The 56,987-nt window shown below is 66.5% G+C and carries 49 protein-coding genes and 2 rRNA genes (2 of these 51 running past the window's edge); 22 read left to right on the top strand and 29 right to left on the bottom strand.

Annotated features, from left to right (window positions below; all coding sequences use genetic code 11):
* The 4 genes from exaC to eutC all read left to right on the top strand — a co-directional run.
* Positions 1–353, top strand: partial view of an acetaldehyde dehydrogenase ExaC gene (exaC, locus tag AC1G9C_RS05330; RefSeq protein ID WP_480409632.1) — the final stretch only. Its footprint begins 1,168 nt before the window's first position; 353 of the gene's 1,521 nt are visible here — the last part of the coding sequence; its start codon lies beyond the left edge, outside the window; the stop codon is at positions 351–353.
* Between the two features lie 71 nt (positions 354–424).
* A complete protein-coding gene (eat, locus tag AC1G9C_RS05325; protein ID WP_480409631.1) occupies positions 425–1,873 on the top strand; it encodes an ethanolamine permease in 1,449 nt (482 codons plus the stop codon).
* A gap of 49 nt (positions 1,874–1,922) precedes the next feature.
* On the top strand, positions 1,923–3,317 hold the full coding sequence (locus AC1G9C_RS05320; protein ID WP_480409630.1) for an ethanolamine ammonia-lyase subunit EutB: 1,395 nt from the start codon (positions 1,923–1,925) through the stop codon (positions 3,315–3,317).
* A gap of 36 nt (positions 3,318–3,353) precedes the next feature.
* Positions 3,354–4,163 carry an ethanolamine ammonia-lyase subunit EutC gene (eutC, locus tag AC1G9C_RS05315; protein WP_480409629.1) on the top strand — a complete coding sequence of 270 codons (810 nt, stop codon included), beginning with the start codon at positions 3,354–3,356 and terminating at the stop codon, positions 4,161–4,163.
* 72 nt (positions 4,164–4,235) lie between these two features.
* Here eutC and AC1G9C_RS05310 read toward each other — a convergent pair whose 3' ends face one another.
* From AC1G9C_RS05310 to AC1G9C_RS05275, 8 genes are all read right to left on the bottom strand, one after another.
* Entirely contained in the window at positions 4,236–5,171 is a 936-nt protein-coding gene (locus AC1G9C_RS05310; protein ID WP_480409628.1) for a glutathione S-transferase family protein, read from the bottom strand.
* Between the two features lie 64 nt (positions 5,172–5,235).
* A complete protein-coding gene (locus AC1G9C_RS05305; protein ID WP_480409627.1) occupies positions 5,236–5,517 on the bottom strand; it encodes a GIY-YIG nuclease family protein in 282 nt (93 codons plus the stop codon).
* Positions 5,514–6,233 carry a phosphatidylcholine synthase gene (gene pcsA, locus AC1G9C_RS05300; protein ID WP_480409626.1) on the bottom strand — a complete coding sequence of 240 codons (720 nt, stop codon included), beginning with the start codon at positions 6,231–6,233 and terminating at the stop codon, positions 5,514–5,516. The genes AC1G9C_RS05305 and pcsA overlap by 4 nt, the downstream gene beginning before the upstream one ends.
* A gap of 102 nt (positions 6,234–6,335) precedes the next feature.
* A complete protein-coding gene (locus tag AC1G9C_RS05295; RefSeq protein ID WP_480409625.1) occupies positions 6,336–6,818 on the bottom strand; it encodes a nuclear transport factor 2 family protein in 483 nt (160 codons plus the stop codon).
* Positions 6,819–6,973: 155 nt separating this feature from the next.
* Entirely contained in the window at positions 6,974–7,738 is a 765-nt protein-coding gene (locus AC1G9C_RS05290; protein ID WP_021445750.1) for an amino acid ABC transporter ATP-binding protein, read from the bottom strand.
* Between the two features lie 9 nt (positions 7,739–7,747).
* A complete protein-coding gene (locus tag AC1G9C_RS05285; protein WP_021445751.1) occupies positions 7,748–8,845 on the bottom strand; it encodes an amino acid ABC transporter permease in 1,098 nt (365 codons plus the stop codon).
* Between the two features lie 9 nt (positions 8,846–8,854).
* Positions 8,855–10,039, bottom strand: a complete 1,185-nt coding sequence (locus tag AC1G9C_RS05280; RefSeq protein ID WP_480409624.1) for an amino acid ABC transporter permease — start codon at positions 10,037–10,039, stop codon at positions 8,855–8,857.
* 98 nt (positions 10,040–10,137) lie between these two features.
* Positions 10,138–11,166 (bottom strand): amino acid ABC transporter substrate-binding protein, encoded by a 1,029-nt coding sequence (locus AC1G9C_RS05275; protein ID WP_397498583.1) that lies wholly within the window; start codon positions 11,164–11,166, stop codon positions 10,138–10,140.
* 476 nt (positions 11,167–11,642) lie between these two features.
* On the opposite strand from AC1G9C_RS05275, the gene AC1G9C_RS05270 reads away from it, so the two are divergent.
* From AC1G9C_RS05270 to AC1G9C_RS05235, 8 genes are all read left to right on the top strand, one after another.
* Positions 11,643–12,302: an alpha/beta hydrolase gene (locus tag AC1G9C_RS05270; RefSeq protein ID WP_397498584.1), complete on the top strand. Its 660-nt coding sequence runs from the start codon at positions 11,643–11,645 to the stop codon at positions 12,300–12,302.
* Between the two features lie 121 nt (positions 12,303–12,423).
* Positions 12,424–14,325: an acyl-CoA synthetase gene (locus AC1G9C_RS05265; protein ID WP_480409623.1), complete on the top strand. Its 1,902-nt coding sequence runs from the start codon at positions 12,424–12,426 to the stop codon at positions 14,323–14,325.
* 189 nt (positions 14,326–14,514) lie between these two features.
* Positions 14,515–15,453 carry a GGDEF domain-containing protein gene (locus AC1G9C_RS05260; RefSeq protein WP_480409622.1) on the top strand — a complete coding sequence of 313 codons (939 nt, stop codon included), beginning with the start codon at positions 14,515–14,517 and terminating at the stop codon, positions 15,451–15,453.
* Positions 15,454–15,553: 100 nt separating this feature from the next.
* Positions 15,554–16,717, top strand: coding sequence for a dipeptidase (locus AC1G9C_RS05255; protein ID WP_480409621.1), 1,164 nt, complete (start codon positions 15,554–15,556; stop codon positions 16,715–16,717).
* Positions 16,718–16,827: 110 nt separating this feature from the next.
* Positions 16,828–18,285 (top strand): ATP-dependent RNA helicase RhlB, encoded by a 1,458-nt coding sequence (rhlB, locus tag AC1G9C_RS05250; RefSeq protein ID WP_480409620.1) that lies wholly within the window; start codon positions 16,828–16,830, stop codon positions 18,283–18,285.
* Positions 18,286–18,535: 250 nt separating this feature from the next.
* Positions 18,536–19,495 carry an ornithine cyclodeaminase family protein gene (locus tag AC1G9C_RS05245; RefSeq protein ID WP_457787853.1) on the top strand — a complete coding sequence of 320 codons (960 nt, stop codon included), beginning with the start codon at positions 18,536–18,538 and terminating at the stop codon, positions 19,493–19,495.
* A 2-nt stretch (positions 19,496–19,497) separates the two neighbouring features.
* The gene (locus AC1G9C_RS05240) at positions 19,498–20,625 is read left to right on the top strand and encodes an NAD(P)/FAD-dependent oxidoreductase (protein WP_480409619.1); all 1,128 of its coding nucleotides are present in this window, start codon (positions 19,498–19,500) and stop codon (positions 20,623–20,625) included.
* 82 nt (positions 20,626–20,707) lie between these two features.
* Positions 20,708–21,337 (top strand): helix-turn-helix transcriptional regulator, encoded by a 630-nt coding sequence (locus AC1G9C_RS05235; RefSeq protein WP_021442469.1) that lies wholly within the window; start codon positions 20,708–20,710, stop codon positions 21,335–21,337.
* Positions 21,338–21,375: 38 nt separating this feature from the next.
* Here the strand turns inward: AC1G9C_RS05235 and ycaC are convergent, their stop codons facing one another.
* Entirely contained in the window at positions 21,376–21,990 is a 615-nt protein-coding gene (gene ycaC / locus AC1G9C_RS05230) for an isochorismate family cysteine hydrolase YcaC (protein ID WP_021442468.1), read from the bottom strand.
* A 179-nt stretch (positions 21,991–22,169) separates the two neighbouring features.
* Here ycaC and AC1G9C_RS05225 point away from each other — a divergent pair, with 179 nt between their 5' ends.
* Entirely contained in the window at positions 22,170–23,093 is a 924-nt protein-coding gene (locus tag AC1G9C_RS05225) for a LysR family transcriptional regulator (RefSeq protein ID WP_122108869.1), read from the top strand.
* 2 nt (positions 23,094–23,095) lie between these two features.
* Here the strand turns inward: AC1G9C_RS05225 and AC1G9C_RS05220 are convergent, their stop codons facing one another.
* From AC1G9C_RS05220 to AC1G9C_RS05210, 3 genes are all read right to left on the bottom strand, one after another.
* Complete coding sequence (locus AC1G9C_RS05220) at positions 23,096–23,398, bottom strand: hypothetical protein (RefSeq protein WP_480409618.1); 303 nt, start codon at positions 23,396–23,398, stop codon at positions 23,096–23,098.
* Between the two features lie 52 nt (positions 23,399–23,450).
* Positions 23,451–24,455, bottom strand: a complete 1,005-nt coding sequence (locus AC1G9C_RS05215) for a TerC family protein (RefSeq protein WP_397498593.1) — start codon at positions 24,453–24,455, stop codon at positions 23,451–23,453.
* Positions 24,456–24,711: 256 nt separating this feature from the next.
* The gene (locus AC1G9C_RS05210; RefSeq protein WP_480409617.1) at positions 24,712–27,075 is read right to left on the bottom strand and encodes a DNA polymerase II; all 2,364 of its coding nucleotides are present in this window, start codon (positions 27,073–27,075) and stop codon (positions 24,712–24,714) included.
* Positions 27,076–27,222: 147 nt separating this feature from the next.
* On the opposite strand from AC1G9C_RS05210, the gene AC1G9C_RS05205 reads away from it, so the two are divergent.
* The 3 genes from AC1G9C_RS05205 to AC1G9C_RS05195 are packed head-to-tail and all read left to right on the top strand — an operon-like array spanning position 27,223 to position 28,911.
* Positions 27,223–27,657 carry a group II truncated hemoglobin gene (locus AC1G9C_RS05205; RefSeq protein WP_480409616.1) on the top strand — a complete coding sequence of 145 codons (435 nt, stop codon included), beginning with the start codon at positions 27,223–27,225 and terminating at the stop codon, positions 27,655–27,657.
* Positions 27,654–27,992, top strand: coding sequence for an FKBP-type peptidyl-prolyl cis-trans isomerase (locus tag AC1G9C_RS05200; protein WP_021442462.1), 339 nt, complete (start codon positions 27,654–27,656; stop codon positions 27,990–27,992). Before AC1G9C_RS05205 ends, AC1G9C_RS05200 begins: the two co-directional genes overlap by 4 nt.
* Positions 27,985–28,911, top strand: a complete 927-nt coding sequence (locus AC1G9C_RS05195) for a class I SAM-dependent methyltransferase (protein WP_480409615.1) — start codon at positions 27,985–27,987, stop codon at positions 28,909–28,911. The genes AC1G9C_RS05200 and AC1G9C_RS05195 overlap by 8 nt, the downstream gene beginning before the upstream one ends.
* A 62-nt stretch (positions 28,912–28,973) precedes the next feature.
* Here the strand turns inward: AC1G9C_RS05195 and AC1G9C_RS05190 are convergent, their stop codons facing one another.
* Together AC1G9C_RS05190 and norR are read right to left on the bottom strand one after the other, a co-directional pair.
* A complete protein-coding gene (locus AC1G9C_RS05190; protein WP_397498597.1) occupies positions 28,974–29,750 on the bottom strand; it encodes an ABC transporter substrate-binding protein in 777 nt (258 codons plus the stop codon).
* Positions 29,751–29,969: 219 nt separating this feature from the next.
* Positions 29,970–31,517 (bottom strand): nitric oxide reductase transcriptional regulator NorR, encoded by a 1,548-nt coding sequence (norR, locus tag AC1G9C_RS05185; RefSeq protein WP_480409614.1) that lies wholly within the window; start codon positions 31,515–31,517, stop codon positions 29,970–29,972.
* A gap of 191 nt (positions 31,518–31,708) precedes the next feature.
* On the opposite strand from norR, the gene hmpA reads away from it, so the two are divergent.
* The 3 genes from hmpA to AC1G9C_RS05170 are packed head-to-tail and all read left to right on the top strand — an operon-like array spanning position 31,709 to position 34,319.
* Entirely contained in the window at positions 31,709–32,890 is a 1,182-nt protein-coding gene (hmpA, locus tag AC1G9C_RS05180) for an NO-inducible flavohemoprotein (protein ID WP_480409613.1), read from the top strand.
* Positions 32,891–32,908: 18 nt separating this feature from the next.
* Positions 32,909–33,154 carry a transmembrane sensor/regulator PpyR gene (locus tag AC1G9C_RS05175; RefSeq protein ID WP_480409612.1) on the top strand — a complete coding sequence of 82 codons (246 nt, stop codon included), beginning with the start codon at positions 32,909–32,911 and terminating at the stop codon, positions 33,152–33,154.
* On the top strand, positions 33,141–34,319 hold the full coding sequence (locus AC1G9C_RS05170) for an NnrS family protein (RefSeq protein WP_480409611.1): 1,179 nt from the start codon (positions 33,141–33,143) through the stop codon (positions 34,317–34,319). The genes AC1G9C_RS05175 and AC1G9C_RS05170 overlap by 14 nt, the downstream gene beginning before the upstream one ends.
* A 135-nt stretch (positions 34,320–34,454) precedes the next feature.
* Here AC1G9C_RS05170 and rimI read toward each other — a convergent pair whose 3' ends face one another.
* The 10 genes from rimI to AC1G9C_RS05120 all read right to left on the bottom strand — a co-directional run bounded on the left by rimI (position 34,455) and on the right by AC1G9C_RS05120 (position 45,999).
* A complete protein-coding gene (rimI, locus tag AC1G9C_RS05165; protein WP_021445354.1) occupies positions 34,455–34,907 on the bottom strand; it encodes a ribosomal protein S18-alanine N-acetyltransferase in 453 nt (150 codons plus the stop codon).
* 27 nt (positions 34,908–34,934) lie between these two features.
* On the bottom strand, positions 34,935–35,732 hold the full coding sequence (locus tag AC1G9C_RS05160; protein WP_480409610.1) for an energy transducer TonB: 798 nt from the start codon (positions 35,730–35,732) through the stop codon (positions 34,935–34,937).
* Positions 35,729–37,276, bottom strand: a complete 1,548-nt coding sequence (locus AC1G9C_RS05155; RefSeq protein ID WP_122108880.1) for a 2-isopropylmalate synthase — start codon at positions 37,274–37,276, stop codon at positions 35,729–35,731. Before AC1G9C_RS05155 ends, AC1G9C_RS05160 begins: the two co-directional genes overlap by 4 nt.
* Before the next feature lie 222 nt (positions 37,277–37,498).
* A complete protein-coding gene (locus tag AC1G9C_RS05150; protein ID WP_031303084.1) occupies positions 37,499–38,743 on the bottom strand; it encodes a saccharopine dehydrogenase family protein in 1,245 nt (414 codons plus the stop codon).
* 134 nt (positions 38,744–38,877) lie between these two features.
* Entirely contained in the window at positions 38,878–39,975 is a 1,098-nt protein-coding gene (locus AC1G9C_RS05145) for a carboxynorspermidine decarboxylase (protein WP_480409609.1), read from the bottom strand.
* Positions 39,976–40,220: 245 nt separating this feature from the next.
* Positions 40,221–42,548: a DUF6160 family protein gene (locus tag AC1G9C_RS05140; RefSeq protein ID WP_480409608.1), complete on the bottom strand. Its 2,328-nt coding sequence runs from the start codon at positions 42,546–42,548 to the stop codon at positions 40,221–40,223.
* A gap of 11 nt (positions 42,549–42,559) precedes the next feature.
* Positions 42,560–43,150 (bottom strand): DUF6160 family protein, encoded by a 591-nt coding sequence (locus AC1G9C_RS05135; protein ID WP_031304159.1) that lies wholly within the window; start codon positions 43,148–43,150, stop codon positions 42,560–42,562.
* Positions 43,137–44,195: a hypothetical protein gene (locus tag AC1G9C_RS05130; RefSeq protein WP_480409607.1), complete on the bottom strand. Its 1,059-nt coding sequence runs from the start codon at positions 44,193–44,195 to the stop codon at positions 43,137–43,139. Before AC1G9C_RS05130 ends, AC1G9C_RS05135 begins: the two co-directional genes overlap by 14 nt.
* Before the next feature lie 2 nt (positions 44,196–44,197).
* Positions 44,198–45,211, bottom strand: coding sequence for a DUF6160 family protein (locus AC1G9C_RS05125; RefSeq protein ID WP_457787870.1), 1,014 nt, complete (start codon positions 45,209–45,211; stop codon positions 44,198–44,200).
* 185 nt (positions 45,212–45,396) lie between these two features.
* Positions 45,397–45,999 (bottom strand): hypothetical protein, encoded by a 603-nt coding sequence (locus AC1G9C_RS05120; protein ID WP_480409606.1) that lies wholly within the window; start codon positions 45,997–45,999, stop codon positions 45,397–45,399.
* Between the two features lie 225 nt (positions 46,000–46,224).
* Here AC1G9C_RS05120 and mksB point away from each other — a divergent pair, with 225 nt between their 5' ends.
* The 3 genes from mksB to mksF all read left to right on the top strand — a co-directional run bounded on the left by mksB (position 46,225) and on the right by mksF (position 51,169).
* A complete protein-coding gene (mksB, locus tag AC1G9C_RS05115) occupies positions 46,225–47,466 on the top strand; it encodes an Mks condensin complex protein MksB (protein ID WP_021446239.1) in 1,242 nt (413 codons plus the stop codon).
* A 182-nt stretch (positions 47,467–47,648) separates the two neighbouring features.
* On the top strand, positions 47,649–48,341 hold the full coding sequence (gene mksE / locus AC1G9C_RS05110; protein WP_480409605.1) for an Mks condensin complex protein MksE: 693 nt from the start codon (positions 47,649–47,651) through the stop codon (positions 48,339–48,341).
* Positions 48,338–51,169 (top strand): Mks condensin complex protein MksF, encoded by a 2,832-nt coding sequence (gene mksF, locus AC1G9C_RS05105; protein WP_480409604.1) that lies wholly within the window; start codon positions 48,338–48,340, stop codon positions 51,167–51,169. Before mksE ends, mksF begins: the two co-directional genes overlap by 4 nt.
* A gap of 113 nt (positions 51,170–51,282) precedes the next feature.
* Here the strand turns inward: mksF and AC1G9C_RS05100 are convergent, their stop codons facing one another.
* From AC1G9C_RS05100 to AC1G9C_RS05080, 5 genes are all read right to left on the bottom strand, one after another.
* Positions 51,283–53,586: a PqiB family protein gene (locus AC1G9C_RS05100; protein WP_480409603.1), complete on the bottom strand. Its 2,304-nt coding sequence runs from the start codon at positions 53,584–53,586 to the stop codon at positions 51,283–51,285.
* Positions 53,579–54,196 (bottom strand): paraquat-inducible protein A, encoded by a 618-nt coding sequence (locus AC1G9C_RS05095; RefSeq protein WP_031304153.1) that lies wholly within the window; start codon positions 54,194–54,196, stop codon positions 53,579–53,581. The genes AC1G9C_RS05100 and AC1G9C_RS05095 overlap by 8 nt, the downstream gene beginning before the upstream one ends.
* Positions 54,183–54,842 carry a paraquat-inducible protein A gene (locus tag AC1G9C_RS05090; RefSeq protein WP_480409602.1) on the bottom strand — a complete coding sequence of 220 codons (660 nt, stop codon included), beginning with the start codon at positions 54,840–54,842 and terminating at the stop codon, positions 54,183–54,185. Before AC1G9C_RS05090 ends, AC1G9C_RS05095 begins: the two co-directional genes overlap by 14 nt.
* Before the next feature lie 157 nt (positions 54,843–54,999).
* Positions 55,000–55,115, bottom strand: a 5S ribosomal RNA gene (rrf, locus tag AC1G9C_RS05085).
* A gap of 170 nt (positions 55,116–55,285) precedes the next feature.
* A 23S ribosomal RNA gene (locus tag AC1G9C_RS05080) occupies positions 55,286–56,987 on the bottom strand (it continues 1,190 nt past the right edge of the window).

The raw sequence follows: 56,987 nt of genomic DNA, 5'->3' as shown, positions 1-56,987 counted from the left end.
TCAAGGGCACCAACCAGATGCGCGTGTTCCAGGAGGAAATCTTCGGCCCGGTGATCGGTGTGACCACCTTCAAGGACGAGGCCGAGGCCCTGGCGATTGCCAACGACACCGAGTTCGGCCTGGGCGCCGGGGTGTGGAGCCGCGACATGAACGTCGCCTACCGCATGGGCCGGGCGATCAAGGCCGGCCGCGTATGGACCAACTGCTACCACCTGTACCCGGCGCATGCCGCCTTCGGCGGCTACAAGAAGTCCGGCGTCGGCCGCGAAACCCACAAGATGATGCTCGACCACTACCAGCAGACCAAGAATCTGCTGGTCAGCTACGACATCAATCCGCTGGGCTTCTTCTGATCTGCCATCGAACCACCTCATAGACCGACGCCCCGCCCGCAGCCGGGCCGGGGCGCGAAGGAGCCTTGCCCATGTCCACCCAAGATACCCTTGCCCTCGCCCCGGATCGGGGCGTGGAGAGCGAAAGCGTCGGCGCCGAGTACTTCGCCAATCGGCAACTGAAGAAAGGCGCCGCCGGTTGGGTCCTGCTGCTCGGCCTCGGTGTCGCCTACGTGATTTCCGGCGACTATGCCGGCTGGAACTTCGGCCTGGCCCAGGGCGGCTGGGGCGGGCTGTTCATCGCCACCCTGCTGATGGCGACCATGTACCTGTGCATGTGCTTCGCGCTGGCCGAGCTGTCCTCGATGATCCCCACCGCCGGCGGCGGCTATGGTTTCACCCGCACGGCCTTCGGCCCCTGGGGCGGCTTTCTCACCGGCACGGCGATTCTCATCGAATACGCCATCGCCCCGGCCGCCATCGCCTGCTTTATCGGCGCCTACTGCGAGTCGCTGTTCGGGATCGGTGGCTGGGCGGTCTACCTGGCCTTCTACGTGATTTTCATCGGCATCCACGTGCTCGGCGCCGGCGAGGCGTTGAAGCTGATGTTCGTCATCACCGCGGTGGCGGCCATCGCCCTCGGCGTGTTCATCGTCGCCATGCTGCCGCTGTTCCGGCTGGACAACCTGTTCGACATCCCCGTCACCCAGGCCAGCGGCGCCAGCGCCTTCCTGCCGTTCGGCTACGTCGGCATCTGGGCGGCGATTCCCTACGCGATCTGGTTCTTCCTCGCCGTCGAAGGCGTGCCCCTGGCCGCCGAGGAAACCAAGAACCCCAAGCGCGACCTGCCGCGCGGGCTGATCGGCGCCATGCTGGTGCTGCTGGCGTTCGCCGCGCTGATTCTGCTGGTCGGCCCCGGTGCTGCGGGTGCGCAGGCGCTGATGAGCTCCGGCAATCCGCTGGTGGAGGCGCTGGAGAAGGCCTACAGCGGTCCGACCTGGATGAGCCAGGTGGTCAACCTGGTCGGCCTGGCCGGACTGATCGCCAGCTTCTTCTCGATCATCTACGCCTACTCGCGGCAGATCTTCGCCCTGTCGCGGGCCGGTTACCTGCCGCGCGGCCTGTCGCTGACCAACCGCAACAAGGCCCCGGTGGCGGCCCTGGTGGTGCCCGGCATCATCGGCTTCGGCCTGTCGTTGAGCGGCCAGGGCGACCTGCTGATCCTGGTGGCGGTATTCGGCGCCACCCTGTCCTACGTGCTGATGATGGCCGCGCACATCACCCTGCGCCTGCGCCGCCCGGACATGCCTCGCCCCTACCGCACCCCGGGTGGCATGCTGACCTCCTCGGTCGCGCTGGTATTGGCGAGCATCGCCCTGGTCGCCGGTTTTCTCGTGGACCCGCGCGTGGTGATCGGCGCGGCGGCGATCTACGCGCTGTTCATCGCCTACTTCGCCCTCTACAGCCGTCACCATCTGGTGTCCGGCACCCCCGAGGAAGAGTTCGCGGCGATCCAGGCCGCCGAGCAGTCCTTGCGCTGATGCCTAGCAATGCGACCGCCACGCGGCGGTCGCGACAGGAGAAGGATCCATGGCCCAATTCGCCCATACCATCGCCGGCCAGACCTGGCGTTTCGACAGCTTGCGCGAGCTGCTGGCCAAGGCCAGCCCGGCGCGCTCCGGCGACTACCTGGCCGGGATCGCCGCAGGCAACGACGCCGAGCGCGCGGCGGCGCAGATGGCCCTGGCCGAGGTGCCGCTCAAGCACTTTCTGGACGAGACGCCGATCCCCTACGAACAGGACGAAGTGACCCGGCTGATCATCGACAGCCACGACGCCACCGCCTTCGCCCCGGTCAGCCATCTGACCGTCGGCGGTCTGCGCGACTGGCTGCTCGGCGACCAGGCTAACGAGGCCAGCCTGCGCGCCCTGGCGCCGGGGCTGACGCCGGAGATGGCCGCGGCGGTGTCGAAGATCATGCGCGTGCAGGACCTGATCCTGGTGGCGCAGAAGATCCGCGTGGTCACCCGCTTTCGCAACACCCTGGGCCTGCGCGGGCGCATGTCGACCCGCCTGCAGCCCAACCACCCCACCGACGATCCGGCCGGTATCGCCGCCAGCCTTCTCGATGGTTTGCTCTACGGCAACGGCGACGCCATGCTCGGCATCAATCCGGCCACCGACAGCATGGCCTCGATCTGCACCCTGCTGGAGATGCTCGACGCGATCATCCAGCGCTACGAGATTCCGACCCAGTCCTGCGTGCTGACCCATGTCACCAGCTCGATCGCCGCCATCGAACGCGGCGCCCCGCTGGACCTGGTATTCCAGTCGATCGCCGGCACCGAGGCCGCCAACGCCAGCTTCGGCATCAACCTGCAGATTCTCCAGGAAGGCTACGAAGCCGGCCTCAGCCTCAAGCGAGGCACCCTCGGCAATAACCTGATGTACTTCGAGACCGGCCAGGGCAGCGCGCTGTCGGCAGGCGCCCACCACGGCGTCGACCAGCAGACCTGCGAGACGCGCGCCTACGCGGTGGCCCGGCATTTCAAGCCGTTTCTGGTCAATACCGTGGTCGGCTTTATCGGCCCGGAGTACCTCTACAACGGCAAGCAGATCATCCGCGCCGGCCTGGAGGACCATTTCTGCGGCAAGCTGCTGGGCGTGCCGATGGGCTGCGACATCTGCTACACCAACCACGCCGAGGCGGACCAGGACGACATGGACATGCTGCTGACCCTGCTCGGCGCCGCCGGCATCAACTTCATCATGGGCATTCCCGGCTCCGACGACGTGATGCTCAACTACCAGACCACCTCGTTCCATGACGCCCTCTACGCCCGCCAGGTCCTCGGCCTGCGCGCCGCACCGGAGTTCGAGGCCTGGCTGGAGACCATGGGCATCCTCTATCAGCAGGGCGACCGACTGCGCCTGGGCGACGAGCTGCCGGCGGTGTTTCGCCAGGCCCTGGCGCAGCTCGCCTGAACCTCGATGCCACACCCGCCCCTTTTGGAGGTCCGCATGTCCGAAAAGCCCCCCGCCACCGAGAATCCCTGGCAACAGCTGCGCCAGCTGACCCCGGCACGGATCGCCCTGGGCCGCGCCGGCACCAGTCTGCCGACCCGCGCCCAGCTCGATTTCCAGTTCGCCCATGCCCAGGCGCGCGACGCCGTGCACCTGCCGTTCGATCATGTCGGCCTGCGCGAGGAACTGCATGATCGCGGCCTGCCGACCCTGCTCCTGCGCAGCGCCGCCGGCGACCGTCACACCTACCTGCAGCGACCCGACCTGGGTCGCCGCCTGCATGCCGATTCTGCTGAATTTCTCCGCGATTATGCCGAGGAGCACGCTCAGAGCTACGACCTGGCCATCGTCATAGCCGACGGCCTGTCGTCGCTGGCCGTGCGCCGCCACAGCCTGCCGTTTCTCGACCGCCTGCTCGAACAGGTCGCCGAGCAAGGCTGGTCGCTGGCCCCCATCACCCTGGTCGAACAGGGGCGAGTGGCGGTGGCCGACGAGGTGGGACAACTGCTGAAGGCGAAGATGACGGTGATCCTGATCGGCGAACGCCCCGGGCTCAGCTCACCGGACAGTCTGGGCCTGTATTTCACCTGGGCGCCGCGCGTCGGCCTCAACGACGCCTACCGCAACTGCATTTCCAATGTCCGCCTCGAAGGCCTGAGCTACGGCATGGCCACTTTCCGCCTGATGTACCTGATGCGCGAAGCCTGCAAGCGCCAGCTGTCCGGGGTCGAACTCAAGGACGAGGCCCAGGTGCCCAGCCTGGACGCCGGCGGGCCGGGCAACTTCCTGCTGCCGGATCGGCGCTAGCAGGAGAGGGACGGCGCTCTACCCCGTCCACCGCGATGGTGGATGGGGGGAAGCGTCATCCAACCTACGCGCTCAGCGCGCCTCTATGCGAAAGCCCAGGCGCGGGAAGTGCACGTGCAGCACGCCGGCCCGCGCGTCCTCGCGGCGCAGGATCAGCTCCTCGCGCCCGGCGAACAGCAGCTCGCCCGCCACCGGATCGACGCCGTAATCCACCGCGGCGATGCTCACCTGCTGGCCGCGGACAAAGCCGTTGGGCTCGACGAAGTCCTCCTCCGGCAGCGCCGCCGGGGTCGCCTCGCGCGCCACGGCGATGGCCTGTTCGGCGCTCATCTCGCTCAGCGAACCGTGGCCGAAGCCCAGCACCCGGCCGAGCCAGGCAGCGACGTCCGGGTAGTCGTCGACCAGCGGCGCGGTCACCGGAGTGGCGCGCAGGAACCACAGGCAGTGAGCCACGGCGAAGTCGGCCAGCGACGGTTCGCCGAACAGGAAGTCACCCGGCTCGCGCTGCAACTGCTGCTGCAGGCGCCCCATCAGCACCGGCCACTGGTGCTTGGCCTGCTCCAGCGGCAGGCGGCTGGCACTGCCGCCGGAGAACAGCGCGCTGCGGTCGGCGACGAAGGCCTTGACGAACTCCGGCGGCAGCTTGGCGAAGCGCAGGGCGATGGATTCGGGCTGGAACACCAGCGCCACGGCGTGCTGGAACAGCACCGAGTCGGCCCATTGCGCCAGCAGGCTGACGTTGAACTCCTGGCCTTCGGGCAGCAGCGCCGGGGTGGCCTTCTCCGCCTCCAGGCGGCGGGCGATCAGTGCAGTGTCGCAATAGATATCGGCGCCCACCTGCAGCACCGGGGTCTTGCGGTAGCCGCCGGTCAGCGCGGTCAGATCCGGCTTGGGCATCAGTGGCGGAATCATCACCGAGCGCCAGGACAGTTGCTTGAAGCCCAGCATCAGGCGGGTCTTCTCGGCAAAGGGCGAGGTCGGGTAATGGTGCAGGATCAACTCGTGCATGGCGCGCTCCGCGTCGGGGTCGAAAGGCCCAGCTTAACCGCCTGGCCCGACTGCGCCCACCGCCTCAGGCGAATGAGGGGGCATCACCGGCGGCAATCAGCGCTTCCTTGGCGCGCTTGGGCAGGCGCTTGATCGCCCGCTCGCGGCGCAGCGCCTCGCCCTTGCCGGCGCAGGCCTCGACGTAGGCCAGCGCCTGCGCCGGGCTGGTATGGAAGAAGCGCGCGCCCTTGCCCGCCTGATGCTGGGCGAAACGTCGCTGCGGGTCGTCGCTGATGCCGCAGTACAGCGCCCCGTTGGCGGCGCGTACCAGGTAGACGAACCAGGCTTTCTCGACTGCTGCGTTCATCCGCGCTGCGGCCACCACTCCCGCGCGCTGCGCCACAGGCAGACGCCGACGAAGTAGGCGCTCGCCAGCAGCCAGATGACCAGCAACCAGGGCTGGTTGAGCGGGTACTGCAGGATCAGCAGGGCGCTGGCCAGCATCCACAGGCTGGTGACGGCGATGTTCAGCGGCATGAACTGGCGCACCCGAAACGGATGCAGGAACTTCATCTTGGTCAGGGTCAGGCCGGCCAGCAGGACGATGGTGCCGAACGCCAGCCAGGGGTGGAAGTCGAGGAGATAGAAGTACAGCACCACCACGTTCCACGCCGCCGGGAAGCCGACGAAGTAGTTGTCCTGGCTCTTCATGTTGAGGTTGCAGAAGCAGAACAGCGAGGACACCAGGATCAGGCCCACGGCGAACAGCGCGGTGAAATCGGGCAGCGGGATAAAGCGGTAGAGGAAGATCGCCGGGATGAACACGTAGGTGAGGTAGTCGATCACCAGGTCCAGGGTCGAGCCGTCGAAGTGCGGCAGCACGCCCTTGACGTCGTAGCGCCGCGCCAGCGAGCCGTCCAGGCCATCGACCAGCAGCGCCAGGCCGAGCCACAGCAGGCACTGCTTGGGCTGGCTGTCGAGCACGGCGAGCAGGGCCAGCAAGGCGAGTATCACCCCGCTGGCGGTGACGGCATGGACGCCCCAGGCCTTGGCCTGTTTCACGGCTACGAGCAATTCGGTCACGGCAGGATCTCGGCTGAGGGTGGCTGGGTGCGGCAACAGGCGCCTGCATCCCTAATTGAAGGCTATGACCGGCAAGCCTACCACTGCGTTCAGCCGCGCGCCTCAGCCGGCCGCCTGACGTCCCTGGCGAAACTGCGCCAGGCCCTTGGCCGCCTGCCGGCGGATGGCCCCCTGCACCGGCGGCGCCCAGCCCAGCAGCAGGCCCTTGGCGCCGAGCGCCTGGCCGGCCCAGCGCCACAGGTCGAACTGGTCGCGGTGCTCGACTATCAGTCCGCCCTCGAAGCGAAACTGCGCCTGGATGCGGTTGACCACCTGGCGCCCGGTGGCGCTGAAGCGGTAGCTGGCGACCCAGTGGGCGCTGCCCTGGCGGTCGTCGGCCTGCACCGCATCGAAGGTCAGCGAAAAGCCTTCGGCGCGGCTGCACAGCATGCGCCACATATCGCCGGCCGCGGCGCCGCGCAGGTCGGTGAACACCGGGTCGGAGAAATGAATGTCCGCGGCGTAGCAGGCCGCCATGGCCTCGGCATCCAGGCGCTGGAAGGCCGTATAGAAACGCTGGATCAGTTCGGCATTGGGGTGGTTCATAAGCGCTCCAGGGCTATAGGCCTGTAGGGTGTCGCAGGGCCATCTAGGCCATGCGCACCAGCGAACGGAGGGTTTGGGTCTGCGGTGCGCGCGGCGCCTCTGGGCCCCATGAAAAAGGGAGCCCGAAGACTCCCCCTGTTCACAGCGCAACCGCCTCAGTGCAGGATCTGACTGAGGAACAGCTTGGTGCGCTCGTTCTGCGGGTTGGTGAAGAAGGTGTTGGGCTCGGCCTCTTCGACGATCTCACCCTTGTCCATGAAGATCACCCGGTTCGCCACGGTGCGGGCGAAGCCCATTTCGTGGGTCACGCAGAGCATGGTCATGCCGTCCTCGGCCAGGCCGATCATGGTGTCGAGCACTTCCTTGACCATCTCCGGGTCGAGCGCCGAGGTCGGCTCGTCGAACAGCATGATCTTCGGCTTCATGCACAGCGCGCGGGCGATCGCCACGCGCTGCTGCTGGCCGCCGGAGAGCTGACCCGGGTACTTGTGCGCCTGTTCGGGGATACGCACGCGCTCGAGAAAGTGCATGGCGACTTCCTCGGCCTGGCGCTTGGGCATCTTGCGTACCCACATCGGCGCCAGGGTGCAGTTCTGCAGCACGGTCAGGTGCGGGAACAGGTTGAAGTGCTGGAACACCATGCCCACTTCGCGGCGGATCGCCTCGATGTGCTTGAGGTCGCTGGTCAGCTCGGTGCCGTCGACCACGATGCGCCCCTGCTGGTGTTCCTCCAGGCGGTTGAGGCAGCGGATGGTGGTGGACTTGCCCGAGCCGGACGGGCCGCAGAGGACGATGCGCTCGCCCTGCTGCACGCTGAGGTTGATGTCCTTGAGCACGTGGAACTGGCCGTACCACTTGTGCACCGCCTGCATGAGGATCATCGGCTCGGCGCTGGACGACTTCTTGATGGCTTCACTCATAACTCACTCCTAACGCTTGTGGCCGGTATCCAGCTTTCTCTCCAGATGCAGGGAGTAGCGGGACATGCCGAAACAGAAAATCCAGAAGATCAGCGCGGCGAACACGTAGCCCTCGGTGGCCATGCCCAGCCAGGCCGGGTCGGTGGTCGCCTGCTTGATGCTGTTGAGCAGGTCGAACAGGCCGATGATGATCACCAGGCTGGTGTCCTTGAACAGCGCGATAAAGGTGTTGACGATGCCGGGGATCACCAGCTTCAGCGCCTGCGGCAGGATCACCAGGCCCATCATCCGCCAGTAGCCCAGGCCCATGGCCGCGGCCGCCTCGTACTGCCCCTTGGGAATGGCCTGCAGGCCGCCGCGTACCACCTCGGCGATGTAGGCGGACTGGAACAGGATCACCCCGATCAGCGCGCGCATCAGCTTGTCGAAGTGCATGCCTTCGGGCAGGAACAGCGGCAGCATCACCGAGGACATGAACAGCACGGTGATCAGCGGCACGCCGCGCCAGAACTCGATGAAGGTCACGCAGATGACGCGGATCGCCGGCATGTCCGAACGCCGTCCCAGCGCCAGCAGGATGCCCAGCGGCAGCGCGCCGGTGATGCCGACCGCGGCGATCACCAGGGTCAGCATCAGGCCGCCCCACTGGCTGGTGGAGACCAGGCTGAGGCCGAACACGCCGCCGTGCAGCAGGCACCAGGCGATGATCGGGTAGATCACCAGGAAGGCCAGGCCGTACAGCGCCTTGCGTGGCATCTGCGGCACGAACAGCGGCGCCGCGCCGATGATCGCCAGCCACAGGGTGGTATCCACCCGCCAACGCAGTTCGCTCGGGTAGAAACCGTACATGAACTGGCCGAAGCGCTGCTGGATGAACACCCAGCAGGCGCCGCCGCCGGTGCAGTCGGCCCGGGTGGTGCCGCTCCAGGTGGCGTCGATGAAGGCCCACTGCAGCAGCGGCGGCACGATCAGCCAGATCAGATAGAGGGCGAACAGGGTCAACAGGCTGTTGAACCAGTTGGAGAACAGGTTGGCCTTGAGCCAACCCAGTGCGCCGACGCTCAGGCGCGGCGGCGGCAGGTCCGGTTTGAAGGTATGGGTCTGCATGGCTGCTCCTTACCGCTCGATCAGCGCAATGCGCTTGTTGTACCAGTTCATCAGCAGGGAAATGCTGATGCTGATCGCCAGGTACACGCTCATGGTGATGGCTATCACCTCGATCGCCTGGCCGGTCTGGTTGAGCACCGTGCCGGCGAACAGCGAGACCATGTCCGGGTAGCCGATGCCGGCCGCCAGCGAGGAGTTCTTCGCCAGGTTGAGGTACTGGCTGGTCAGCGGCGGGATGATCACGCGCAGGGCCTGCGGGATGATCACCAGGCGCAGGGTGACCGCCGGGCGTAGGCCCAGCGAGCGCGCCGCCTCGGTCTGGCCATGGCTCACCGCCATGATCCCGGAGCGCACGTTCTCGGCGATGAAGGCCGCGGTGTAGATGGTCAGCGCCAGGGTCAGGGCCATCAGCTCGGGAATCATCACCCAGCCGCCGCGGAAGTTGAAACCGGTCAGCTCCGGCACGCTCCACTGCAGCGGGTTGCCGCCGATCAGCACGGCCAGGCCGGGGATCACCACGATCATCGCCAGCGACGCCCAGAAGGCGTGAAACACCTTGCCGGTGGCCTCGCGGCGCGCCTTGGCCCAGCGCCCCATCACCACGATGGCGACTATGGTCGCCAGCAGCACGCCGACGAACAGGCCGAAGCTCTCCGACGGGCTCGGCGCCGGCAGGTACAGGCCGCGGCTGTTGAGGAAGAAGGTCTCGCCGATCTCCAGGCTCTGCCGCGGCCCCGGCAGGGTGAGGAACACCGCGAAGTACCAGAAGAGAATCTGCAGCAGCGGCGGGATGTTGCGGAAGATCTCGATATAGACGGTGGCCAGCTTGCTGATCAGCCAGTTCGGCGACAACCGCGCCACCCCGAGGATGAAACCGAGGATGGTGGCCAGGACGATGCCGATCACCGACACCAGCAAGGTGTTGAGCAGGCCGATGACGAACACCCGTCCGTAGGTATCGCTCTCGGTGTAGTCGATCAGGTGTTGGGCAATGCCGAATCCGGCACTGTTACCCAGGAAACTGAAGCCGGAAATGATCCCGCGCTTCTCGAGGTTGGCCTGGGTGTTCTGGAACAGGAACCAGCCGAGCGCCACGACGGCGACCACGGCGATGATCTGGAATAGCCACGCGCGCACCTGGGGGTCGGTCCAGACCGATCCTCGCGGGCGCGGGACATTAGCAGTAGTTTGCATAACAGCCCTCTTGGAAGCCCCATGCCCGCGGGCGCGGGCATGGGGTTCACGTCATCAGGAACAACCGGCGCGCCTAGCTGGCGCGCCGATACAGACGATCAACGCACCGGCGGTGCGTACTGCAGACCACCTTTGTTCCACAGGGCATTGAGGCCACGCTCGATCTTCAGCTCGCTGCCGGCACCGACGTTGCGGTCGAAGCTCTCGCCGTAGTTACCCACTTGCTTGACGATCTGCACCGCCCAGTCCTTCGGCAGCTTCAGATCCTTGCCGAACTCGCCTTCGGCGCCGAGCAGACGGGCGACGTCGGGGTTCTTGGTGGACTTGGCCTGCTCTTCGACGTTGGCCGAAGTCACGCCCAGTTCCTCGGCGTTGAGCATGGCGAACAGGCTCCAGCGCACGATGTCGAACCACTCCTCGTCACCCTGGCGTACCACCGGGCCCAGCGGTTCCTTGGAGATGACTTCCGGCAGCACCACGTAGTCGTCCGGGTTGGCCAGCTTGATGCGCTGCGCGTACAGCTGCGACTGGTCGGAGGTCAGCACGTCGCAACGGCCGGCTTCGACCGACTTGGCGCTCTCGTCGGAGGTATCGTAGGTGATGGGGGTGTACTTCATGCCGTTGGCACGGAAGTAGTCGGAGAGGTTCAGCTCGGTGGTGGTACCGGCCTGGATGCACACGGTGGCGCCGTCCAGCTCCTTGGCGCTGGAAACGCCCAGCTTCTTGTTAACCAGGAAGCCCTGACCGTCGTAGTAGTTGGTGCCGGTGAAGTTCAGGCCCAGGGCCGCGTCGCGCGAGCTGGTCCAGGTGGTGTTGCGCGAGAGGATGTCGACTTCGCCGGACTGCAGCGCGGTGAAGCGCTCCTTGGCGGTCAGCGGACTGTACTTGACCTTGGTCGCATCGCCGAACACCGCAGCCGCTACGGCGCGGCAGACGTCGACGTCCAGACCCAGGTAATTGCCTTTCTCGTCGGCGTAGGAGAAGCCCGGCAGACCATCGCTGATCCCGCACTGCACGAAGCCTTTCTTCTGCACCGCATCCAGGGTAGCGCCCGCCTGCGCGAAGCCGCTGACACCGAGTACGGCTGCGGTGGTCAGCACAGCCAGGGTGGATTTCACCATCTTCATTAAAACCTCCAGTTGCTCTTGTTGTGTTGGAGTCTCGGTCCTGCTTCCCCACCCTTATGAGGCACGCGATCCGCTGGCAGCAACGGCATCGACGGGAAGATCGGACCTCAGGCGTGAGTCTAGTCGGCATTACCCTCTGCTGGCCAACTGCCCTCGCCCTGCCCATTGGTCGAACGGGCCAGAGACGGATCGTCATCCGCCGGCGCGAAGGTTCGCGCCGACGAACTGGTAAGGAACCCCACACAGCAGATTCCTGCCTGTTGAGCGTGCGGCGATGGCACAGTGTTACCGTTACCACACGCGTCGTCAGTCCGGGTCAGCTATAGCAAGCCCCGTACCAGCGCCTTGCAAAAAGCAGCATACGGACTGGTCAAGAGCAAAAGTTGCACCCGTGCGACAACTTATTCACAGATTAGCCAAGCCTCGAAAAGGGCGCCGCCCCAATTTGAAGCACACGCACCACACCGGAGCTACCAATGACCGCACCCATGATCCTGCAGCCCCCACAACCTGCCGATGCCAGCGTGATCTGGCTGCACGGCCTGGGCGCCGATCGCTACGACTTCCTCCCGGTCGCCGAAACCCTGCAGGAACAGTTGCCCAGCACCCGCTTCGTCCTGCCGCAGGCGCCGACCCGCCCCGTCACCATCAACGGCGGCTGGAGCATGCCGAGCTGGTACGACATCCTCGCCATGAGCCCGGCGCGCGCCATCGACCAGGCGCAGCTGGAGCAGTCGGCGCAGCAGGTGATCGAGTTGATCGAGGCCGAGCGCGCCAGCGGCATCGAACCGGCGCGCATCATCCTCGCCGGTTTCTCCCAGGGCGGCGCGGTGGTGCTGCATACCGCCTTTCTGCGTTACCCGCACACCCTGGGCGGGGTATTGGCACTCTCGACCTACGCGCCGACATTCAGCGACGACATGCCGCTGACGGATACAAAAAGACAACTGCCGGTGCTGTGTTTGCATGGCAGATTCGACGACGTGGTGACGCCCGACATGGGCCGCGCCGCGTTCGACCGTCTGCACGCCTGCGGGGTGCCGGTGCAATGGCGCGACTACCCGATGGCGCACGAGGTGCTGCCGGAGGAGATTCGCGATATCGCCGCCTGGCTGAGCCAACGGCTCGCCGACTGACCGATAAAGGTGCTCCGCGCGCACCAGCGGTTCTCGGCGTCGCCGCGGTTCGCTGGCACGGCCCCCGGCTTCCCCCTGAACCGGCTGCAGATACCCGCCGCCCCGACTGAGAGATGCACCAATGACGACAGCGCCGCTGATCCGCACCCTGCAGGATATCGAGCAGATCGAGAAAACCCCGCTCAGTGCTCGCGACCTGCCCGCCAGCACCTACGAGCTGATCCGCCGCACGGCCGTCGCCCAGCCGGACGCCCCGGCGCTGTCGTTCATCCTCCAGGGCGACGGCGAGGAACAGCCGCTGCGCCTGAGCTACGCCGAGCTGCTGGGCAAAATCACCCAGACCGCCAACGCCTTCCACCGCCTCGGCCTGCGCCCAGGCAAGGCGGTGTCCTTCCTGCTGCCCAACCTGCCGCAGACCCACTTCACCATCTGGGGCGGCGAAGCGGCCGGGATCGTCAACGCGATCAACCCGCTGCTCGAGCCCGAGCATATCGCCGAGCTGATCCACGCCTCGGACTCCGAGCTGCTGGTGACCCTGGCGCCCTTCCCCGGCACCGACCTGTGGGCCAAGGTCGAGGCCCTGCGCGGCCAGTTGCCGGCGCTCAAGGCGGTGCTCTGCGTGGATCTCGCCAACCTGCTGCCGGAGCCTCAGCGCAGTGCGCTCAAGGCCCAACGCGGGCCGCTGCCGGACGGCGTGCTGGACTTCGACGAGACCATCGCCGCCTGCCCGAGCGACCACCTGGAGAGCGGCCGGATCATCCAGGCCGAGGACATCGCCAGCTACTTCCACACCGGCGGCACCACCGGCACGCCCAAGCTGGCGCCGCACAGCCACGGCAACGAGGTGGCCATGGCCTACAGCATGAACCTGGTGACCCGCTTCGCCCCCGGCGACGTGACCCTCTGCGGCCTGCCGCTGTTTCACGTCAACGGCGTGGTGGTCACCGGCCTGACCGCGTTCATCGGCGGCGCCGAGGTGCTGCTGGCCACCCCGCAGGGCTATCGCACCCCCAAGCTGATCGGCAATTTCTGGAAGATCATCGAGCGCCACAAGGTCAGCTTCTTCAGCGGCGTGCCGACCATCTACGCCGGCCTGCTGCAGGTGCCCAGCGCGGGGCATGACCTGAGCTCGCTGAAATACGCCCTGTGCGGCGCCGCGCCGATGCCGGTGGCGCTGATCCGCCAGTTCGAGGCCAAGACCGGACTGTGCCTGATCGAAGGCTACGGCCTTACCGAAGGCACCTGCGGCAGCTGCGCCAATCCGCCGGCCGGCGAACGCCGCCCCGGCTCCATCGGCCTGCGCATGCCCTACTGCGAGGTGCGCATCAAGCTGCTCGACGAGCAGGGACAGTACCTGCGCGAGGCCGCGCCCAACGAGATCGGCAACCTGTGCATCCGCGGCGCCACGGTGTTCAAGGGCTACCTGCAGGCGAGCAAGAACGCCGGCATCTGGGTCGACGGCGACTGGTTCAATACCGGCGACCTCGGCCGCATGGACGAAGACGGCTACATCTGGCTGACCGGGCGCAGCAAGGACCTGATCATCCGCGGCGGCCACAATATCGACCCGCAGCTGATCGAGGAGGCGCTGCACAAGCACCCGGCCGTGGCCCTGGCCGCCGCCGTCGGCAAGCCGGACGAGAAGGCCGGCGAACTGCCGGTGGTCTACGTCCAGCTCAAGCCCGGCGCCCAGGCCGGCGAGGCCGAGCTGCTCGAACATGCCGCCGCGCATATTCCCGAGCGCGCCGCGGTGCCCAGGGATGTCTGGATAGTCGAGGCCATCCCGCTGACCGCGGTGGGCAAGACCTTCAAGCCGGCGCTGCGCTTCGATGCCATCGCCCGCGTCTACCAGGCGGCGCTGGCCGAGCTGGAGCCGGCGATCCGCGTCGAGGTGCTCGGCGACGACCAGGCCGGCCAGCTCGCCCATATCCACCTGCCGCGCCGCGACCCGGCGCTGGCCGCGGCCGTGCGCGAACGCCTGGCCGGCTTCGCCGTCGGCCACCGCCTCCACCTACCCGACTGAGGACGCCGCGCAGGGACGCGCGCCAGTCGACAGCCTGGCACCAACGTACAACCGCTGGTCGGCCGAACTTTGGCCGAGCATTGCCAGGGGCCCGACCCGGGAATAATGTCGAGACGCTGTTGCACCACGACAAGGAGCGTTTGCGATGCCATCTGGCCTCGACGCCCCGCCAGGCCCGGCAACATCGCGATGAAACCGGCGCACTGGCAGGCAGACCTGCAGCAAATCCAACGACTGCGACTGTTCCACAAAGTCGCCGCCAGCAGCCTCGACCAGTTGCTGCGGGAATTTCGCGCCTGCGAACTGGAGGCCGGCGAAGTCCTGCTCTCCCCGTTCAACCGCAACCAGCACCTCTACCTGCTGATCGAGGGCCAGCTGCGCGTCTACCTCGGCTCGCTGGACAACCAGCCGGTCGGCACCCTGGAAGTCGGCGACTGCGCCGGCGAGATCAGCTTCATCGACAACGAGCATCCCAGCGCCTACGTAGTCGCCGAGCGGCCCTCCACCGTGCTGCGCCTGCACCGCGAGTCGCTGATCGCGCTGTTCCAGCAATCGCCGCAACTGATGCAGAACCTCCTGGAGCTGCTTTGCGAACGGGTGCGCCGGGGCAACCGGCTGATCCTCGACAGCGAGCAGAACGCCAATATCGACACCCTCACCGGCAGCTTCAACCGGCGCTGGCTGGAGCACGTGTTCGAGCGCGAAAGCACCCGCTGCGCCTTCAACGACGAGCCGCTGTCGCTGCTGATGCTGGATGTCGACCACTTCAAGGCCTACAACGACCAGCACGGCCACCTGGCCGGCGACTACGCCCTGTGTCTGGTCGCCCATACCCTGCGCAACCAGCTGCGGCCGAAGGACAGCCTGGTGCGCTTCGGCGGCGAGGAGTTCGTCATCCTCCTGCCGGAGATCGCCGACCAGGAGGCGCGCGGCATCGGCGAGCGCCTGCGCCAGAGCCTGGAACGCATCGGCTCCTTCTATTCGCCGGTCGGCGTGCTGCCGGGGGTGACCATCTCCATCGGCCTGGCGCAGATGCGCCACCAGGACAGCCTGCAGAGCCTGATCGCCCGCGCCGACGCCGCGCTATACCAGGCCAAGCAGCAGGGGCGCAACTGCCTCTGCGGTTAAGCCCTGCTCACCATGGTGCGCAGGGCGCCCCCTACTCCAGGGTGCACCGCTTCCCTGCTAGAGTGGCCGGCATAACAACACGCCTGGATGGCCACCCTTTATGCGCAAACTGCTGATCGCCCTGCTGCTGCTCGCCCCGCTTTCCGCCCTGGCCTTTTTCGGCCTACCCCAGGTGCTCGATGCACAGATGAACAGCGTGGCCTCGCCGCCGCCCTACCCCGCCAGCGCCAGCGCGCAGCAGCTGCACCAGGGCCTGTTCGTCGCCGACCTGCACGACGACGCCCTGCTCTGGGAACGCGACCTGCTCAAACGCTACGACTACGGCCACTCCGACCTGCCGCGCATGCTCGAAGGGCGCCTCGGCCTGCAGGTGTTCTCCACCGTGACCAAGACCCCGCGCGGGCTGAACATGGAAAGCAACGCCGGCGACAGCGACAACATCACCCTGCTGGCCATGGCCCAGCGCTGGCCGCGCGCGACCTGGGACAGCCTGCTGCAGCGCGCGCTGTACCAGGCCGAGAAACTGCGCGAGGCCGCAGACGCCAGCGACGGGCGCCTGGTGCTGATCCGCAACCGCGCCGAGCTGGCCCGCTTCGTCGAGGCCTGGCGGCAGGATCCGCAGCGAGTCGCCGCGCTGCTCGCCACCGAGGGCCTGCAGCCCATCGAGGGCAAGCTGGAGAACGTCGACGCGCTGTACGACGCCGGTTTCCGCATCGCCGGCCTGACCCACTTCTTCGACAATGAAGTCGGCGGCTCGGCCCATGGCCTGGAGAAAGGCGGCCTGACCCCGCTGGGTCGACAGGTGATCGAACGCCTGGAAGAGAAAGCCATGCTGGTCGACCTGGCCCACGCCTCACGGCCGCTGATCGACGACGTGCTGGCCATGGCCACGCGCCCGGTGCTGGTGTCGCACACCGGCGTCGAGGGCACCTGCCCCGGCACGCGCAACCTCAGCGACAGGCACCTGCAGGCCATCGCCGCCACGGGAGGGGTGATCGGCATCGGCTACTGGAGCACCGCGGTGTGCGACACCTCGGTCGCCGCCATCGTCCGCGCCATCCGTTATACGGCGGACAAGGTCGGCGTCGCGCACGTGGCCCTGGGCTCGGACTTCAACGGCACCGTGCACACGCCGTTCGACGTCACCGGCCTGGCCCAGCTCACCGAAGGCCTGCAGGGCGCCGGCTTCTCCCCCGAGCAGATCGCCGCGATCATGGGCGGCAACGTGCAGCGCCTGCTGCTGGCCAGCCTGCCGGCGAAATAAGCCGCACAGCGCGTTCGCCCCTTGACAGGGGCGAGCGAGGCACTTCGCCGCGCCCGCGTCTTGCATTACACTGGCGGCCGTTCATTCCTTAACCAATCGATGAGAAGCCCGTGCTCAAAGCACTCAAGAAAATGTTCGGCAAAGCCGAAGGCGAACTGCCCCAACCGGCCACCGCGCCCGTAGCGCCCGCCCAGGCCCAGCCCGGCGGTCAGGAAAAACCCAGCCGCATGCCCAAGCCTGCGCGCCAGCCCGAGGCCGCTGCCGCCAGCGCGGCAACCAACGCGGAACGCCCCGCCCGTCCGGCCAAGTCCGACAAGCCGCGCCGCGAGCGTCCGGCCAAGCCGGTGGACACCTGGAAGCTGGAAGACTTCGTGGTCGAGCCGGTCGAAGGCAAGACCCGCTTCCACGACTTCAAGCTGGCCCCCGAGCTGATGCACGCCATCCACGACCTCGGCTTCCCCTACTGCACGCCGATCCAGGCCGGCGTGCTGGGCTACACCCTCAAGGGCCAGGACGCCATCGGCCGCGCCCAGACCGGCACCGGCAAGACCGCCGCCTTCCTCATTTCGATCATCACCCAGCTGCTGCAGACGCCGCCGCCGAAAGAGCGCTACATGGGCGAGCCGCGCGCGCTGATCATCGCGCCGACCCGCGAGCTGGTGGTGCAGATCGCCAAGGACGCCGCCGCGCTGACCAAGTACACCGGCCTCAACGTCATGCAGTTCGTCGGTGGCATGGACTTCGACAAGCAGCTCAAGCAGCTCGAATCGCGCTTCTGCGACATCCTGGTGGCCACCCCGGGCCGCCTGCTGGACTTCAACCAGCGCGGCGAGGTGCACCTGGACATGGTTGAGGTGATGGTGCTCGACGAAGCCGACCGCATGCTCGACATGGGCTTCATCCCCCAGGTGCGCCAGATCATCCGCCAGACCCCGATGAAGGGCGAGCGCCAGACCCTGCTGTTCTCCGCCACCTTCACCGAAGACGTGATGAACCTGGCCAAGCAGTGGACGGTCAACCCGGCCATCGTCGAGATCGAGCCGGAGAACGTCGCCAGCGACACGGTGGAGCAGCACGTCTACGCCGTGGCCAGCAGCGACAAGTACAAGCTGCTGTACAACCTGATCACGCAGAACGACTGGACGCGGGTGATGGTCTTCGCCAACCGCAAGGACGAGGTGCGCCGCATCGAGGAACGCCTGACCCGCGACGGCGTCAGCGCCGTGCAGATGTCCGGCGACGTGCCGCAGCACAAGCGCATCCGCGCCCTGGAGGGCTTCCGCGAGGGCAAGATCCGCGTCATGGTCGCCACCGACGTGGCCGGCCGCGGCATCCACGTCGACGCCATCAGCCACGTGATCAACTTCACCCTGCCGGAAGACCCGGACGACTACGTGCACCGCATCGGCCGTACCGGCCGCGCCGGCAGCAGCGGCACCTCGATCAGCTTCGCCGGCGAGGACGACGCCTTCGCCCTGCCGCCGATCGAGGCGCTGATCGGGCGCAAGATCCAGTGCGAGATGCCGCCGGACGAACTGCTCAAGCCGGTGCCGCGCAAGCACCACTGAGTCGCGCCGCCGCAGCAGCAGAAGGCGAAGCCCCAGGGCTTCGCCTTTTTTGTTGGCGATGTCAGCGCGGGTCGTTGCATAGCCTGCAGGAGCGGATCTATCCGCGAAATACGCCCGGGCGCCATCGCTTCTGTGCCGATAGCAGCTTCGTCCATGCGTCATCCTCGGACAGCCGGCGGCCATGCCCCTTGTCGAGCAGATACCAATAAGTCCAGAATGGACAAATAAGTTCATTCCGGATACCGCCGCCATGCCCAGCACCCCGCCCTATCTGATCCATCGGGCCGAAGCCGCCCAACTCCTCGCCCGCGTCGATGTCGTGCAGGCCATGCGCGAACTGTTCCGCAGCCTGGCGCGCGGCCAGGCGGTGCAGCCGGCGCAGCAGCTGGTGGAGTTTCCCGGCGGCGGCGACTTCATCAACTACCTCGGCGTGCTCGCCGAGCAGCGCGTCTACGGGGTCAAGACCTCGCCCTATATCCCCGGCGAGCGCGGCGCCATCGTCACCGCCTGGACCCTGCTGATGTCGATGGACGACGGCCAGCCGCTGCTGCTGTGCGATGCCGGCGAACTCACCACCGCCCGCACCGCGGCCACCACCGCCGTGGCGGTGGACGCCCTGGCGCCGGCCGCGGCCAACCGCCTGGCGGTGATCGGCAGCGGCCCGGTGGCGCGCGCCCATGTGCGTTACGCGCAGGGCCTGCGCGACTGGCAGAGCATTCGCCTGTACTCGCCGAGCCTGGCCGGCAAACCCGCCACCGCGCAGCAGGAGCTGCTGCAGCTCGACCCGCGCCTGCAGCTGTGCGCCAGCCAGGCCGAGGCCTGCGCCGATGCCGAGGTGATCATGCTGTGCACCTCCTCGGCCGGCCCGGTGCTCGACCCCGCCACGCTCGAGCAGCCCGCGCTGATCACCTCGATCAGCACCAACGCGCCGCGCGCCCACGAGGTGCCTCCGGCCAGCCTGGCGCAGATGGACGTCTACTGCGACTACCGCGCCACCACCCCGGCCAGCGCCGGCGAGATGCGCCTGGCCAGCGAGCAGCACCTGTGGGACCGCGCGCTGATCCGCGGCGACCTGGCCGAGCTGCTCGACGGCTCGGCGCCCCTGCCCGACTACCGCCGTCCGGCATTCTTCCGCTCCATCGGCCTGGGTCTGGAAGACGTCGCCCTGGCCCAGGCGCTCCACCAACTCAAGCAGGCCGCGGAGGGCTGAGCATGCAACACGCCGACTACCTGATCGTTGGCGCCGGTATCGCCGGCGCCTCCACCGGCTACTTCCTCGCCGGCCAGGGCAAGACCATCGTCCTCGAACGCGAGAGCCAGCCCGGCTACCACAGCACCGGCCGTTCGGCGGCGCTGTACACCGTGGCCTACGGCACGCCGCAGGTGCGCGCGCTGACCGCCGCCAGCCGCGCCTTCTACGACGCGCCGCCGCCCGGCTTCGCCGAGCACCCGCTGCTCAGCCCGCGCGGCGAACTTGTGGTGGACTTCAGCGGCGATGCCGCCGAGCTGCAGCGCCAGTTCGACGAAGCCCGCGCCCAGGTGCCCGAGGCCCGTCTACTCGATGCCGACCAGGCCTGCGCGCTGGTGCCGGTGCTGCGCCGCGACAAGGTCCAGGGCGCCCTGTTCGACCCCAGCGCCGCCGACATCGACACCGATGCCCTGCACCAGGGCTACCTGCGCGGCATTCGCCAGCAGGGCGGGGAAATCCACAACGATCGCGAGGTGCAGGCCATCGCCCGCGACGGCGACGCCTGGCTGGTCGACTGCGGCGCCGAGCAGTACCGCGCGCCAGTGCTGGTCAACGCCGCCGGCGCCTGGTGCGACGAGCTCGCCCGGCTGGCCGGGGTCGCCCCCATCGGCCTGGTGCCCAAGCGCCGCGCCGCCTTCACCTTCCACGGCCCGGAGGGCGTCGACTGTCACGCCTGGCCCTGCGTGGTGGACCTGCACGAAGCCTTCTACTTCAAGCCCGACGCCGGCCAGCTGCTCGGCTCGCCGGCCAACGCCGACCCGGTGGCGCCGCACGACGTGCAGCCGGAGGAGCTGGACATCGCCATGGGCATCTACCAGATCGAGGAGCACACCAGCCTGAGCATCCGCCGCCCGGCGCACACCTGGGCCGGGCTGCGCAGCTTCGTCGCCGACGGCGACCTGGTGGCCGGCTACGACGGCCAGGCCGAGGGCTTCTTCTGGGTCGCCGCCCAGGGCGGCTACGGCATCCAGACCAGCGCGGCGATGGGCCAGGCCAGCGCCGCGCTGATCCGCCGCCAGCCGTTGCCCGAGGCGCTGTCCCGCTTCGGCCTCGACGAAGCCATGCTCAGCCCGGCGCGGCTGCGCCAGTAGCCCAGATGCAGTCCGGGGGCGCCTTGATGACGCCCCCGGCGCTTTGCGGCACACTCGTCGCGCCGACCCAGGAGCCCACCGCATGACGCCCCGCCCCGCCGCCGATCTCGACAACTACCGCGCCATCGCCGACGCCATCGCCACCCTGTTCTTCCCCCACGCCGAGGTGGTGCTGCACGACCTGCGCACGCAGAAGATCGACCATATCGCCAACAACATCTCCAAGCGCGCGGTGGGCGATGACGCCGCCCTGGAGGACATGCTCGACGACGCCGGCGACGCACGCAGCATCGGCCCCTACGAGAAGCTCAACTGGGACGGGCAGAAGATCCGCTCGGTCAGCAGCGTGCTGCGCGACGCCGGCGGCAAGCCGGTCGCGGTGCTGTGCATCAACCTCAATATCTCGCTGTTCGAGAGCGCCCGTCAGGCACTCGACCTGTTCCTCTCGGCGAACAAGCTGATCCCCCAGCCCGACGCGCTGTTTCGCGACGACTGGCAGGAGCGCATCAACACCTTCCTCCACGCCTGGCTGCGCCAGCGCCAGCTAGGCCTCAACCTGCTGACCCGCGAGCACAAGCGCGAACTGGTCGAGGCGCTGCACGCCGAAGGCGCGTTCAAGGGCAAGAGCGCCGCCAACTACGTGGCCAACGTGCTGAACATGGGCCGGGCGACGGTGTACAAGCACCTCAAGGAAATCAAGGGCGAAAGCTGAGAGCCAGCCCGCCGGCAAGCGCCGGCGGGCTCGCCGCGTCACTTCTGGCTGTAGCTCTGGATCAGGTTGGCGTAGGCCGGCAAGTGGCCGCCGAGGATGCCGCCGAAGCCTTCGATGTCGTTGCGCCAGTCGCGGTGCAGTTCGCAACCGACGCTGAACCAGTTGAGCATCTGCGCCCCGGCGTGGGCCATGCGCATCAGCGCGGCGTCGCGCACGCTGGTGTTGAAGGTGCCCGAGGCGTCGGTGACGACGAACACCTCATAGCCGGCCTGCAGCGCCGACAGGGTCGGGAAGGCCACGCAGACGTCGGTGACCACCCCGGCGATGATCAGCTGCTTGCGCCCGGTGGCCTCGATGGCCTTGACGAAATCGGCGTTGTCCCAGGCGTTGATCTGCCCCGGCCGGGCGATATAGGGCGCATCGGGGAACATGGCCTTGAGCTCGGGCACGATCGGCCCGTTGGGGCCGTTCTCGAAGCTGGTGGTGAGGATGGTCGGCAGGTTGAAGAACTTGGCGATGTCGGCCAGCGCCAGCACGTTGTTCTTGAACTCGTCCGGCGTGTAGTCGCGCACCAGCGAGAGCAGGCCGGCCTGGTGGTCGACCAGCAGCACGACGGCATCGTCCTTGTTCAGGCGGTTATAGGTGAAAGACATGGCGCAGTCTCCTGTGGCGGTGAGGGAGCCCGGTTGCGGGCGTGAACCCAAAGCCTAGCCCGACTCGGTGGCCTCGACCTCCCGCCGCGCGACGAAATGGTTTTTCGCTCAAACCGAACAATCCAGCTCCCGGCGAGGCGTTATGCTGAACAGCACACCGGCTCAACGCGTGAACCGCCATGAAACTGGATATTGCGGAAATCGAGACCTTTCTACGCGTCGCCGAACTGGGCAGCGTCAGCCTGGCCGCCCAGCAGCTGGGGGTGGCCAAGTCGGTGGTGAGCAAACGCCTCAGCGACCTGGAACGCCACCTCGGCGCCCGCCTGCTGTTCCGCTCGACGCGCAAGGTCGCCCCGACCGACAGCGGCCAGCGCTTCTACCGCCAGGCCAGGGCCGCGCTCGAAGAACTGCGGGCCGCCGCTGAGGCCGTCGCCAGCGAGGACGGCAGCCTGGCCGGCAGCCTGCGCATCCTCGCGCCGATGAGCTTCGGCACCCTGTGGCTGGCGCCGCAACTGACGAGCTTCATGCGCCTGCATCCGCAACTGGAAGTGGCGCTGCAACTGGACGACCGGGTCAGCGACTTCGAGCGCGAGGGCTACGACCTGTGCCTGCGCATCTCGCGCCTGCACGACCGCGCGCTGATCGCCCGCCGCCTGGGCAGCAGCCCGCGGGTGGTGTGCTGCAGCCCGGACTATATCCGCGCCCACGGCGCCCCCGAGCGCCTCGAGCAGCTGCTCGAACACCCCTGCATCGGTTACTGCAACCTGAGCGCCGAACAGCTCTGGTCGTTCGACGACCCTGCCGCGCCCCAGCGCCCGCTGACCCTGGCGCCCGGCGGGCGCTTCACCAGCAACAACGGTGAGGCCATGCGCGATGCGGCGCTGGCCGGACTGGGCCTGGCGGTGCTGCCGCGCTTTATCGTCCAGCCCGACCTGCAGGCCGGCCGCCTGCTGCAGGTACTGCCCGAGGCGCGGCCCACGGCCGATGAGATCCACGCCCTCTACCCGCGTTCGCACCGCGCCTCGGTCAAGATCCAGGCGCTGTGCGACTTCCTCCAGCAGGCGCTGCACGCGGCTGCCTGGACGACCGACGGCGCGCGCTGAGCTCAGGTTTCCACGCCTGGCTCGAAGCCTTCGCCCGCGGCATCCGGCTCGGCCTCGGGCTGCTCGGCCGGCTCTTCCTGCGCAGGCTTGCCGAGCGCCTGGTTGGCCGACTCCTGCAGCCTGTCGACCTGCTTGTTCAGCTGCTCCACCGCCTCGCCGACGGCGTCGTCGAGCAGGGCCTGGGCCTGCTTCTCGGTTTCCTCGACGAGCTTCTGGGCGGACTGCTCGGCCGCCTCGCATCCGGCCAACACGACCAGCGCCAGGCCGAGCGCGGAAAGGGAAAGGCTGCGTAACGGGCTATGCATACAACGTCCTCTTGGGTGACGCCTGCGCGTCGGTCGATGGGTGATGGGGCGCTCAGTCCGCGAGCGATTTCGGCGCGCTCGCCGGCGGCTGGCCACGGGTCTTGTACAGCGACAGCAGCACGCCACCGATCAGCAGGCCGAGGGTCACGCTCAGCGACACCGCCGCCGGAATCTTGCCGATGATACCGACCAGGAAGATCTTCGCGCCGATGAACACCAGCACCAGGGCCAGCGCGTACTTGAGGTAGGCGAAGCGGTGGATCAGCGCCGCCAGGGCGAAATACAGGGCACGCAGACCGAGGATGGCGAAGATGTTCGAGGTGTAGACGATGAACGGATCCTGGGTGATGGCGAAGATCGCCGGCACGCTGTCGATGGCGAACATCAGGTCGGCGCACTCGATCAGAATCAGCGCCAGGAACAGCGGGGTCACCCACAGCACGCTGCGGCCGTTGCCGTCGTCCTGACGCACGAAGAAGCGCTCGCCATGCAGCTCATCGGTCACGCGCAGGTGCTTGCGCAGGAACTTCACCAGCAGGTTGTTTTCCAGATCGGGCGCATCGTCGAGCTTGGCGAACAGCATCTTCACCCCGGTGAAGAACAGGAAGGCGCCGAACACGTAGAGGATCCAGGCGAACTCGTGGATCAGCGCGGCGCCCAGGCCGATCATGATGGCACGCAGCACCAGCACGCCCATGATCCCCCAGAACAGCACCTTGTGCTGGTACTGCCGCGGGATCGCCAGGAAGCTGAAGATCATCGCCATGAGGAACACGTTGTCCATCGACAGCGATTTTTCGATCAGAAAGCCGGTGAGGTAATCCATGCTGGCGTCGCCGCCTTTCTGGAAGAACACCCAGACGCCGAACAGCAGACCCGCGGTGATGTAGCCAGCGGACAGCAGCAGGCTCTCGCGCACGCCGATTTCGCGGTTGTCGCGATGCAACACGCCCAAGTCGAAGGCCAGCAGGGAGATGACGACGGCGATGAAGACCAGCCACAACCAGGTGGCGGTGCCGAGGAACTCGGCGAAGAGAAACGGTTCTAGGGCAGTCATGGAGCCCCTCCTACAGTCAGATTGAACAGACTGTGATTCCGACATCGCGGTGTTAACCGCCAGAGGGGCCCGGCATCACGGCGCAAAGATACTCAGGCGGCAAACGCCGCTCAACCGCGCAGAGTTTGCAAAGTGTTTCCCGTTTGCCGCCGCCCCAAGGGACCGCAGCCACCTTGAGGAGCCCGCTACGGCGCCAGGATCGCCCGCAAGCGGGCTCCTGCGGGGTTCGCTGTCGCACTCAACCTTGGCGATGGCTTCAGAACAACCCCAGCTGGCCGTCCACCAGGCGCTCGAAATCGCCGCCGACGAAGGGCAGGATGGCATCGGCCACCGGTTTCAGCTGGCGACTGAGGTAGTGCTCGTAGTCGATGGGCGACAGCAGGCACTCCAGCGGCTGCGGCCCGGCGGTGGTGATCAGGTAGCCGATCCAGCCGCCGCGCTGGTACTGCAGCGGCCGGCCGAGGCGCTGGTTGTGCTCGTCGGCGCTGCGCGCGGCGCGCACGTGCGGCGGCACGTTGCGCTGGTAGTCGTCGAGGCGCCGACGCAGGCGTTTGCGATAGACCAGCAGCTCGTCCAGCTCGCCGGCCAGGGTGCGTTTGACGTAGTCGCGCACATAGTCCTCATAGGGCTGGCCGGCGAACACCAGGCGGTACAGCTCCTGCTGGAAGCGCTGGGCCAGCGGCGACCAGTCGCTGCGCACCGTCTCCAGGCCCTTGAACACCATGCGCTCGCTGCCATCCGCCGCACGCACCAAGCCGGCGTAGCGCTTCTTGCTGCCCTCCTCGGTGCCGCGAATAGTGGGCATCAGAAAGCGCCGGTAATGGGTCTCGAATTGCAGTTCCAGGGCGCTGACCAGACCATGCTCCTGCTGCAGATGTTCGCGCCACCAGGCATTGACCCTTGATACCAGGGCGCGGCCGATCTGCGCCGCCTCGGCCTCATCGTGGGCGCGGCCGAGCCAGACGAAGGTCGAATCGGTGTCGCCGTAGATCACCGCATGGCCCTCGGCTTCGATCAGCTCGCGGGTGCGCTTCATGATCTGGTGCCCACGCAGGGTGATGGACGAAGCCAGGCGCGGGTCGAAGAAGCGGCAGCCACTGGAGCCGAGCACCCCGTAGAAGGCGTTCATGATGATCTTCAGCGCCTGCGACAAGGCAGCGTTGCCGTCGCGCTTGGCCGCCTCGCGCCCCTGCCAGACCCGCTCGACTATGGCCGGCAGGCAGTGCCGGGTGCGCGAGAAGCGCGCGCCGCGAAAACCTTCCACCGAATGCGCGTCGTCCGGCTGCTGCAACCCTTCGACCAGGCCCAGCGGGTCGATCAGGAAGCTGCGGATGATCGAGGGATACAGGCTCTTGTAATCCAGCACCAGCACCGAGTCGTACAGACCGGGGCGCGAATCCATGACGAAACCGCCAGGGCTGTTCTCGCCGCGAATGTCGCCGAGGTTCGGCGCGACGAAGCCCAGGCGGTGCATCGGCGGCAGGTACAGGTGAGTGAAGGCCGCCACCGAACCGCCGCTGCGGTCGGCGGCCAGGCCGGTGACGCTGGAGCGCTCGAGGAGGAAGGCGAGCAGGTCGGTGTGGGCGAAGATGCGCGTGACCAGCTCGCAGTCCTTGAGGTTGTAGTGCGCCAGCGCCGGCTTGTCCTCGTCGAACATGCGCTGGATCTCGTCCATCCGCGCGTAGGGGGTGTCGATGGCCTTGCCTTCGCCGAGCAGGGTCTGCGCCACCGACTCCAGACTGAACGAGGGGAAGCTCCAGGTCGCCGAGCGCAGCGCCTCGATGCCGTCGATGATCAGCCGCCCGGCGGCCTCGGCGAAGTAGTGCTGGCTGCTGTTGTGCTGGCGCCAGCCCATCACGTCGCCACCGCGGCCCAGGCGCAGCGGCACCTTGAGCTGCTCGGCGTGCTCGCGCAGCACGCGCAGGTCGAACTGCACCAGGTTCCAGCCGATGATGGCGTCGGGATCGAAGCGCGCCAGCCAGTCATTCAGCCGTTCGAGCAAGGCCTTGCGGCTGTCGCAGTACTCCAGCTCGAAATCCACGCCGCCGGCATCGCCATTGGCCGGCCCGAGCATATACACCTGGCGCTGGCCGCAGCCCTCCAGAGCGATGGAATACAGCTCGCCGCGGGCGCTGGTCTCGATATCCAGCGACACCAGGCGCAGCGTCGGGCGGTAATCGGCGGCGGGCTTGAGCGACGTGCACAGCAGGCTGCCGTCTTCCTGGGCAGTGCCCTGAAAGCTGACGGAGGCGGTGATAAAGCGCTCCATCAGGTAGCGCTCCGGTGGGCGGATATCGGCCTCGTAGACGTCCACGCCGACCTGGCGCAGCTTCTTCTCCAGCTGCAGCAACTGGCGGTACTGGCGGCAGTACAGGCCCAGTACCGGGCGGCGCTTGAAGTCGCGCAGGGCCAGCTCGCGCAGCTCGACGCCCTTTTCATCGCGCAGCAGCGGCTCGGCCCAGGCGCGCTGCTCGGCCGGGATAAAGGCCACCGACTCCTGCCGCGGCAGGCGCACCTGGCGCGGGCCGCCATCGGTGGCCAGCCAGAAGGCCACTTCGGTGCCTTCCGGCGTGTCGCGCCAATGGCGGCTGAGCACGAAGCCTTGCTGGGGTTGCGTCATCATCGTTTCAGGCAAGCACGGCCTACCCCTCTCCCGCTTACGGGAGAGGCGAGAAACAGCCTCTGCCGCTGCCCATCACCTCGAACCAAACTGGCCGGCCATTCTACGCCAGCGGTTACAATGGCGCCTTTTCCGCGGAGCGCTTCGATGAGCAGCCATCCTCCCTACGGCACGGGCGACGCCTCCTACCAGGCGGCCGGCGGCAGCGACGGCCTGCGCCGCCTGGTCGACGACTTCTACCGGCTGATGGACGAGCGCGCCGAAGCCGCCGCCCTGCGTGCCCTGCACCCGGCCGACCTGAGCGCCTCGCGCGACAAGCTGGCCCGTTTCCTCAGCGGCTGGCTGGGCGGCCCGCGGCTGTTCGCCGAGAAATACGGCAGCATCAGCATCCCCAGCTTCCATGCCCAATGGCCGATCGACGCGGCCCTCGCCGAGAGCTGGCTGGACTGCATGGCCGGCGCCATCGCCCTGCAGCCCTATGAACCGGCCTTCGCCGACTACCTGCTGGCCCAGTTGCGCGTGCCCGCGCAGCGCGTCGTCCAGGCCAGCCACAACCGACACCAGAGTGGAAAACCGACATGAGCCTTGAGCTGATCATCGAAGACCTGCAACCGGGCGACGGCAAGGCCGTGGTCAAGGGCGCCCTGATCACCACCCAGTACCGCGGCTGGCTGGAGGACGGCAGCGAGTTCGACTCCTCCTACTCGCGCGGCAAGCCCTTCCAGTGCGTGATCGGCAGCGGCCGGGTGATCAAGGGCTGGGACCAGGGCCTGATGGGCATGCAGGTGGGCGGCAAGCGCAAGCTGCTGGTGCCCGCGCACCTGGGCTATGGCGAGCGCACCATGGGTTCGATACCGCCTAACGCCAACCTGATCTTCGAGATCGAGCTGCTGGAAGTGCTGACCCGCGATGACTGAGGCCGCCCTCGCCACCCTGCGCGAGCATTTGTTGAATGCGCTGGCGCACCATCCGGGCGCCGAAACCCGCCGCCTGTTCCACGGTCGCGGCCGCTGCTGGCCGGGGCTGGAGCAGATCACCGTCGACTGGCTGTCCGGCCTCGTTCTGGTGATGCTGTTTCGCGAGCCTTCGCCGGCGTTAAAGCCGCTACTGATCGAGCTGCTGCAGACGCCGCAGTGGCACGCCAGCGGCGCCCGCGGCCTGCTGCTGCAGCACCGCTACGTGCAGGGTAGCGAGAGCGAATGGCTGGCCGGCGAGCCCCAGGCGCAATGGCCGATTCTCGAAGACGGCCTGCGCTACCTGCTGGATCTGGGCAGCAAGCAGAACAGCGGGCTGTTTCTCGACATGCGCCTGGGCCGCCAGTGGGTGCGTGAGCAGGCCGCCGGCAAGCGCGTGCTCAACCTGTTCGCCTACACCTGCGGCTTCTCGGTGGCGGCCATCGCCGGCGACGCCGAGCGGGTGGTCAACCTGGACATGGCGCGCGCGGCGCTGTCGCGCGGGCGCGACAACCATCGCCTGAACGAGCATGACCTCGCCCGGGTGGAGTTTCTCGGCCACGAGCTGTTCAAGTCCTGGGGCAAGGTGCGCAAGAGCGGGCCCTATGACCTGGTGATCAGCGACCCGCCGAGCTTCCAGAAAGGCAGCTTCGCCCTGACCCAGGACTACCGCAAGATCCTTCGCCGCCTGCCCGAACTGCTCAGCGAGCGCGGCACCGTGCTGGCCTGCGTCAACGACCCGGATATCGGCCCGGACTTTCTCATCGACGGCATGGCCGAGGAGGCGCCGCAGCTGCGTTTTGTGCGGCGCCTGGACAACCCGCCGGAGTTTCCCGACATCTCGGCCGAGAGCGGCCTGAAGGCGCTGGTGTTCCAGCTGTAGCCCGATTGCAATACGGGTTGCGCCGGGCGCACCGGGCGGGGGCCCGGCGCGGTGCGCCTCGTTCAGTCGCCGTAGATGTCGAAGCTGAAGTAGCGCTGCTGGATCTGCTGATACTTGCCGTTGGCGCGGATCGCGGCGATGGCGGCGTTGAGCTTGCCGAGCAGCTCGCTGTCGCCCTTGCGCACGGCGATGCCGGCGCCCTCGCCGAAGTAGGCCGGGTCGGTGAAGGACGGCCCGACGAAGGCGAAGCCCTTGCCGTTGTCGGTCTTGAGGAAGCCCTCCTCCACCGGAATGGCGTCGGCCAGGGTGCCGTCCAGGCGCCCGGAGATCAGGTCCAGGTAGATTTCGTTCTGCGAGCTGTAGCGCACCACCTGCACGCCCTGGGCGGCCATCACCTCGCTGGCGAAGCGGTCGGTGGTGGTGGCGCGCTGCACGCCGATGCGCTTGCCCTTGAGGTTGGCGAAGTCGGCGTCGACCGTGCTGCCTTCCTTCATCACCAGGCGCGCCGGGCTGTAGTAGTACTTGCCGGTGAAGTCCACCGACTTGCGCCGCTCGTCGGTGATGGTCATGGACGAGAGGATGGCGTCGACCTTCTTCACCTTGAGCGAGGGGATCAGGCCGTCGAACTCCTGCTCGACCCACTGGCACTGCACCTTCATCTCGGCGCACAGGGCATTGCCGATGTCCACGTCGAAGCCGGCGATCTCGCCGCTGGCCTCCTTGTAAGCGAACGGCGGGTAGGCCGCCTCGATACCCAGACGCAGTGGCTTTTCGGCGGCGAACGGGCTGGAAGCCATCAGGCTCAGGGCGATGGCGCCCAGCCAGGCGAGTTTCTTCATGGACGTGTCTCCTGCTGCGGAATGAACGAGCCCGCCGCGCGCGACAAGGCGACGGAACCCGGTGGGAAGGCGAAGGGGCAGAAGCAAGGCGCGCCGGCCCACGACGAATCGAGGGGCACGCGGCGCGCGGAGGGAAATGGGGAGGACTGCATGGGTCGCTCTCGCTTATACATTAAAGTCCACTCTGGACTTTAATGTACAAATCGTCAACCCCTGCGCTCAGCGCAACCCGAGGCGTTTCGCCAACCGACTCAGATTGGCCCGATCGATCCCCAGTTCGCGCGCGGCATCGGCCCACTTGCCCTGGTGGCGCGCCAGGCATTGCTCGATCAGCCGGCGCTGGTAGGCATCCAGCGCGCTGCGCAGGTCCTGCCCCGCCGGCAGCGCGCCGGGCGCACTCTCGCCCGGCGCCTCTGCGGCCGCCACGCTCGCGGGCAGGTCCAGGTCCTGCAGCTCCAGGCTGAGAATCCGCGGCCGTTCGCCGTGGCGCGCCAGCGCCTTGAGCGCCGCGCGGCCGATCAGGTGCTCCAGCTCGCGCACGTTGCCCGGCCAGTCGTGCGCCAGCAGCGCCTTCTGCGCCTCGCTACTCAGGCGCAGGCTGCGCAGGCCCAGGCGCGCGCGGTTGTCTTCGAGGAAGTAGCCGGCCAGCAGCAGCACGTCGCGGCCACGCTCGCGCAGCGGCGGCACCGGCAGCGGGTAGACGCTGAGGCGGTGATAGAGGTCGGCGCGAAAGCGCCCGGCGCGCACCTCGGCCGCCAGGTCGCGGTTGGTGGCGGCGATTACCCGCACGTCGACGCGGTGCTCGCGGTCCGAGCCGAGCCGCTGCAGCTGGCCGCTCTGCAGCACGCGCAGCAGCTTGGCCTGCACCGCCAGCGGCAGCTCGCCCACCTCGTCGAGAAACAGGCTGCCGCCGTCGGCCAGCTCGAACTTGCCGCTGCGCTCGCTGAGCGCGCCGGAGAAGGCGCCGCGCACGTGGCCGAACAGCTCGCTCTCCACCAGCGCCTCGGGCAACGCCGCGCAGTTGAGGCTGACCAGCGGCCGCTGCGCGCGCGGCGAGGCGCCGTGGATGGCTTCGGCCACCAGCTCCTTGCCGACCCCGGTTTCGCCGGTGATCAGCACGGTCAGCGGGCTGTCGCCGACCAGACGGATCTCGCCCTGCAGCTTGCGCAGCGCGGCGCTCTGGCCGATCAGCTCGCGCGGCTGCTGGCGGGCCTGCTTGTACAGCTCGGTGAGCTGGCGCTCGGTCTCCACCCGCCGGGCCAGGCCGCTGATCCGTTCGCTGGCCTTGACCGTGGCCGCCGCCAGGCTGGCGAAGGCGTCCAGGTTGTCCAGGTCGGCGCGGCTGAAGCTGGCCGGGTCCAGCGCATCCAGGGTCAGCAGGCCCCACAGCTGATCGTCCAGGTACAGCGGGCAGCCCAGGCAGTCGTGCACCTCCAGATGGCCGTGCAGCCCCTCGACCAGGCCGTCGTAGGGGTCGGGCAGGCCGCAATCGGCGGCGAAACGGGTCGGCCCGCGGTGCTCGATCAGCGCTGCCAGGCGCGGATGCTCGCTGACCTTGAAGCGCCGCCCCAGGGTGTCGGCGCTCAGGCCCTCCACCGCCAGCGGCACCAGTTGCTCGCCCTCGAGCTTGAGCAGCGCCACCGCATCGCAGGGGAACAGCTGGCGCAGGGCGGCCAGCAGGCGGCGGTAGCGCTCGCCGTCGTCCAGCTCGCGGGACAGGTCGGCAACCAGCGGGATCAGCGTCTGCAGCAGCGGGTTAGCGGTCATTTCGACAACCTAAAGTCTTTATGACTCGTATTGACCACGAGTCATTTTCACAACAATAAAAATAAGTCATTGAATTTAAAGAATAAATTAAATGGCACAATTCATGAGAGGCATACAGCGCTAACGCTAGCACGCCAGATGCGGCCAGACGAGCCGGGCCGGCGCCTTTTCATGCCTTGCAGGAGTTACCCATGCTGTCCAACGCCCAACGCGATCTGATCAAAGCCACCGTGCCGCTCCTGGAAAGCGGCGGCGAGGCGCTGACCACTCACTTCTACCGGATGATGCTGAGCGAGTTTCCCGAGGTGCGCCCGCTGTTCAACCAGGCGCACCAGGCCAGCGGCGACCAGCCGCGCGCCCTGGCAAACGGCGTGCTGATGTACGCCAAGCATATCGACCGTCTCGAGGCACTCGGCCCGCTGGTGGCGCAGATCGTCAACAAGCACGTGTCGCTGCAGATCCTCCCCGAGCACTACCCCATAGTCGGCGGCTGCCTGCTGCGCGCGATTGGCGAGGTGCTCGGCGCCGAGATCGCCACCGATGAAGTGATCGAGGCCTGGGCCATCGCCTACCGACAACTGGCCGATATCCTCATCGGCGCCGAGGAGAGCCAGTACGCACGCAATGCCGCCGCCCCCGGCGGCTGGCGTGGCGCTCGCGCCTTCCGCGTGGCGCGCAAGGTGGCCGAGAGCACCGAGATCACCTCGTTCTACCTGGTGCCGGCCGACGGCGGCGCCCTGCTCGACTTCCAGCCCGGCCAGTACATCGGCCTGCGCCTGCTGCTGGACGGCGAGGAAGTGCGGCGCAACTACTCGCTGTCGGCGCCGGCCAACGGCCGCGAGTACCGCATCAGCGTCAAGCGCGAGGCCGGCGGCCGGGTGTCCAACCACCTGCACGACAAGGTCCAGGTCGGCGACCAGCTGGAGCTGTTCCCGCCGGCCGGCGAGTTCGTCCTGCGCGACTCGGCCAAGCCGCTGGCGCTGATCAGCGCCGGCGTCGGCATCACCCCGGCGCTGAGCATGCTCGACGCCGCGCGCCATAGCGGCCGGCCGATCCACTTTATCCACTGCGCCCGCCACGCCGAGGTGCACGCCTTCCGCGACTGGGTCGAGGCCCGCGCCGCCGCGCATCCGCAGATCCGCCACTACGTCTGCTACAGCGAGCCACGCCCGGGCGATCAGGCCGATGCCGAGGGGTTCCTCAGCCGCGAACTGCTGGCGCAGTGGCTGCCCGCCGAGCGCGACCTGGACGCCTACTTCCTCGGCCCGAAAGCCTTTATGGCCCAGGTCAAGCGCCACCTGCAGGAACTGGGCGTGCCGCCCGAGCAGAGCCACCATGAGTTCTTCGGCCCGGCCGCGGCACTGGATAGCTGATCAATCAGGAGGTGCATCATGTTCCCGCTCGCCCCGCAGCAGCTGCTGCGTCTGTCCAACCAACTGCTGCTGGCCGGCCTCGGCCTGCTGCTGCTTGGTCTGCTGGCGGCCTATGGCCTGGAGTCCAGGTTGAACCTGGCCAGCCTGGTGCTGGCGCATAGCCTGACCATCATCGGCCCCGGCCTGCTCAAACTCGGCTATGTGCTGCGTCTGGCGGCGCAGCACGGCCTGCGGCGAGGGGAACAGCAGCATGCAACTGTTTGATCGCAACCGCGCACTGGCGATTGCTCCGCTGTGGCGCCTGGGCTTTCGCCCGTTCTTTCTCGCCGGCGCGCTGCTGGCCCTGCTCGCCGTCGCCCTCTGGGCCGCGGTGCTGCAGGGGCTGCTCAGCGCGCCGCAGGTGCCCGGCGGCCTGCTCGCCTGGCACCGCCACGAGATGCCGTTCGGCTTCGCCCTGGCGATCATCGCCGGCTTCCTGCTCACCGCGGTGCAGACCTGGACCGGCCGCCCGGGCTTGAGCGGGCGGCCACTGATCGCGCTGTTCGCCCTGTGGCTGGCGGCACGGCTGGTCTGGTTCCTACCGCTGGCGTTGGGGGTGCTGATCGCCGCCCAGCTGGCCTTTGTCGCCCTGCTGCTCGCGCAGCTGGCGCGCCAGCTGATCGCCGCCCGCCAGCGCAACAACTACCCCATCCTGCTGGTGCTGAGCCTGCTCGGCCTGTGCCAGGGCCTGACCCTCGCCGGCCTGGCCCTGGGCGACGACGCGCTGCAACGGCGCGGCGCCCTGGCGGCGCTGTGGTTGATCGCGGTGCTGCTGAGCCTGATCGGCGGACGGGTGATTCCCTTCTTCACCCAGCGCGGCCTGGGCCGGGTCGAGGCCTTCGCCGCCCAGCCCTGGCGGGATCGGCTGCTGCTGGCTGGCGGTCTGCTGGTCGCCGCGCTGTTCGCCAGCGGCCACAACCTGCAGGCGCAGCCCTGGCTGGCGCTGCCCTTCGCCCTGCTGGCGGCGCTGCACGGCCTGCGCCTGTGGCACTGGCACCTGCCGGGCATCTGGCGCGTGCCGTTGCTGTGGTCGCTGCACCTGGCCTACGCCTGGCTGCTGGTCGCCACCCTCGGCATGGCCGCCTGGCACCTGGGTTGGCTGGCGCAGCCCAGCCCGGCCAGCCATGCGCTGGCGGTCGGCGCCCTGGGCGGGCTGGTTCTGGCGATGATGGCGCGGGTCAGCCTCGGCCATACCGGGCGACCGCTGCAGCCGCCCAAGGCCATGGCCTGGGCCTTTACCGTGCTCAACCTGGGCGCCTTGATCCGGGTGGCGGCGGGCGGCAGCTGGCTGTGGCTGGCGGCCCTCTGCTGGGGGCTGGCCTTCGCCCTGTTCGTCGTCCACTACGCGCCGCTGCTGTGCCGGGCGCGGGTCGATGGCCATCCGGGGTGACCAGCGGACCAACAACCATTGGCGCACCGATCCATACGCCGATGTAGGGCAAATCAGCGCGTAGGGGGGATGTCGCTTTTCACATCCACCACAGCGGTGGATCGGTAAAGCATGATCCACCCTACGCCAACAACCTCAATCGACCAGGGTGCAGGCCATCACCAGCGCATCTTCACGACCGCCCACCGCCGGGTAGTAGTCGCGGCGCCGGCCGACTTCGTTGAAGCCATAGCGCTCGTACAGGCGGTAGGCGCTCTGGTTGCTGGCGCGCACTTCGAGGAAGCACTCGCGACCGCCCAGCTCATGGGCCTCTTTCATCAAATGTTCGAGCAGACGCAGGCCGAGGCCACGGCCCTGGCTCTCCGGCTTGACGGTGATATTGAGCAGGTGCGCTTCGTCGAGGATCAGGTTGATCACGCCGTGGCCGACCTGCTGGCCGCCCTCGAACATCAGCCAGCAGTGATAGGACTTGAGGCTGTCGGTGAAGATGCCACGGGTCCAGGGGTGGCTGAAGGCGGCGTATTCGATCTTCAGCACGGCATCGAGATCCGCCTCGGTCATGGGGCGGAAGGAAATCGCATCGGTCATTCGCTAGAACTCGGCGGCAGGTGGCACTCAGGCGTCGGTACTTTTCAGCCAGCGCTGGCGCACCCGCTGCATGGCTTGCCACAACTCGCGCTTGCGCGCCGGCTCTTCCATCAGCAGCTCCAGGCCCGGCAGCGCCCAGCAGGCGCCGAGGCCCTCGATCTGCAGCTCGCGGTTGTAGCTCTGTGCGTCGCCCTCACCGGCGAAGCGAATGGCCGGCAGGCCGACCAGCCACAGGCAGGTGCTGGGTTGTTCCTCCAGGCGCGCGGCGACGAAGCTCTGCACGAACTCCAGCGCCGCCTGCGGGCCCTGGTCCAGATTGCCGCGCACCAGCAGCGGCCAGCGCACCGGCTCGCCGAGCAGTTGCGGGCTGTCCGGCAGGCCGGCGGCGCGCAGCAGGTCCTTGAGCAGGATGTAGGCCGGGTCGCGACTCTGGAACGGCTCGCCGGTGGGCAGCTCGACCAGCAGCGCGCAGTCGCCGGCGCGCAGCAGCTGCAGGGCGAAACGCGGCGGCGGCGCGGCGACGCGGGCCGGCTTTTCCTCCACCGGCGCAGCCTCCTCGACCACCGCGGCGGCCTGGCGCGGCTGGGCAGCGGGGCGCGGCACCTCGATCTTCGCTCGCTCGGCAGTGGGCGCCGGCACGGTTTCGCGGGCTACCGCCGGGGCCGCGGCGACCGGCTCGACCGGCGTCTCGACCTCTATTTCCGCCTGTGGCGGCTCCAGCAGTTCCGGCCGCGACGGCGCGGCGAAGGGCAATACGGTGCGTGGCAGCCAGCTGGCCACCTGCATGGCGCCCAGGTAGGCGCGCCGACGGAGTTCGGGGATCACACGCCCTCCACTTGCGGATGCGCCTTCTGCCCGACCTGCATCAGGTTCAGCGCGTTGATATAGGCCTTGGCCGAGGCCACCAGAATATCGGTGTCGGCGCCGTTGCCGTTGACGATGCGACCGCCCTTCTCCAGGCGCACGGTGACCTCGCCCTGCGAATCGGTGCCCTGGGTGATGGCATTGACCGAATACAGCAGCAGGCTGGCCTCGGAGGCGGCGATGGCCTCGATGGCCTTGAAGGTGGCATCCACCGGGCCGGAGCCCTGGGCGCCGGCACGCCGTTCGTTGCCCTCGACGCTGACCACGATCTGCGCCTGCGGCACCTCGCCGGTCTTGCTCGCCACTTCCAGGGTGACCAGCTTGAAGTGCTCCGGCGCCTCCTCGGCCAGGGTGTCGGAGACCAGCGCCTGCAGGTCCTCGTCGAAGATCTCGTGCTTCTTGTCGGCCAGCTCCTTGAAGCGGGCGAAGGCGGCGTTCAGCTCGGCCTCGCCGGCCAGGACGATGCCCAGCTCGTCCAGGCGCGAGCGGAAGGCGGCGCGCCCGGAGTGCTTGCCCATGACCATCTTGTTGGTGTTCCAGCCCACCGACTGGGCGGACATGATCTCGTAGGTCTCGCGGTGCTTGAGCACGCCGTCCTGGTGGATGCCGGACTCGTGGGCGAAGGCGTTGGCGCCGACTATGGCCTTGTTCGGCTGCACCGGGAAGCCGGTGATGCCGGAGACCATGCGCGAGGTGCTGAGGATATGCGGGGTGTCGATGTTGGTGTGCACGCCGAGCAGGTCCTGGCGGGTCTTGATCGCCATGACGATCTCTTCCAGCGCGGCGTTGCCGGCCCGCTCGCCGAGGCCGTTGATGGTGCACTCGACCTGGCGCGCGCCGGCCACCACGGCGGCCAGGGAGTTGGCCACGGCCAGGCCCAGGTCGTTGTGGCAGTGCACCGAGAAGATCGCCTTGTCGGCATTGGGCACGCGCTCGAGCAACTGGCGGATGGTATCGGCGTACTGGTGCGGGATGGCGTAGCCGACGGTGTCGGGGATGTTGATGGTGCGCGCGCCGGCGTCGATGGCCGCCTCGATGATGCGGCAGAGGAAGTCGATCTCCGAGCGGCCGGCGTCCTCGCAGGAGAACTCCACGTCGCTGCACAGGTTGCGCGCCTTCTTCACCGCGCGCACGGCCTGGGCCACCACGTCATCCGGCTGCATGCGCAGCTTGTACTGCATATGGATCGGGCTGGTGGCGATAAAGGTGTGGATGCGCCCGGAGTTGGCCCCGGCCAGCGCCTCGGCGGCGCGCTCGATGTCGGCGTCCACCGCGCGCGACAGGCTGCACACGGTGCTGTCCTTGATGTTGTCGGCGATCGCCTTGACCGCGGCGAAGTCCCCCGGGCTGGCGATGGCGAAACCGGCCTCGATCACGTCTACCCGCAGGCGCTCCAGGGCCTTGGCGATGCGCAGCTTCTCCTCGCCGGTCATGGAGGCGCCGGGGCTCTGCTCGCCGTCGCGCAGGGTGGTGTCGAAGATGATGACGCGATCGTTGCTGCTCATTGGGGTTTCCTCACGGCTGCCGGGGCGCCCTTCGTGGGGGCGTCTGTAATCGGCCGATTGTCGCGTGAAATGGGCGGGCCGGGAAGGCACAGCTGCGGCTCGTAGGGTGGATGTCGCTTTTTACATCCACCATGGGGCAGTGCACGCCGATGGTACCGGTGGAAAACAAAACGCCCGCCAAGTGGCGGGCGTTTGCCGATCCTGTGCGCTAGGCGCAGCCAATCAGAGCGGCTGATCCCAGGGACGGTCGCCGTGCTCGTCCTTGATGCGGGTGGGCAGGCCCATCACGTCCAGCAGCTTCAAGAACGGCTCGGCCGGCAGCTCCTCGACGTTGACCATGCGCTTGGCATCCCACTCGCCACGCGCCACCAGCAGGGCGGCGGCGACCGGCGGTACGCCGGCGGTGTAGGAGATGCCCTGGCTGTCGGTCTCGGCGAAGGCTTCTTCGTGGTCGGCGACGTTGTAGATAAACAGCTCAGTCTGCTTACCGTCTTTCGTGCCTTTTACCAGGTCGCCGATGCAGGTCTTGCCGCTGTAGCCCGGCGCCAGCGAGGCGGGATCGGGCAGCACGGCCTTGACCACCTTGAGCGGTACCACTTCGAGACCTTCAGCGGTCTTGACCGGCTGCTCGGAGAGCAGGCCGAGGTTCTTCAGCACGGTGAACACGTTGATGTAGTGGTCGCCGAAGCTCATCCAGAAGCGCACGTTCGGTACGTCGAGGTGCTTGGACAGCGAGTGCACCTCGTCATGGCCGGTCAGGTACAGGTTCTGTTCGCCCACCACCGGCAGATCGTCGGTGCGTTTGACTTCGAACATGCGGTTGCTCACCCACTGGCTGTTCTGCCAGCTGTAGACCGTGCCGGTGAATTCGCGGAAATTGATTTCCGGGTCGAAATTGGTGGCGAAGTACTTGCCGTGCGAACCGGCGTTGACGTCGAGGATGTCGATCGACTCGATCTTGTCGAAGTACTGTTGTTGCGCCAGAGCGGCATAGGAGTTGACCACGCCCGGGTCGAAGCCGACGCCGAGGATGGCGGTCACGCCTTTCTCCTGGCATTCGGCCAGGTGCTTCCACTCGTAGTTGCCGTACCACGGCGGGGTTTCACAGATCTTGCTCGGATCTTCGTGGATGGCGGTGTCCAGATAGGCGACGCCGGTGTCGATGCAGGCGCGCAGCACGGACATGTTGAGGAACGCCGAGCCGACGTTGATGACGATCTGCGATTCGGTCTCGCGGATCAATGCCTTGGTCGCTTCCACGTCCAGGGCGTTCAGCGCATAGGCCTTGATCTCGCCGGGCTGCTTGAGGCCGCCCTTGGCCTGCACGCTGTCGATGATGGCCTGGCATTTGGAGATGTTGCGCGACGCAATTGCAATGCGACCTAACTCGTCATTGTGTTGCGCGCACTTATGGGCCACCACCTTGGCAACACCTCCTGCACCAATGATCAGGACATTCTTCTTCAATTGTTCCACCTCCTAGTACTGCGTTATTGAAAGCGTTTGATGAATCGTAGGGTGGATGACGCTCTTTTCATCCACCATCGCTTGGCAAATGGTGGACGGATGAAGCGTCGTCCACCCTACGTGACTTGAACCTGTCAGCTGAGGCTCGACAGGTAGTCCTCGAACTCGAACTGGCGCACCACCTCGACGCTACCGTCGAGTTGTTTCACCACGATGGACGGCATCTTCAGGCCGTTGAACCAGTTCTTCTTGACCATGGTGTAACCCGCCGCGTCGATGAACGACAGGCGATCGCCGATCTGCAGCGGCTTGTCGAACTGGTATTCGCCGAAGATGTCGCCGGCCAGGCAGGATTTGCCGCAGACCATGTAGCTGTGCTCGCCGTCGTTCGGCGCCATCTTGGCGTTGAGGCGGTAGATCAAGAGGTCGAGCATATGCGCTTCGATGGAGCTGTCGACCACGGCCAGGTGCTTGCCGTTGTACAGGGTGTCGAGCACGGTCACCTCCAGCGAGGCGCTCAGGGTGATCGCCGCTTCGCCCGGCTCCAGATACACCTGCACACCGTATTTTTCCGAGAAGGCTTTCAGCCGCGCGCAGAAGGCATCGATCGGGTACCCCTCGCCGGTGAAGTGGATGCCGCCGCCGAGGCTGACCCACTCGACCTGGGCGATCAGGTGGCCGAAGCGCTCCTCGATGCAGGTCAGCATCTGGTCGAACAGCTCGAAGCTGGCGTTCTCGCAGTTGTTGTGGAACATGAAGCCGCTGATCTGCCCCATGACCTTGGCGATCTTCTCCGGGTCCCACTCGCCGAGGCGGCTGAACGGGCGCGCCGGGTCGGCCAGCAGGTAGTCGGAGCTGCTCACCTGCGGATTGACCCGCAGGCCGCGGATGGTGCCTTCGGTGGCCGCGGCGAAGCGCTCGAGCTGGCCGATGGAGTTGAAGATGATCTTGTCGCAGTTGGCGACCATCTCTTCGATCTCGTCGTCGGCCCAGGCCACGCTGTAGGCGTGGGTCTCGCCGGCGAACTTCTGCCGGCCGAGCTTGAGCTCGTAGAGCGAGGACGAGGTGGTGCCGTCCATGTACTGCTGCATCAGGTCGAACACCGACCAGGTGGCGAAGCATTTCAGCGCCAGCAGCGCCTTGGCCCCGGAGTTCTCGCGCACGTAGGCGATCTTCTCCAGGTTGACCAGAAGCTTCTGTTTGTCGATGAGGTAGTACGGCGTTTGGATCATCTCGTAGCCCCCGCAAGGTCGGCCGATGAAGGGCCTTGCGACCCCCCAGAAAAAAGTGGACGCGAATTGTGCCGATTACCGACAAATATCGAAAGGGCATTGGAGATTTTTTGTACAACGGGCGATTACCGGTTGCTTCGGCAGAAGCCAATGCAGGGGGCGCCGTGCGCGCCGGGGTGTACGAAGCCTCGGTGCGCATAGCGCACCCTACGGGCCTGCCATGACAGGGGCGTGAGCGCCGGCCTTCAGTTGATCGGCGTGGCGGTCAGGTTGGCGCGGATATCGGCGTTCTGCAGCTTCATGCCGTACATCGAGGTGACCGCGCCGCCGGTGGGGTGGACGTTCTGGATGCGGTCGATGTTGATCTCCTTGAAGTGCACCCGGCCGTTGACGGCGAAGCCCAACGGGTCGGGCGTCACCGGCGGGCAGCCGCTGGCGCCCTTGTCGCAGACCTTGGTCGGTGCCACGTCGAGGTTGAGGTCGACGCGCACGCCGTAGCTGTTGGCATTGGCGTCGGCCGGATTGGCATCGGAGGTGTGGAAGTTGTCCACCACCAGCTGCGCGCCGCTGCCGTTGACCCCGTTTACCCGATCGGTCTCGATGATCAGCTGATTGCGCTTCTCGCTGGCCGAGACGCTGCCCGCCGGGTTGCCCGAGGCGTCGCGGACGAAGACGTTCTTCAGCCCGGCGGTCAGGCCCTCGTTGCCGCGGTCCTCCCAGCGCCCGCCGCTGGCCGAGCAGGCCGAGGCACTGGCGCCGCTGCCGCCGACGCACAGCGCGCCGGCGCCGCCGGAGCTGAGGCTGAGGGTGGAGCCCTGCTCGTAGCGGCGCAGCACGATGCGGCCGAGGCTGTGGCCGCTATGGCGGTCGCCCCAGCGCAGGTCATTGACGTCCAGGGTCGACCAGTAGGTGCCCTTGTTCAGTTGCACGCCGTCCTGGGTCACGTCCAGCGAACCGTCGCGAAAGTGCATGTCGTAGCGGGTGCCGGACAGCCACAGGCCCTTGCCGCTCTCGTCGACGGTGATCGCCGCGTTGGCGTCGCTGATGAGAAAGTCGGCGTTGTAGCGCAGGCCGTCGCCGCTGGCGCCGCCGGGGCGGATGGTCAGCTGGCCGTTGAGGGTGAAATCGTAGGCCGGGAAGATTTCCAGCAGCACCAGCAGTTCGGTGCCGCCCTGCAGCGGCGCATCGGCCGTGCCGACGCGCAGGCCGTCGAAGCTGTAGCTGCCGACCACATTCTTCAGGCCCAGGCGCAGGCCGTCGAAGTGGCCGTCGTAGCCGCCGCTGCCCGGCTGGGTATTGGCGCTGCCGGCGTAGCAGCCGGCGCTGACGCCGCCGGCGCAGCTCTTGGTCAGATCCAGGCTGAGCTGGCCACTGCCATGGGTGCGCAGGCCGCTGAACCACAGGCTGTTGCCGTTATCGGTGAGCGAGACCGAGCTGCTGACCATGTTCCACGACAGATCGGCGCTGATGCCCTTGAGCCCGGAATTGGGATCGCCGCCGGGGCGCAGCCTGAACCAGTTCTGCCGCGCGCCCTGGTCCTGGAAATTGAGGTCCAGCGCCAGGCTGCCGATCTTCTGGTTGCTCGGGTTGCCGATGATCAGGCCGCCGAGGCTGGCGTTGAGCTTGAGGTCCTGAAAGGCCAGTTGCGCATAGCGGCCGCTGCCGTCCTCGCCCAGGTCGAGGGTGATGCCGTTCTGGCTGCTGAGCACGCCGGCGAAGTTCTCCGCGCGCAGCACGCCGTCGTCCCGGTACTGGAACAGGCTGTTGGCAATGGTGATCTGCGGGATCAGGCGCAGCCCCTCGCCAGTGGCGCCGCCGCCGGCGATGCGGATGCTGCCGCCCAGGCGCAGGTCCATGTCCAGCTGGCCGAAGCTGCGCCCGTGCTCGGGATGCCGCGTATCCGGCGCGCCAGGGGTGACCGCGACACCGGCCACGGGGTCGCCGTGGGCCAGGTCGAGGTTGATCGCGCCGATATGGCCGACGAAGCGCGAGTCGCCCAGATCGAGGCGGATCGCCGAACCGTCGCCGCCGCCGACTATGTCCAGATAGGCGTTGTTCAAATAGGTGTCGAAGGACAGGTCGCGCACGATCAGGTCGAGGCCGTTGTCGCGGTAGTAGAAGGTCACCGCATCCAGGCTCAGGCGGCTGCCATCGACGCTGAAGCCGGCCACGCCATCGGCGCCGCCACCGCTGAGCTTGAGGCTGGCGCCCAAGGTATAGAAGGCGCGGAAGGCGCCGAAGCTCTTGTCGCTGCCGGCGAAGCCCACATTGCTGATCGCCAGTTCGTTGGGCCGGCCCTGATGCTCGATCTGCAACCGCTCGTCGACCACGTCGAGCTGCGTGGTCGAGCTGCTGCCGGCTTGCTGCGGGCGACTGGAGACGCCTTCCAGGCGCAGGCTCTGGCCGTCGTCGCGGTACTCGATGCTGCCCGCCGACCAGCCGCCGCCGCTGGTTTCGATGCTGATGCCGCCCTGGCCGCTGACGCCGGCCAGGCTGTCGTCGTCCAGCGCCTGCATGGCCCAGACCGGCGAGCTGCCCAGCAGGAGCGCTGAAAGCCAAGCGTGACGCTGCATGATGCGGCTCCTCAATTGGTCGGGAAGATCAGCACGCTGCCCTGCATGCGGATGCTGCCGTCGATCTTGGCCGAGAAGATATTGGTCTGCTGATAGCTGGGGTCGCCGCCGTTGGCGGCACTCAGCGCCTTGTTCTTCCAGCCGCCCTGGCTGGCCACGCCGAAGGCGAAGTTGCCGTCCTTGAAGCGGATTTCGTTGGGCAGGCCGAGCGCCAGCACCTCCTGCTCGCCGCCCGCGCCGGTCAGGGTGCGGGTGTCGAGGGTCAGGCCCTCGAAGCTGAAGATGCCCTTGAGGTTGTCCAGCACATACCAGCCGGCATTGGCGCCGGAACGAATCGCCAGGCGCAGGCCGCAGCTCTCCGGGCTGGCTGCGCCGGCCAGGGCGCAGCTGCGCTGGTTGGCCGTCCACAGCGCCGGGTCGTTGCTCGCCGGGGTATCCCAGAGCACGCCGCCGTCCTTGTTGATGCTGAACTCGCCGGACAGGTAGACCCCGCCCTGCCCGCTCATCTGGCTGAGGGCGCTGTCGTCCAGCGGCTGCAGTTCGGCCAGGGCCAGCGCCGGCAGCAGCGCCAGCAACGCCATGCTTCGACTAGCGCAGGTCATAGCTGCTCACCTTGAGGTAGTTGAAGCTCAGCCCGGAAATCTCGTTGCGCCCGAAGTTGTAGCCGCCGGTGGGAATCGCGGTGGGGCTGCTGCGCGTGCCGCCGACGGTCAGGTTCTCGAACACCAGATTGGTGCGCGGTGCGTTGGCGTAGAAATCGGTCGCCAGGGCCTGGCGTTGTGCCGCGCTGGTACCAGCGGCGGTGGGGTTCTGCAGTTCCAGCACGAACTGGCCGTCGGCGCTGGAGCGCAGGCGCAACGGCTGCGACTTGCCGTAGCCCAGGGCGATATTGGCGTAGCCGTTGGTGATATAGAGGGTGCGCGCGCCGCGCTGGGCGGCGGTCTCGCCGGCGGTATCGCAGTTGGCCTGGGCGCAGGACATGATCTCCAGGGTCTTGGCGAAGATATTCACCCGCGCCTCGCCGACCAGCTCGCCATTGCCGTTCTGTCCGGGGTCGCCCCACAGGCGCAGGTAGGAGCCGTCCATCACCAGTTGGTGGAAATCCAGGGCGAGCATCTCGGTGCGTCCGGCCGCCACCTGGAAGTCGAAGCGCATGCCCAGATCGGCGCGCCCGCTCGGCGCGGTCGAGCAATTGGAGCCGGCGCCGGCGTAGCTGGCGATACAGGGGTTGCCGCCGGCCTGCAGACGCTCGGGGAAGTTGAACGACAGCACGGCGACATTGCTGGGCGTGGTCTGCACCCACTGACCGTCGTCGCGCAGGGTGCGCAGCTCCTCGCCCTTGGCCAGTTCCAGCTCGAAGGGATGGTCGAGGCTGCCGATGGTCACCGGGTTGAGATTGCTGCCCTTGTTGCTGCCGGCGGCGCCCAGGTAGAGGTTCTTCAACGAAATGGGGACGTTCTGCCCCTGATCGTTGGTGATGTCGTTGATCACGATCTGCGCGCCGGAGCCATCCAGCAGCACCTGATCCAGCACGAAGCCCAGACCGGCGCCCTGCACGTCGGAGAGTTCCTGATCGCTCAGGGGTTCCATGGCGACGGCCAGCGACCAGCTCGACATGCAGGTGAGCAGCAACAGGCAGCGTTTCATCGTCAGCACCCCTTCATGGCACTACCCAGGCAGGTGTCCTGCCGCGGGATGCCGTTCAACGCCTGGTCGAAGTCGAACTTGATGCCCGCCACCAGGTTGCCGTTGGCGTCGCGGTACTTGGGAATATTGAGGAAGGCGCCGGCCACGGTATTGATCAGCTCGGAGGTGTCCATGTCGCGCCATTGCATGTCCTTGAGCTGCAGGGAAATGAACACCCCCTTGGCGGCCTGATCCATGCCCGGGGCATTGACGTTGCCGACGTTAAGCGACTGGAACTGGCTGAGGTTGAAGCAGGTGGTGATGCCGATGATCTGACAGCCCTGCGAGGGGAAGGCGTCGAGCAACCCGCCCAGAATGTTGCAATTGGCCACGCACTGCACCGACGAGCCGTTCTTCAGGCCGGCCTGATCGGTGCGGACGGAGTCGGGAACGCCGTTATTGACCAGCTCTGCCTCGGCCTTGACCGTGGAGTTTTCGTTCACCGTGGCGCTCAGCAGCAGCCACTGGAAGAAGTTGGCCTTGTCCAGCAGGGGTTTGGCCTTGCCCTCCAGGTCCACCGCGATCTTGCCGGTCAGGTGCGAGATATCCCCGGACAGCACGCCTTTGGCCTCGCCGAAGCCGATGCGCACGCCGACCACCTGATTGCCCTCGTAGGCCAGCTCCAGGTAGGGATCGACGATCTGGAACGGGTTGATCGTATCGTTGGGACCGACCGTACCCAAGGCGAAGTTGTTGATCAGGATGTCCGAGGCGCGGGTCTCGCCCGCGCGCGGATAGCCGCCCAATTCCAGCTTCTTGATATTGAGCTGGGTGTCCACCTTGAGGCCGAAGTTGACCCGGGTGTAGTTGACCTGCCCGGCGGTGTCGGTGGTGAGGTTGATAAACGCCTGCCCGGTGATGGCCGACAACTCGTCGTCCGCCAGCTCCTCCAGCTTGGCCTGAGCCACCGGCGCGACCAGCAGCGAGGCGCACAGCAACGCCAGAGCATGTTTGGCGAAACGGCAGGACTGGCGCATGGCGGAACCCCTTTTCTTATGGTGGCGGTCGAGCGCTCCGACTCGAACCCTTATGGCCACTATATGGACGCCTGCGCCAGGACGGCCCGACCCATAGTCGAGAAAAGGACGTCAAATAGCCGCCTGCCGCGGCGCGATCAGGGCGGCGGTGTTACCGCCGGCAACAGCGGCGTAACACCCGCCCGTCAGCCCTGCCGGAACAACGCCAGCAGGTGCTCGGCAATAGTGCCGCGGATGGCGTCGATGCTCAGCTGCGAACAGCGCGCCAGCTTGTGCGGGTTGATCCGGTGCAGGTGCAGCGACGGCATGCGCGCCTCGTACTCGCGCAGATCGCCCTTCACCAGCACCGGCAGGAAATGTTCGCCGCGTGCGCGGTAACGCTCGATCAGCAGGCGCAGGCCGTCCTGGAACGGCAGCTCGCGCGAGGCCACCAGGCGAAACTCGCCCGGCACCTTGAGGTACAGCCCGGTCTCGCCCACCGCCTCGCCCGGCAGGATATGTACCCCGGTGGCTTCCACGGCGTCGGCCGGGATATCGTGGAAGGTGTCGTGCCAGGCCAGCTCGTCCGGCAGGATGGTGATGCTGCCCGCCTCCTGCGGCACCACGAAGCTGTAGTTGCTGTAGAGCTTTTCCACGTAGCTGGAATAGATACACAGGCGGTTTTCGAAGCGCTTGAGAAAGGCGATGGCCTCGCTGCGGTCGGTGATGGCGTCCAGCTCCCAGTCCAGGTCGCGCTGGTGCTGCAACTCTTGCCAACAGGCGTCGATACTCAGGGCGGTGGCGGGCATGGGCGAACTCTGGCGGCAAGGCTATGCGCAGCTCTTTGCAGAAAGTGCGCCAGCCGCCAGGCAGCGCTTTTTCCACCCATATCAAGGACTTGCCCGGCCCATCCGGGCCCGCCGCGTCCCAATGTGCCGCAACGCGTCACCTGCCTCTGATCGACTCGCGCTCAAACCCGGCACCCGCCTTGCAGTACAATCGCCTCTTTTCACTTGCCTGGACCCGGCGCCTCGATGATCGATCCCAAGCGCGTATTGCGCGCCCTCGCCGAACACTGGACGTTGCTCGAACCGCTCTGCGAGCGTTTCGACGCCGGCACCCTGAGCCTGGTGGAGCTGCGCGGCCAGCTCGCCGCGCAGTTGCCCGACGCCACGCCCAGCGACACCACCGCCCTGCTCGACACCTGGATTCGCCTGGACATCCTGGTGCCGGTGGCCAAGAGCCCCAACCGTTTCGAGCTCAATGCGCAGATCCACGATTTTCTCGCCTACCTGCGCCGCGAGCACCGCCTCGGCCTGTGCCTGGAGATCGAAGCCTACCTGCGCCACCTGGAGCGCCTGGCCGGCTATATCCAGGACGCCTTCGAGGTGCGCGACGCCAACGACCTGGCGCGCCAGCTGCGCCTGCTCGATATGCGCGTACGCGACGTGCTGAAGAAGCTGGCCAACGACGAACAGGCGCTGGTCGGTGTGGCCGACCGGGCCAAGACCTCGGATCGGCAGATTCCCCTGCGCCAGCGCTACGCCGAGGTGCTGGCCACCTGGGACGAGTACGTCGAGCCGATGATCCAGCTGGTCGCCGCCGACGGCGCCTTCGAACAGGGCGTGCGCCGGGTCGAACAGGTGCTGCTGCGCCTGCTCGGCGACCAGCAGCGCCTCGGCCAACTGGTCGACGACGACCTGCTGCTGCGCACCCACGCGCGCATCCTGGAAATGCAGACCACCGCCCAGCTGACCCTGCGCAAGGCTCGCGAGCTGCTGCTGCCGCTGCGCGAGGAAGCGCGCCGGCACAACGCCGTGACCCGTGGTGCGGCGCTGGCGCTGTCGGTGATCCGCAAGAAGGGCATCGACGCCGTGCCGCAGGCGGCCATGCCGCTGTTCACCCGGCCGCAGAGCAACTTCCTGGGTTCGGCCAGCCAGGTCGAAGCCTACGTCTACGCCCTGGCCCGTTTCGAAGCCAAGCCGGCGCATTTTCCCAAGGCCAGCGGCAGCCGCAAGGGCGGCGCGCCCAAGGCGCCGAAGACCGCGCGGGAAATGATCGAGCGCTGCGAACAGGCCCTGCCGCTGCCGGACCTGATGGCCTGGCTGCTGGAACAGGAGCCGGAAGGTGCCACCGACGAACTGCTCTACTGGTTCTCGCGCCTGTCGCGCGAGTCGCGCTTCCAGCGTGAACGCCTGGAGCGCCGCCAGTACCTGACCCGCGAGCACGAGGTCAGCCTCAGCTCCTATGCCCTGGTAGGCCAGCCCAATGCCTGAGTACTACGTAGGGTGGACAACGCTTTTTTTGTCCACCTTGGCGATTGCCGGGCGGTGGACGGATGAAGCGTCGTCCACCCTACCCCCTGCTCAAGACTCCGTAGGGTGCGCTGTGCACACCATAACCGACGACCCGGTGCGCACGGCGCACCCTACTCGGCTCCACTAGCCAACGGATTGCCATGAACATCGATCTAAAAGAAATGACCCAGCTCGCGGCCGCCTTCCGCGACCTGTTCAAGGGCTACCACATCTCGCGCAGCGAGCCGGAGTGCTACGCCCAGCTGTCCAGCATGCAGGACCAGTACCGCGCGCTGTTCCGCGCCCTCGGTTTCGAGCTGGTGTGCGACCCGCGCGGCTTCTACTACTTCGTCCCCGAGCAGGTCGCCCCGCAAGTGAACAAGACCGCCCAGCGCCTGGCGCTGTTCACCTTTATCCTCGTGGAACATCTGGCTGACCAGGGCCGCGACCCGCTCTCCGTACTCGACGGCGGCAGCATCGGCCGTGACGAGCTGCCGGCGCTGCTGGACAAGTACCGCGACCTGTTCCTGCAGGCCGAAGTCACCACCTTCGAGGAGCTGGAAGACAAGATCATTCGCCGACTGGTGCAGCTCGGCTTCGCCGAGGACAGCAACGGCGTGTACCGCTTCCTGCCGCCGATGCACCGCTTCCTCGACGTCTGCCTGTCGGTACAGCACGACCGCGACCTGGCCGCCAGCCTGCACAGCAGCGATCTGCCGCTGCCGGCGCCGGTGCTGCTGGACGATGACGGCGATGCCGAGGTGGTTGATGCCATCGACGCCGAAGAATCCGAGGAAGATGCCCTGGCCCGCGCCATGGCCGACGAACGCGCCGCACAGGAGATGGACGCATGAGCCAGGAACGCTACGGCATCCGCCGCTTCGCCCTGCTGAACACCGCCGGCTACAGCCTCGGCCTGTTCCCGCTGGAAAACCCGCTGTCGGTCTACGGCGCCAACAACCTGGGCAAATCCGCCTCGATCAACGCCCTGCAGTTCCCCATCCTGGCGCGCATGTCGGACATGAGCTTCGGCAAGTACAGCCTGGAAGCCTCGCGCAAGTTCTACTTCGCCAGCGACACCAGCTACATCCTCGTCGAGGTCGCCCTGCCCCATGGCCCGCACGTGATCGGCGTGGCCGGTCGCGGCCCGGGTGGCGGCTTCGGCCACCAGTTCTTCGCCTACGCCGGCGAGCTGGACCTGGAGCACTACCAGCAGAACGGCACCTGCCTGCGCCAGCGCGAGCTGTTCAAGAACCTCGGCCAGGCCGGCATCACCGCCTACGAACTGAAGCCCGACGAACTGCGTCGCCTGCTGGTCGGTGGCCACACCAGCATCCCGCTGGACCTGACCCTGATCCCGCTGCGCTCGACCAGCGAGCAGAGCCTGAAGACCTTCCGCGCGCTGTTTATCAACCTCCTGCACATGCGCGAGATCACCGCGGCCAAGCTCAAGCAGCTGTTCCTCGATGCCTTCGAGCACAGCCTGCGCTCGGGTAGCGTCGACTATATCGCCGCGACCGAAGAAGCCTTCCGCGACGTGCGCCGCATGGAGCAGGACTACCAGGCGCTGGTCACCGCCGGCCCGCTGATCGAGGCACTGGCCTCGGGCGTCACTCAGCGCGAGACTCTGCGCGGCAAGCTGCATCGCCTCTCGCCGTTGCTCGACAACCTGCTGGGCACCTGGCACGACTACGCCGATGCGCGCAAGGAAGAGCTGGTGATCCAGGCCGAGCACTACCGCAACGAGCAGGACGGCCTGCAGAACGAGCAGCGCGGCGGCACCAGCGAGTTGATGCGCCTGGAGCGCGAGATCAGCGAGATCCAGCGCTGGCTGGGCGAGCTGTCCGTGCTGAGGAACCGCTTCGCCCTGGTGGAAAACGCCAAGGTGCTGGAAGAGCAACTGCTCGCCGCCAAGGACGCCCACGACGAACTGGCCGGCGCTCTGGCGCAGTCGCGGCAGTTCTCCAGCGAAGACCTGGACGAGCGCCTGCGCGACCTGGAAAAACGCCTCAAGTCGGTCAAGCAGCAGCTCGATCACGCCGACAACAACAGCTACTCGCGCCTGCGCGAGGAATTCAGCCAGCAGGACGTCGACCGCCTGATGCGCCTGTTCAACGGTCAGCTGTTCAGCCTGCCGCTGGGCGAGAAAGGCATCCAGGCCGACGGCGACGACTGGGTCAAGGCCGTCGAGGCCGTGCTGGACCGCTTCAAGGGCGACACCTTCGCCGTGCCGGGCCTGTCCATCGACCTCAGCCATATCGAACCACCGGCGCTGCAGGCACTGGCCGACCGCGCCGCCCTCCGTGACCAGAAGGATCGCCTGGAGCGCGAGCTCAAGCAGCTCAAGACCCAACAGTCGGTAGCCGCCGACCGCGCCGCCAGCAAGGCCCAGGCCGAGACGCTGTATCAGGCCGTGCTGGATGCGCAGAAAGCGCTGGAAGACTTCCGCAAGAGCCAGACCCTGGCCGCCGAGGAGGCGCAGAAGCTGGAGCGCCTGGCCGAGCTGGAAGGCGCGCAGGACGAACTCAAGCGTGCCAGCGATGCCTTCGCCGAGCGCGTACAGCAGCTCTCCGCCAAGCTGCAACTGGTCGGCCGTCAACTGGCCGACCTGGAGGCCAAGGAACGCACCCTGGAAGACGCCTTGCGCCGTCGCCAGCTGCTGCCCGCCGACCTGCCCTTTGGCACGCCCTTCATGGAGCCGGTGGACGACTCGCTGGACAATCTGCTGCCGCTGCTCAACGACTACCAGGACACCTGGCAGGCGCTGCAGCGTATCGACGGTCAGATCGAGGCGCTCTACGCCCAGGTACGCCTGAAGGGCGTGGCCAAGTTCGACAGCGAGGACGACGTCGAGCGCCGCCTGCAACTGCTGGTAAACGCCTACGCCCACCGCCAGGACGAAGCCCTCACCCTGGCCAAGGCGCGCCGTGCGGCGGTCACCGATATCGCCCGCACCTTGCGCAATATCCGCAGCGACTACGACAACCTCGAGCACCAACTGGCGCTGTTCAACCGCGAGATCAACAAGCGCCAGGTCTCCAACCTCTCGAGCTTCCGCATCGTCCTGGCGCCGAACAAGGAAGCCCTGCGCCATATCGATCAGATCATCCACAGCGCCGGACAGTACGAAGAGGGCGAGACACTGTCGGTATTCGACCTGTCGCAGTCGGCCGACCAGGACGCGAAGAACGAGGAGGCCAAGGACTACCTGTCGCGCCTGGTCGCCGCCAATGGCAACCAGTTGGGCCTCAAGGATCTGTTCGAACTGGCCTTCGAGATCACCAAGGTGCATGGCCAGCCGATCATCCACACCGACATCGATGGCGCCGCATCCAACGGCACCACCATGACCATCAAGGCACTGACCAACATGTACCTGTTGCTGCACCTGATGGACCGCGAGCAGGCCGGGCGCATCCGCCTGCCCTACTACCTCGACGAGGCGGCGGACATCGACGAACGCAACCAGCAGGCGCTGATCGAGACCAGCCTGCAGCTCGGCTTCGTGCCGATCCTGGCTTCGGTCAAACCGCAGGTCTCGGCCCACGTGGCCATCGACTTGGAAGGCGGCAGCGGCCCCAACGGCATCTACATCGACGAGGCGGACTGGAAGTTCATCAAGCCCCGCGAGACTGCCAAGGCGCAGGCGCCGCAGCTGGAAGAAGCGGTCGAGCCGGCTTGAAGCTCAAGCCCCCCCAAGGTTCACACGACCGTAGGAGCGGCTTCAGCCGCGAGCTTTCATAAGCCCAATGAAAAAGGCCGCTCGATGCGGCCTTTTTCATTTCTACGGTTTGCTCACTGCTCCAGCACGATCTTCGGCGCCCACTGCATCCAGCCGTCCTCAGGCTCATCGAACAGCGCAAAGGTCTGCCCCGGCTGCGCCGGCCCACCCATTTCCGGGTTGTTCGGCGTGGCGAAGGCGATACCGCCCTCGATCAGCGCCTCCAGCGACTCGGTCCGCACCTTGACGCCCTTGAACAGCCCGGCATCCACACCGATGCCGCTGGCATTCCAGAAGCGGCTGCCGCTGCGCACCAGCGGCGCATAACGCGGCTCGATCAGCACATGGATCAGCACCCGATCGGAGGTCGGTCCCAGCTCGAAGTTCACCACCTTGCCCACCGGAATTTCACGATAGCTGACCAGTACGCCGGGCTTGATCGAGCCGCGCCGCGCTGCGCTGAGCACCAGGCGCAGGCCCTCTTCACGCGCACTCTGACTGGGCGGGCTGCCCAATGCGGTGAACTCCAGCCGCCGCGCGCCCGGCTTGGCTGCCGGCTGCACTTCCAGGTACTGACCGCTGACCAGGGTACCCAGGTTGGCGGCGCGGGTCAGACTCAGTTCCGGCTTGATCACCCAGAACTGCGTGCCCTCGCGGGCGATACGCTCGGCGGCCTCGGTGATGCGCACGCCCAGCACCACGGCCTGCAGGTCGTCGGTGAGGCTCATGCTCTCCACCTTGCCGACCTCCAGGCCCTTGTAGCGGATCGCCGTGCCGGGCTGCAGGCCGTCGCCATTGGCGACCCGGATGCTGATCGGTTGCCCAGGTTGCAGGGCGCTGTCGCGATCGGCGTATAGGTTGAAACGCTGCACCCGCCGGTCGCTCCTGGCCGCCTGCGGCTCGGGGGTCTCGAAGGCGATGCCGCCGGCCAATAGGGTCTGCAGCGACTCGCTCTTCACCTCCACCCCCGACAGTCCGCCCTTGAGGGTGATGCCGCTGGCATTCCAGAAACGGGTCGAGGAGTTGACCAGATGGCTGTACTCCGGCTCGATGTGCACGCCCAGCACCACCTGGCGGTCGTCGCGCGACAACTGGAAGCTCTGCACCGAGCCCACCTTGATCTGCCGGTAGAGGATCGGACTGCCCACCTCCATGGACCCCAGGTTGTCGCTGAACAGCACCAGGTGCAGCCCCGGCGCGCCCAGATCCAGCGGCGGCGCCTTGGGCCGCGCCACGAACTCGCGCAGCGGCGGATTGCCGCTTTCGCCGGGACGAATGGCGATGTAGTTGCCCTTGACCAGCGCCTCCAGACCGGTGATGCCGGCCAGCGAGATCGACGGTCGGACCACCCAGAAATCGGTGCCCTCGACCAGGTAGTCCTCGGTACGCGGGTCGAGCATCAGCTCCACCTGGGCGCCGCCCAGGTCGGCATCGACCTTGAACGTCTTCATGTGGCCGACCTGGATGCCCTTGTACATCACCGGCGTGCGCCCCGGCTCCAGGCCTTCGAAGTCGTGCAGCTTCAGCGCGACGCGGATACCGGCCTGCGCTGCGTCGTAGTCCTCGTAGAGGCGGAAGGGAATGCTCGGATCGGTGGCCGGACTATCCTTGCGGTGCTCCGGCGTGGCGAAGGCGATTCCGCCGGCGACTATGCTGGCCAGCGACTCGGTACGCAGCTTGACCCCGGTCAGGCCGGCATCGATGGACACGCCGCTGGCGTTCCAGAAGCGCGTGTGCTTGCGCACCAGGCTGGCGTACTGCGGCTCGATGAACAGCTTAACCTCGACCGTGCTCTGATCCGCGCCCAACACGTAGCTCTTCACCCGACCGACCTGGATCTGCTTGTAGAACACCGGACTGTCCTTGCTCAAGGAGCCGAGACGTTCGGCATGCAGGGTCAGGTGCAGACCGGGCACGTCGTCCGCCAGCGGCGGCGCCTCGGGCAACGCGGTGTACTTGCGCGCCGGCTCGCCCTCCCCCGGGCTGACGGCGATGTAGTTGCCGGACACCAGTGTCTCCAGCCCGGTAATCCCGGCCAGGGTGACGCTGGGCTTGACCAGCCAGAAGCGCGTGCCGCTGAGCAGATGGGGCCCGGTGTCCTTGTCCATCTCCAGCGTGGCGATCACCCCGCGCCGCTCGCCGCTGCGATCGAGCGCCAGTTCGGTGACCTTGCCGATGGCGATGCCCTTGTAGATCACCTCGGTCTTGCCGACCTGGATACCGGAGCCGTTCTCGAACAGCACCTGAATCTCGATGCCGGCTTGCGAATAGGCGCGCCAGGCCAACCAGGCCCCTATCGCCAGGGCGAGCAGGGGCAACACCCAGATGGCAGACCAGTTGGAAGCCGGTCGAGTCTTGGCCGTTGGCAGATCAGTCATGGTCAGGTTCCGTGTTGTCCCAGATCAGGCGAGGGTCGAAGGTCAGAGCGGCGAGCATGGTCAGAATCACCACGCTGGCGAAGGCGGCGGCACCGGCATTCGGCTCGATGCTGGCCAGGCTGCCGAAGTTCACCAGCGCGACCAGGATGGCGATGACGAAGATATCCAGCATCGACCAGCGGCCGATCCACTCGATGAAGCGATACATGAGAATGCGCTGGCGCGCCGACATCGGCTGATGACGTTGCACCGAGTACAGCAGCAAGGCGATGCCGACCAGCTTGAAGGTCGGCACCAGGATACTGGCGACGAACACCACCGCAGCAATCGGCAGCATGTCGTACTGGATCAGCTCGATCACCCCGCCCATGATGGTCGACGGTGCCCCCTTGCCCAGGCTGTTGACCGTCATGATCGGCAGCAGGTTGGCCGGGATATAGAGAATCGCCGCGGTCAGCAGCAACGCCCAGGTGCGTGCCAAACTGTCGGGCCTGCGCGCATGCACCTGCGCACCGCAGCGGCTGCAATACTGGTGCTTGACGTCTGGGTCGACGGGGTTGAGCTGATGGCACTCATGGCAAATCAGCAATCCCGCATCAATCGCCCGCATGAATGTCCTCCCCGGACAAGGCTTCCCAGATCTGATGTGGCGACATGGTCACCTCCAGCCACACCTGCACCAACAGCAGCGCGACGAAACAGAACAATCCCAAACCGAGGCTCAGGTCGGCCAGATCCATCAGCTTGACTATCGCCACCAGGATGCCCATCAGATAGACCTCGAGCATGCCCCATTCGCGCATATGGTGATAAATGCGATAGAGCAACAAACCATAGCTGCGTCCGAAATCCAGGCGAATGCTTAGCAGCACCAACAGCTGGCACAACAGCTTGAGCAGCGGCACCGCCATGCTGCAGAGAAAGACCACCAGGGCGATGCCCTGCATGCCGCTGTCGTAGAGCCCTACAACGCCACTCCAGACTGTATCCTCGGTGGTCTGCCCCAACAGATTGAGCTGCATGATCGGCAGAAAATTGGCCGGTACATAGAGCAGCAGGGCCGCGATCACCAGTGCCAGACTGCGCCTGACCACGCGGTGCCGGTGGCGGAACAGTTCATAGCCACAGCGCGGGCATGCCGCGCTTTCGCCATCGCTCAAGCTCGGCTTGTGCATCAGCAGATCGCACTCATGGCAAGCGACCAACGCCTCCAGCGGAAACGTCATTAGCCGCTGCTCGGTAGCCGAATCAGACATGAAGCCCCCCAGGTAATATCGACCTATTCTAGACGAGCCACGGCAACGGACATACACAGGCGAACGGCGTCTCCTACAGCACAAGGTCTGCCACGATTTTCCGACGCGCAAAGAAGAAACCCCAGACCGCGTTGGCGATCTGGGGTTTCGTATAGGAGCTTGACGATGACCTACTCTCACATGGGGAAGCCCCACACTACCATCGGCGATGCGTCGTTTCACTGCTGAGTTCGGGATGGGATCAGGTGGTTCCAACGCTCTATGGTCGTCAAGCAATTTGTTGCTGTCGCGGGGTTAGCCGTTACAGCGAATTGGGTATGTGACAGTCGTTTGGCTTGGCCCTTGGGCCTGTAGCTCTCGTGCAAATCTTCGGCATTCAGTCGACTTCACCATCGACACCCTCTGTCGCAGGCTCATGCCCTTGCAGATTGTTTGGGTGTTATATGGTCAAGCCTCACGGGCAATTAGTATGGGTTAGCTCAACGCCTCACAGCGCTTACACACCCCACCTATCAACGTCGTAGTCTTCGACGGCCCTTCAGGGAGCTCAAGGCTCCAGTGAGATCTCATCTTGAGGCAAGTTTCCCGCTTAGATGCTTTCAGCGGTTATCTTTTCCGAACATAGCTACCCGGCAATGCCACTGGCGTGACAACCGGAACACCAGAGGTTCGTCCAACCCGGTCCTCTCGTACTAAGGTCAGCCCCTCTCAAATCTCAAACGTCCACGGCAGATAGGGACCGAACTGTCTCACGACGTTCTAAACCCAGCTCGCGTACCACTTTAAATGGCGAACAGCCATACCCTTGGGACCGGCTTCAGCCCCAGGATGTGATGAGCCGACATCGAGGTGCCAAACACCGCCGTCGATATGAACTCTTGGGCGGTATCAGCCTGTTATCCCCGGAGTACCTTTTATCCGTTGAGCGATGGCCCTTCCATACAGAACCACCGGATCACTAAGACCTACTTTCGTACCTGCTCGACGTGTCTGTCTCGCAGTCAAGCGCGCTTTTGCCTTTATACTCTACGACCGATTTCCGACCGGTCTGAGCGCACCTTCGTACTCCTCCGTTACTCTTTGGGAGGAGACCGCCCCAGTCAAACTACCCACCATACACTGTCCTCGATCCGGATAACGGACCAGAGTTAGAACCTCAAGGTTGCCAGGGTGGTATTTCAAGGATGGCTCCATGAGAACTGGCGTCCCCACTTCAAAGCCTCCCACCTATCCTACACAAGCAAGCTCAAAGTCCAGTGCAAAGCTATAGTAAAGGTTCACGGGGTCTTTCCGTCTAGCCGCGGATACACTGCATCTTCACAGCGATTTCAATTTCACTGAGTCTCGGGTGGAGACAGCGCCGCCATCGTTACGCCATTCGTGCAGGTCGGAACTTACCCGACAAGGAATTTCGCTACCTTAGGACCGTTATAGTTACGGCCGCCGTTTACCGGGGCTTCGATCAAGAGCTTCGCTTGCGCTAACCCCATCAATTAACCTTCCGGCACCGGGCAGGCGTCACACCCTATACGTCCACTTTCGTGTTTGCAGAGTGCTGTGTTTTTAATAAACAGTCGCAGCGGCCTGGTATCTTCGACCGGCATGGGCTTACGCAGTAAATGCTTCACCCTCACCGGCGCACCTTCTCCCGAAGTTACGGTGCCATTTTGCCTAGTTCCTTCACCCGAGTTCTCTCAAGCGCCTTGGTATTCTCTACCTAACCACCTGTGTCGGTTTGGGGTACGGTTCCTAGTTACCTGAAGCTTAGAAGCTTTTCCTGGAAGCATGGCATCAACCACTTCGCATTCTAAAAGAACGCTCGTCATCAGCTCTCGGCCTTGATCTCCCGGATTTACCTAAGAAACCAGCCTACCACCTTAAACACGGACAACCAACGCCGTGCTGGCCTAGCCTTCTCCGTCCCTCCATCGCAGTAACTAGAAGTACGGGAATATTAACCCGTTTCCCATCGACTACGCATTTCTGCCTCGCCTTAGGGGCCGACTAACCCTGCGTCGATTAACGTTGCGCAGGAAACCTTGGTCTTTCGGCGTGCGAGTTTTTCACTCGCATTGTCGTTACTCATGTCAGCATTCGCACTTCTGATACCTCCAGCAAGCTTCTCAACTCACCTTCACAGGCTTA

The organism is Pseudomonas sp. ABa2, assembly GCF_056676075.1.
This window is presented reverse-complemented; position numbering and strand designations above follow the sequence as displayed.

Bases quoted from the DNA above. Each gene is read 5' to 3' on its own strand.
- AC1G9C_RS05265 (WP_480409623.1), top strand. From the start codon at position 12,424: ATGACGACAGCGCCGCTGATCCGCACCCTGCAGGATATCGAGCAGATC.
- AC1G9C_RS05140 (WP_480409608.1), bottom strand. From the start codon at position 42,548: ATGCAGCGTCACGCTTGGCTTTCAGCGCTCCTGCTGGGCAGCTCGCCG.
- AC1G9C_RS05240 (WP_480409619.1), top strand. From the start codon at position 19,498: ATGCAACACGCCGACTACCTGATCGTTGGCGCCGGTATCGCCGGCGCC.
- AC1G9C_RS05100 (WP_480409603.1), bottom strand. From the start codon at position 53,586: ATGACTGATCTGCCAACGGCCAAGACTCGACCGGCTTCCAACTGGTCT.
- AC1G9C_RS05210 (WP_480409617.1), bottom strand. From the start codon at position 27,075: ATGACGCAACCCCAGCAAGGCTTCGTGCTCAGCCGCCATTGGCGCGAC.
- AC1G9C_RS05270 (WP_397498584.1), top strand. From the start codon at position 11,643: ATGACCGCACCCATGATCCTGCAGCCCCCACAACCTGCCGATGCCAGC.
- eat (WP_480409631.1), top strand. From the start codon at position 425: ATGTCCACCCAAGATACCCTTGCCCTCGCCCCGGATCGGGGCGTGGAG.
- AC1G9C_RS05095 (WP_031304153.1), bottom strand. From the start codon at position 54,196: ATGCGGGCGATTGATGCGGGATTGCTGATTTGCCATGAGTGCCATCAG.
- AC1G9C_RS05260 (WP_480409622.1), top strand. From the start codon at position 14,515: ATGAAACCGGCGCACTGGCAGGCAGACCTGCAGCAAATCCAACGACTG.
- mksB (WP_021446239.1), top strand. From the start codon at position 46,225: ATGATCGATCCCAAGCGCGTATTGCGCGCCCTCGCCGAACACTGGACG.
- AC1G9C_RS05280 (WP_480409624.1), bottom strand. From the start codon at position 10,039: ATGCAAACTACTGCTAATGTCCCGCGCCCGCGAGGATCGGTCTGGACC.
- AC1G9C_RS05120 (WP_480409606.1), bottom strand. From the start codon at position 45,999: ATGCCCGCCACCGCCCTGAGTATCGACGCCTGTTGGCAAGAGTTGCAG.
- AC1G9C_RS05220 (WP_480409618.1), bottom strand. From the start codon at position 23,398: ATGCATAGCCCGTTACGCAGCCTTTCCCTTTCCGCGCTCGGCCTGGCG.
- AC1G9C_RS05295 (WP_480409625.1), bottom strand. From the start codon at position 6,818: ATGAACCACCCCAATGCCGAACTGATCCAGCGTTTCTATACGGCCTTC.
- AC1G9C_RS05290 (WP_021445750.1), bottom strand. From the start codon at position 7,738: ATGAGTGAAGCCATCAAGAAGTCGTCCAGCGCCGAGCCGATGATCCTC.
- AC1G9C_RS05190 (WP_397498597.1), bottom strand. From the start codon at position 29,750: ATGAAGAAACTCGCCTGGCTGGGCGCCATCGCCCTGAGCCTGATGGCT.
- AC1G9C_RS05235 (WP_021442469.1), top strand. From the start codon at position 20,708: ATGACGCCCCGCCCCGCCGCCGATCTCGACAACTACCGCGCCATCGCC.
- AC1G9C_RS05305 (WP_480409627.1), bottom strand. From the start codon at position 5,517: ATGAACGCAGCAGTCGAGAAAGCCTGGTTCGTCTACCTGGTACGCGCC.
- rimI (WP_021445354.1), bottom strand. From the start codon at position 34,907: ATGACCGATGCGATTTCCTTCCGCCCCATGACCGAGGCGGATCTCGAT.
- mksE (WP_480409605.1), top strand. From the start codon at position 47,649: ATGAACATCGATCTAAAAGAAATGACCCAGCTCGCGGCCGCCTTCCGC.
- AC1G9C_RS05225 (WP_122108869.1), top strand. From the start codon at position 22,170: ATGAAACTGGATATTGCGGAAATCGAGACCTTTCTACGCGTCGCCGAA.
- AC1G9C_RS05155 (WP_122108880.1), bottom strand. From the start codon at position 37,276: ATGAGCAGCAACGATCGCGTCATCATCTTCGACACCACCCTGCGCGAC.
- AC1G9C_RS05145 (WP_480409609.1), bottom strand. From the start codon at position 39,975: ATGATCCAAACGCCGTACTACCTCATCGACAAACAGAAGCTTCTGGTC.
- AC1G9C_RS05310 (WP_480409628.1), bottom strand. From the start codon at position 5,171: ATGCACGAGTTGATCCTGCACCATTACCCGACCTCGCCCTTTGCCGAG.
- hmpA (WP_480409613.1), top strand. From the start codon at position 31,709: ATGCTGTCCAACGCCCAACGCGATCTGATCAAAGCCACCGTGCCGCTC.
- AC1G9C_RS05125 (WP_457787870.1), bottom strand. From the start codon at position 45,211: ATGCGCCAGTCCTGCCGTTTCGCCAAACATGCTCTGGCGTTGCTGTGC.
- AC1G9C_RS05320 (WP_480409630.1), top strand. From the start codon at position 1,923: ATGGCCCAATTCGCCCATACCATCGCCGGCCAGACCTGGCGTTTCGAC.
- eutC (WP_480409629.1), top strand. From the start codon at position 3,354: ATGTCCGAAAAGCCCCCCGCCACCGAGAATCCCTGGCAACAGCTGCGC.
- ycaC (WP_021442468.1), bottom strand. From the start codon at position 21,990: ATGTCTTTCACCTATAACCGCCTGAACAAGGACGATGCCGTCGTGCTG.
- AC1G9C_RS05285 (WP_021445751.1), bottom strand. From the start codon at position 8,845: ATGCAGACCCATACCTTCAAACCGGACCTGCCGCCGCCGCGCCTGAGC.
- AC1G9C_RS05195 (WP_480409615.1), top strand. From the start codon at position 27,985: ATGACTGAGGCCGCCCTCGCCACCCTGCGCGAGCATTTGTTGAATGCG.
- mksF (WP_480409604.1), top strand. From the start codon at position 48,338: ATGAGCCAGGAACGCTACGGCATCCGCCGCTTCGCCCTGCTGAACACC.
- AC1G9C_RS05245 (WP_457787853.1), top strand. From the start codon at position 18,536: ATGCCCAGCACCCCGCCCTATCTGATCCATCGGGCCGAAGCCGCCCAA.
- AC1G9C_RS05175 (WP_480409612.1), top strand. From the start codon at position 32,909: ATGTTCCCGCTCGCCCCGCAGCAGCTGCTGCGTCTGTCCAACCAACTG.
- AC1G9C_RS05255 (WP_480409621.1), top strand. From the start codon at position 15,554: ATGCGCAAACTGCTGATCGCCCTGCTGCTGCTCGCCCCGCTTTCCGCC.
- AC1G9C_RS05135 (WP_031304159.1), bottom strand. From the start codon at position 43,150: ATGACCTGCGCTAGTCGAAGCATGGCGTTGCTGGCGCTGCTGCCGGCG.
- AC1G9C_RS05215 (WP_397498593.1), bottom strand. From the start codon at position 24,455: ATGACTGCCCTAGAACCGTTTCTCTTCGCCGAGTTCCTCGGCACCGCC.
- AC1G9C_RS05205 (WP_480409616.1), top strand. From the start codon at position 27,223: ATGAGCAGCCATCCTCCCTACGGCACGGGCGACGCCTCCTACCAGGCG.
- AC1G9C_RS05170 (WP_480409611.1), top strand. From the start codon at position 33,141: ATGCAACTGTTTGATCGCAACCGCGCACTGGCGATTGCTCCGCTGTGG.
- AC1G9C_RS05090 (WP_480409602.1), bottom strand. From the start codon at position 54,842: ATGTCTGATTCGGCTACCGAGCAGCGGCTAATGACGTTTCCGCTGGAG.
- norR (WP_480409614.1), bottom strand. From the start codon at position 31,517: ATGACCGCTAACCCGCTGCTGCAGACGCTGATCCCGCTGGTTGCCGAC.
- AC1G9C_RS05130 (WP_480409607.1), bottom strand. From the start codon at position 44,195: ATGAAACGCTGCCTGTTGCTGCTCACCTGCATGTCGAGCTGGTCGCTG.
- AC1G9C_RS05275 (WP_397498583.1), bottom strand. From the start codon at position 11,166: ATGAAGATGGTGAAATCCACCCTGGCTGTGCTGACCACCGCAGCCGTA.
- AC1G9C_RS05200 (WP_021442462.1), top strand. From the start codon at position 27,654: ATGAGCCTTGAGCTGATCATCGAAGACCTGCAACCGGGCGACGGCAAG.